This is a genomic window from Oscillibacter valericigenes (genome assembly GCF_016902445.1).
Taxonomy (GTDB): domain Bacteria; phylum Bacillota; class Clostridia; order Oscillospirales; family Oscillospiraceae; genus Oscillibacter; species Oscillibacter avistercoris.
In genome coordinates, this window is record NZ_JACSNX010000015.1 from 1 (window position 1) to 56309 (window position 56309).

The following is a 56309-nucleotide window of genomic DNA, read 5'->3' on the forward strand; positions in this document are numbered from 1 at the left end:
ACGGATGCGGCGTGCCCCTTGCGGGCAAGCGGAACGCGCGGAAGGAGGAACCATTGGAACACTGGTGACGGAAATACTGGGAGCGCCGCAGCGCGAGACAGTAAAAGAGGAGCAAATCAAATGCGTCCTTGCACCCCGACGAGGTCGGAACCCCCGCCACGGGACGGCAGTATCGACCTCGCAGAAGACCCAAGCGTGCCCGAAGGCCAGGCAAAATCGGAGTAGGCACCGATACGCCGACCCCCGTGCGCGCGGAGGGCCACTGCACCGGAGCGCGCCTAACGCTTTTCTCTTTGGACCGTGCACGGCCCGTTTCTCTTTTGGCACGACAAAAGAGAAATGGGGGTGCATCCTGGCCGGACAAGCCCCCTGCGGGAGCAGAATCCCCCGCGGCCGCCGTCGCGGCGGCCCACATCCAGCCCTCCATCTCCCGAATGAAAGGAAGGTTTCCCCATGGAAACGGAAAAGCTCTATTACCAGGACCCCTATCAGACCACCTTCACCGCCAGGGTCCTCACCTGTGAGCCGTCCAAGGGCGGCTGCCTCGTCACTCTGGACCGCACCGCCTTCTACCCGGAGGGCGGCGGCCAGCCGGCGGACCACGGCGTCTTAGGCGGTGTCACCGTCACCGACGTCCACGAAAAGGACGGCGTGATCTTCCACACCTGCAGCGGCCCTGTGGAGATCGGCGCCGCGGTGGAGGGCTCCATCGACTGGACTCGCCGATTCGACCACATGCAGCAGCACTCCGGCGAGCACATCCTCTCCGGCCTGCTGTGTTCTCTGTACGACTGCAGCAACGTGGGCTTCCACCTGGGGGCGGACACCGTCACCATCGACTACGACCGGGATCTCACCTGGGAGCAGGTGCTGGAGGCGGAGCGTCAGGCCAACGAGGCCATCTGGAGGGACACCCCGGCGGAGATCACCTTCCCCGCCCCGGATGCACTGGCTCAGCTGGACTACCGCAGCAAAAAAGAGCTCACCGGCCAGGTGCGCATCGTGTCCTTCCCCGGGGCCGACTGCTGCGCCTGCTGCGGCACCCACGTCCGCCGGGCCGGCGAGGTGGGGCTCATCAAGGTCCTCTCCTGCCAGAAGTTCCGGGAGGGCGTTCGGCTGGAGATCCTCTGCGGCCAGCGGGCCTATCAGTATCTCTCCCGGATCTACGAGCAGGACCACGCCGTGGCCCGGCTGCTGTCGGTAAAGCCCCAGGATGCCTTCGCCGCCGTGGAGCGGCAGAATGCGGAGCTTACCGCCGCCAAACTGCGGATGACGGAGCTGGAGGACCGGCTCTTCGCCCTCCGGGCCCAGTCCCTGGCGGGCCGCGGAGACGTGCTGCTCCTGGACCCCCCCATGCGGCCCGACGGGGCCCGGAAACTGGCGGACGCCGCAGCCAGGGCCGCCGGGGGCCTTGCGGCGGTGTTTGCCGGAGAGCAGGATTCCTACGTCTACGCCCTGGTCCACGCCGGCGGAGCGGACATCTCTCCCCTGGTGAAGCGGCTGAACAGCGCCCTCTCCGGACGGGGCGGCGGCCGGAACGGCTTTGCCCAGGGCAGTGTACAGGCGGACCCGTCCGCCATTCTGGACTTTTTCCACAAGGAGGGGATCGAATGTTCTACGTGCTGATCGAACAGGATCTGGAAGAAGAGGATGAGCCCAGGCACATCTATGCAGAGCTGGACAGCAGCCGTCGGGAGGTCCGGCGGGTGGAGTTCTATCCAAACGGCCTGTGCTTTGCCTATGGCGGCGCCTACGGCCGGCAGGAGGCCCTGTCCCCCGCGCCCTATCCGGAGGATCTGCGGACACTGAACCGCCCCGGAGAGGTGGAGGCCCACGCCATCACCGCCGACGTATTCCACGCCATCTGGGGCCAGGCCCAGGAGCGGCCGGACGGCTTTATGGGGATGTTCGCCTGATGAAGCGGAGCATCTGTTTTGCCGGCGGCTGCTTCTGGGGCATGGAGGCTCTGTACCGCCGCCTCCCCGGCGTGGTGGACGTCACCGCCGGCTACGCCAATGGAGACGAGGCGTCCCACGCCAACTACGACGATGTCTGTACCGGCCTCACCGGCTTCCGGGAGGCGGTGCGGGTGGAATATGACGACACGGCCGTCTCCCTCCCCCATCTGCTCTTCGCCTTCTTCGCGGTCATCGACCCGGAGACCCCCAACCGCCAGGGGCCGGACTTCGGCAGCCAGTACCAGACCGGTGTGTACTGGATGGACCCGGCGGACGAGGCGGTCATCCGCCCCATCGCCGCGCTGGAGGCAGGAGCCGTCCCCTTCTTCGCCGTGGAGCTGAAGCCCCTCATCTGCTTTTATCCGGCGGAGACCTACCACCAGCGGTATCTGGAGAAGCACCCCCGGGGCTACTGCCACGTGGCCCCCTGGAAGCTGGCCGTCCTGCCGGCGTATCCGTTTTCCACAGAAAACTATGACCGCCCCGCAAAAGCGCTGCTGCGGGCCTGGGAAGAGAGCCGGGAGAGGGATCGCTGACCGGATAGGCGGCCCCGGTTTTCCACATTCCGCCCCATTTTTGTGCAAAAGAGCGCCGCAGGCTTTGCCTGCGGCGCCTCTTTGTATTCAGGAAACCGGCTCGTTCATGGCCGCCGTGATATACTGCTCCCCATACATGGCATCATACAGCACATCCTCCCGCAGCTGCAGCAGCTCCCGTGCCTCGTCGGAGAGGTCCGCATCCTCCGCGCTGGTGCTGGGAGTGCCTGTGCCGTCCACAAAATACAGCTCCGTGTTGGTGAGGCACACCTCCTGCACCTTTTCCAGCAGCGCCCAGTACCGGCTCACCGGCTGGCCCGTCAGCTCCAGAAGCTGGGGGCCGACAGCGGTGATGCTGCTCTCCCGCCGGGTGCCGGCCCGGCCCTGGAGCAGTGCCGCGTCGTTGGCCCAGATCAGATAGTCCGTGGAATACAGGTCGTTGATCTGCTCTGCCGTCCAGTCCACGGTGTCATTGCCCGGGCAGAGGCCCAGCTTCGTGTACACCGTGTCCCCATCTGTCATGAACAGGTTGGGCCGGTGGTCTCCGAAGAACACCACGATGGTGGGCTCATCGCTCTCCCGCAGGGCGTCTGTCAATTCACCCAGCGCCTGGTCTGCCCGGGTAATGCCCTCCAGCATCACCCGCACGATGGCCATGTCCTCGTCGCTGAGGGTATCGCTGGTGACGCCGATCTGGCACTCGTAGTTGAACTTCTCCGGGTCAAAGGGCTGGTGATTCTCCATGGTGATGGCGTAGAGGAAGGCCCGCTGGCCGCCGTCGTTGATGGCCTGCATCCGGTCCAGCACCCCCTGGAAGAGGTACCCGTCCCGCATGTAGTAGCCGCCGTAGACCGTGTCGTCGATCCCCAGCTTCTGGATATCCGCGGAGAACAGCAGCTCGGAAAAGCCCAGCATGGGATAGGTCACCGTCCGGTTGTACAGGCTGTCGTTGTACCCGTGGAGCATCTCCGCCCGGTAGCCGCCGCCCTTGGTGTACTGCTCCGGCAGGGCGTCAAACTTCTCGTAGGCGTCGTCCTCCAGGAAGCAGATGTTGGTCCCGGCGCCGAAGTCCAGCCCTGTAATGCCGTACAGCATGGACATCTCCAGATATCCGGTGCCGTAGCCCAGGTAGTGGCTGTGGAACGTGCCGCTGATGCCCTCCCGCTCCAGGGCGTGGAAGTTCTCCAGCGGGTCCCGCTCATACTGCAGGTCCGGCAGCCGGTTCAGGTCGTAGAAGGACTCCGACAGCACCATGATGATGTTGGGCTGGACGGCCGGGGCCCCGGACGGTGTGTCATCCTCCGCCAGGATCTCGTCGATCCGGGCCAGGACCTGCTGCATATATTCCTCTCCGTAGCCCTCCGGGCTCTCTTTTGCCTGCAGGAAGCAGTCCCGCCAGAGACTCAGCGTCAGGCCGTAGGTGTCGTGGCTGTTGGCCGCCGCCAGACGGGTGTTGGTGTCCACGCCGAATACGGCCCCCGCAGCCTGGGCCCCCTGAACGGTAAAGAGCCCCACAGTCAGTGCCAGGGCGACGGAAAAACTGAGAAAGCGGCACCGCCCGGTCAGCACTGTCAGCCGCCGCACCAGCACCAGGATCCCCACGCAGATGGCCAGCGCCGCCAGCGCCATCCAGAAGTCCACCGGCGGGCGGAGCTCCCCCGCCACACCGGCCACCTCCCCCAGCTGGGAGGCCAGTCCGAAATCCGCCAGCTCCAGGGGCGTGCCGTTGATGGCGGTCTTGAAATAGTCCACCAGGGACAGGATCAGCCCCGCCGCCCCCACCAGGACAGCAGAGAGCCACAGCCGCCCCAGCAGCGCCCCCAGGGTGAATACCACGGCGCCGTACAGCAGGCCCGTCAGCAGCAGATAGGCGGGCCACTTCACGAACCACTCCCACACGATGGAGAGGGATCCGGTGACCACCCACTGGACGGCCACCGCAGCGGCCAGTCCCATGCACAGGCTGCCGCCCAGGAACATCCCCCACCGCAGCCAAGCCGGCCCCACTGCCCGGGGCCGTTTCTGTCTTCTCAACGGTCGTACCTCATTTCCTTCGAGATGAAAAAGGGCCGCGGGGTTGTCCCGCGGCCCCGATGATGTTCGATCAATATGCCAGCTTCTCCATGAGATATCCTTTCAGCTGATCGATGGGCAGTCTGACCTGCTCCCCACAAAAGCTCCGCTTTTGCGAGGGCCCCGCCAGATTTCATTCCTCGGGCAAAGTGAATTTTCCCTCCGGCGAGATTTTGCCTCCGGCAAAACGCTCGGACGCCGCTCCGCGGCGGTCATGGAGCAGGATCGCCCTGTGCTCAGTACGCCATCTTCTCCGCCAGATAGCTCTTCAGCTGATCGATGGGCAGTCTGACCTGCTCCATGGTGTCCCGGTCCCGGACGGTGACGCAGTTGTCGCCGGCCTTATCCGCGTCGCCCACGGTGTCGAAGTCCACCGTGATGCAGTAGGGCGTGCCGATCTCGTCCTCCCGGCGGTACCGCTTGCCGATGGAGCCGGTGTCGTCGAAGTCCACCATCCACTCCTTGGAGAGCTCGGCCTGGATCTCCCGGGCCTTGTCAGACAGCTTCTTGGAGAGGGGCAGCACAGCGCACTTGAAGGGGGCGATGGCCGGGTGGAACCGCATGACCGTGCGGACGTCGTTCTTCTCCGGGTCCACGACCTCCTCGTCGTAGGCCTCCACCAGCAATGCCAGGGTCATCCGGTCCGCGCCCAGGGAGGGCTCGATGACATAGGGGATATAGTGCTCGTTCTTCTCCTGGTCGAAGTAGGTCAGGTCCTGGCCGGAGTGCTCCTGGTGCTGGGTCAGATCGTAGTTGGTCCGGTCCGCCACGCCCCACAGCTCGCCCCAGCCGAAGGGGAACAGATACTCAAAGTCCGTGGTGGCCTTGGAGTAGAAGGCCAGCTCCTCGGGCTCATGGTCCCGCAGGCGCAGGTTCTCGTCCCGGATGTTCAGGCCCTTCAGCCAGTCATGGCAGTAGGTCCGCCAGTACTGGAACCACTCCAGGTCCGTGTCGGGCTTGCAGAAGAACTCCAGCTCCATCTGCTCGAACTCCCGGATGCGGAAAATGAAGTTGCCGGGGGTGATCTCATTGCGGAAGGACTTGCCCACCTGGCACACGCCGAAGGGCAGCTTCCGCCGGGTGGTCCGCTGGATGGCGGGGAAGTTGACGAAGATGCCCTGGGCGGTCTCCGGCCGCAGATACACCTCGTTGGCGGTGTCCTCAGTGACGCCCTGGTGGGTCTTGAACATCAGGTTGAATTTCCGGATATCGGTGAAGTCGCTCTTGCCGCAGCCGGGGCAGGGCACCTGGTTGTCCCGGATGAACTGCATCAGCTCCTCCGGGGTCATGGCCTCCACATTCACGTCCAGACCGTGCTCCTGCACATAGCCCTCCACCAGCTTGTCCGCCCGGTGGCGCATCTTGCAGGCCTTGCAGTCGATGAGGGGATCGTTGAAGGTGGACACATGGCCGCTGGCCACCCACACCTGGGGATTCATCAAAATGGCGGCGTCCAGGCCCACGTTATAGGGGTTCTCCTGGACGAACTTCTTCCACCAGGCCCGCTTGACGTTGTTCTTCATCTCCACGCCCAGGGGGCCGTAGTCCCAGCTGTTGGCGAGGCCTCCATAGATCTCGCTGCCGGGGAAGACGAATCCCCGGTTCTTGCACAGGGCCACGATCTTCTCCATGGTCTTTTCGGTGTTTTTCATGCTCCATTCTCCTTTTCGGCGGCCCGGACAGAAAAACGCCCCGAGCCGGTTTTCGGCTCAGGGCGAACGAGACGTCCGTGGTTCCACCTGAATTCGCGCCTGGCTGACGCGCACTCTTCACCCGGTAACGGCGGGGACCGGCAGGGCATTTCCGCCCCACGGCTCCAGGGCGCCTTCCCTCCCTCTCCCGCAAGGGCTCGCACCATCCGCCCTCTCTCTTGTCCGGGAAACAGGAGCTACTTCTCCCTGTCACAGCCTTTTTTGGATATCGTGAGAACTGTATCACGTTTTGCCCGGAATGTCAAGGCCGGGCCCAAAAAGTCCCTTTTCAAGATAAGTAGTGATGGCTCAAACTCCGTCGGTTTCACCAAATAGCAGCCCCTAACCTGAGATCAGCAGGATCGGGTTATTTGATATGCCTTACAGCAAGCATTTTTGTATGTTATGATATGATAAAATGAAACCTGAGAGGAAATTTTGCGTCTATATCAGTAAGAACTCATAAAAGGAGGTCGAACAACATGAAAAAGCTGCTCATATTGATTGTTGTATTAGCCTGGGTATGGGGAATGACCGGTTGTCAGAAGGCCATCGATGCATCTGCTGTATACGGATTCCCAGAGCCAACCGTACAAATTACAGGATTATTCCATTCACAGGGAATAGAGAGTAACTTTACCATTGGCTCAGAGGAATATGATCCTGATGATTTATCTGTAATGCCTGTTATCGAATGGTTTTATGGCTTGGAATTGAGGGAATGTGAGGAACCTGAACCTGTGGAAGGAAATGAAAGCTACACTTTTATCGTGGATGGACAACCTGCATTTACTTATGACAGCAGAGGAAGCGAAGCCTTTGTTGTGGTGGATGGCAGCTGGTATGAAGTGGAAAACCCATCCAATCCCCCGATTGAAGATGCAATAAACTGACTGGACACGATTTCAAAAGGGTATGCCCCATCCAGAGGGCATACCCGTTTGTCTATATTCATTCACAATGACAAAAAGACCGCCCTGACGGGCGGTCTTTTCGTTCGATTACTTCTTCTCCCGGTCGTAGGCCACGATGACCCGGCGGTTGGGCTCCGTGCCGGTGGAGTAGGTGGTGACGCCCGGCACATCCTGCAGCGCCGTGTGGATCACATGCCGCTCGTAGGCGTTCATGGGCTCCAGCGTCACGCTGCGGCGGTACTTGGTGACCTTGGCAGCCACCTTCCGGGCCAGATGCTGCAGGCTCTGCTCCCGCTTCTCCCGGTAGTTCTCCGCGTCCAGCTGCACCCGCACCCGGCCGCTGCCGCTGCGGTTCACCGCATAGCTGGTCAGTTGCTGGATGGCGTCCAGGGTCTCGCCCCGGCGGCCGATCAGGGCGCCCAGGTTCTTCCCCTCCAGGATGACCTTGTACCGGCCCTTCTCCAGCAGGTAAACATGGATCTCTGCAGTATTCTCCATCTGCTCCAGCAGACCGGAGAGGAACTTGCGGATGGCCTGGGCCTTTTCGTCGTCCACCTCTTCGCCCAGGTCGACGACGGGCGCAGACGGCTCCGCCGGCGCCTTTTCAGCGGGAACTGCAGGCGTCTCTGCCGGTCTGCGCTCCTGGCGGGGCTTTTTCTCCGCTTTGGGAGGCTTGGGGCGTTCCTCCTGCCGCTCCTCCTGAGGCTCCGAAGCGGGGGAGGCGGGCGCCTCCTCTTCCTCCTCCGGGCCGTAGCTCACCCGCACCTTGGCCGGGCAGCTGCCCAGGCCCAGAAAGCCGGACTTCGCGCGCTCCAAAATTTCCACGGACACATCATCCCGGTCCAGGCCAAGCTGACGCAGGGCGTTTTGAATGGCCTCTTCCTCGGTCTTGCCCGTTACATCAATAAACTCTCTCATGGCGTAACAAGCTCCTTACTGATCGTCATAGCGGTCCGCCTTATAGGACCGGCCGCGCGCATAGGGACGGTCGCCTACACGGCCTGCTTCTGTGGTGCTGGAAGCCGCCTTTTTGGCCTTCAGAGCCTTGGCTGCCTGCGCCTCCTGGCGCTTTTCCTTCAGGCTCTTCTTCTGGGCAGCCTGCTGGCGCTGCTTCTCCTGCAGCTGCTTGGCCTCCTCCTGCCGCTTCTGGCGGTCCGCCTGGATCATCTCCTGCCGGGCATCCTCTTCGGCCTGCAGCTTCTTGGTGTAAAACTTGCCCAGCACCATCTCCTGCACGATGGAGAAGGCACTCTGCGCGATCCAGTACACGCCCAGAGCGGCGGGCACGATGAAGGCGATGTAGATGCTCATCAGGGGCATCATCCACATCATCATCTTGGTGGAGCCGTTCATGGCGGTGTTCTGGGCGGACTGGCTCATGCTCACCTTGCTCATCAGCAGGCTCAGCACGCCGGAGATGATGGGGATCAGGAACAGACCGATCAACGCCGGCGTGAAGATGCCGTCAGCGAACTGACCGATGGCGCTCCAGGGCGTCTGGATCAGGTCGATGCCCAGGAAATGATAGTCAATGGAGACCCAGCCGGGGTTCTCCGCAATGAAGTCCGGGAACTGGGTGTTGATGACGTTGGCGATGGCGATCTGCTCATAGCCCATGCTGGCATTCAGCTGGATGCCGGCGTTGGCGATCAGCTCCTGAGCTCTTTCCACAACGGCCAGACCGGCCTCTCTCCCGCCGAAGTCCATAAAGTACACGATGGGCTCCCGGATGATATAGTACAGGGCCATCAGGATGGGCAGGGGCAGGAAGCTCCACAGGCAGCCGCTCATGGGGTTGAAGCCCTCTTCCTGATAGAACTTCTGCATCTCCTCCTGCATCTTCAGCTGGTTGTTGGCGTATTTCTTCTGGATCTCCTGCATCTTTCCGGACATCCGGCTCATCCGCACCATGCTCTTCTTGGACTTCATCTGGAAGGGCAGCAGGATCAGCTTGATGACCAGCGTGAACAGGATCAGAGACACGCCGTAGGACCCCGTCAGGTTGTAAAACAACCGCACCAGGGCCGCAAAGGGGACACAAATCAAGTATCCGATGGTTGAAAACATAGGTGCTTCCTCCAAATTGAGATGGGGCCCAGGCATTCACTGCCCTCGGGACGGCAGACCGCCGCCCGCAGCCCGTCCGCATTCCGCGGTCTCCGGCGGGTGAAAGGCCCGCCGGTGGGGAATTGGTTGGAGAGGCCTGTCCCCTCCTTCACGGGACCGGATCATATCCTCCCTTGTGAAACGGATTGCAGCGCAGGATCCGCCGGAATGCCAGCCAGCCGCCCTTCAGGGCGCCGTACTTTTCAATGGCCTCCAGCGCATACTGGGAGCAGGTGGGGATATAGCGGCAGCAGGGCGGCCGGTACGGGGAAATGGCCACCCGGTAGAACTTCACCAGCGCCAGCAGGAGCTTCTTCATCATGGCCGCACCTCCAGCAGATCCAGCTTCCTGCACAGCCGCAGGAAGGTGTCGTTCAGTTCCTTCCAGGAGGCGGACAGCGTCCGTCCCCTGGCCACCAGGATGATGTCATATCCCTGCCGCAGGCGCCCGGAATTGAGGCGGAATACCTCCCGCAGGCGGCGGCGGGCCCGGTTGCGGACCACCGCATGGCCCAGCTTGACGGATACCGTCACGCCCAGCCGGTTGTGCCCCAGCCGGTTCTTCCGGCAGTACAGCACCATGCCGCCGCCCACGGCGGAGGCGCCCTTCTGGTACAGCCGGCGGAACTCATAATTCTCTTTCAGGGTCACTGCCCGCTTCATACTGCCACCTGCCTTGCTCCCTTTGACACAAACTCAACGAGGGACGGAGGAATCCTAAAATTCCCGCCGTCCCCGAAGACGTTGTTCAAGTGTCTCCCGCGCGGTCCGTTTCGCTTAGTAGGACAGACGGGCGCGGCCCTTGGCGCGGCGACGGGCCAGAACCTTGCGGCCGTTGGCAGTCGCCATTCTCTTGCGGAAGCCGTGGACCTTCTGGCCGTGCAGCTTCTTGGGCTGATAGGTACGTTTCGTTGCCATGTTGAGACACCTCCTGTCAGAATTCCGGCCGCCCGGAAAAGGCGGCACTTACTCGACACCGCCCTTTCGGACGGCGCAGTAAACAAATCGGCAAGCGCCAATACGGCGCAACGGATATTATACAGACTGTTTGAAAATATGTCAATGAAAACTTGAAAGTTTTGCGAAAATTCCGTATTTTTTCGATTTCCCGGTCACGTTTTTTGAAGATTTCAAAATCTGGTGTGCAATTCTGCCGTCAGCCGCAATATCTTGTTGCCGGGACCGCCCTTCCGGGTCTGTTCTTATTATTAGAATAAGTGTTGTAATCCGCCCCTTTTTTTGGTATAATGAACTGGACTGCTTTGTCTATTTTTTTACTAGAGAGAGGTGTTTCCTTTTGAATTCCGTCGCCGATGTATGGGACAATGTGCTTTCCCAGCTGAAGGGCGAGCTCTCGGAGACCACCATTGCCACCTGGTTCGACGAACTGGAGGCCGTGGACATCCAGGGCAATACGTTTCTCCTCCACTGTTCCAACGACTTCAAAAAGGGATATATTGAATCCCTGTTCATGAAAAACATCAAAGCCTCCCTCCATGATATCTTCTCCACAGATTTCGAGGTGAAGATCCTGGACGATTTGGACTATGCGGAGCTGAACAATGTCCGTCCCAACCGCCAGAGCGAGCGATTCACCTCCGCGGAGTTCACGTTTGAGACCTTCGTGGTAGGTCCCTCCAACAAGCTGGCCTATGCCGCCTCCGTCTCCGTGGCGGAGCACCCGGCCCAGAACTACAACCCCCTGCTGATCTACGGGGACTCCGGCCTTGGAAAGACCCATCTGATCTACGCCATCGCCAACGTCATCCGCCGGAACGACCCCCGGTCCAAGATCGCCTATGTGAAGGGCGACGATCTGACCAACGAGCTGGTGGACGCCATCCGGGAGGGCAAGACCGCCGAGATGCGGGAGAAATACCGCCAGGCGGACCTGCTGCTGGTGGACGACGTGCAGTTCATCGCCGGCAAAAAGCAGACCCAGGAGGAGTTCTTCCACACCTTCAACACCCTGTATGAGTCCGGCCGGCAGATCGTTCTGACCTCCGACCGTCCCCCCTCTGAGATGACCCAGCTGGAGGATCGTCTCCGCACCCGATTCGAGTGGGGCCTGCTGGTGGACGTGGCGCCGCCGGATTTCGAGACCCGCCTTGCCATCGTGAAGAACAAGGCCGCCCTGCTGGGCATGGAGCTGCCGGACAAGATCTCCGCCTACATCGCGGAGAACGTCACCGCCAACGTCCGCCAGCTGGAGGGCACCATCAACAAGATCCTGGCCTACAAGGACCTGCTGGGCAACGACACCGATGAGGAGACCGTCACCCGGGCCATCCAGGACATGCTGCGCCGCAGCAACGAATACGTCCCCACGCCGGAGGCCATCCTGGAATACATCTCCAAGTACTACAGTCTGGACGAATCCGTGATCCGGGGCCAGCAACGGGTGCGGGACGCTGTCTCCGCCCGTCAGATCGCCATGTATCTGATCCGCTCCATGACGAATCTCAGTCTGGATGAGATCGGTAAGGTCTTCGACAACCGGGATCACTCCACGGTCCTCTACTCCATTCAGCAAATCGAAAAGAAGATGAAAAAGGACGCCTCCTTCGCTGAAATGGTGAAAGAAATCAAGACCAATATCAACTCCAAACGGTGATCCCCATTCTCCACGATTCCTGTGGAAAAGAAAAACTTTGCTGTGGAAATCTCTCTTCCCTAAAAGTCCGTGGAAAAACCACCAGATTCCTCCACAACCCCTGTGGAACCGCAAAATCCGACGCCGCAAGCCATTCCCCGTCTTTTCCACACCTTTTTTCTCTATGACTGCTCTTTCTAAAAAATACGTTTTCTTTCTTTTATATGCGGTCCCTGCCGCATCCCCCAACTCCAACTAGAGAGGAAGTGCCTGCATGAAATTCTCCTGTGAAAAAGCGCTCCTGCAGAGCGCCATTGCCATCACCTGCCGCGCAGTGGCCTCCAAGAGCTCCATCCCCGCCCTGGAAGGGCTGCTGCTCCATGCCGACAGCCAGCTGACCATCTCCGGCTACAACCTGCAGACCGGCATCCGCACCAAAGTCTCCGCCGATGTGACCGAATCCGGCGAGATCGTCCTGAACGCCCGCCTGTTCGGCGACATCATCCGCCGGATGCCGGACGACGTCGTCACCTTTACCTCCGATGAAAAACAAGTGGTCCACCTCTCCTGCGGCGACGCGGATTTCGACATCCTGGGCCTCTCCGCCGCCGATTATCCGGAGCTGCCCCAGGTGGAGGACGATTTTTCCGTCTCCATCCAGCAGAAGCTGCTGCGGGCCATGATCGAAGAGACGGCCTTCGCCGTCTCCACCAACGAGAGCCGCCCCATCCACACCGGCGCCCTGTTCGAGATCACCGACCAAGGCCTGACCATGGTGGCTGTGGACGGATTCCGCCTGGCCATCCGGCGGGAACCCCTGGAAAAAATCGACGGCGGCGCCTTCTCCTTCGTGGCGCCGGGCAGCGCCCTCAACGAGGTCAAGAACATCTGCGCCGATGTGGAAGATCTGGCCGCCGTGACCCTGGGCAAGAGCCACATCCTCTTTGAGGTGGGCGACACCGAGCTGATCTGCCGCCGGCTGGAGGGTGAATTCCTGGACTACAAGAACGCCATCCCCCGGAAAAACCCCATTTCCGTCATTGCGGACACCAAGGCGCTGATCGAGAGCATCGACCGGGTCAGCGTGGTGATCTCCGAAAAGCAGAAGAGCCCGGTGCGCTGTCTGTTCGACCATGACAAGGTGCTGCTGTCCGCCAAGACCGGAAACGGCGAGGCCAAGGACATCTGCCGTCTGTCCGGCGACGGCGGCGGACTGGAGATCGGCTTCAACAACCGCTATCTGATGGAGGCGCTTCGATATGCTCCGGCAGACACGGTGAAGATCGAACTGAACACCAGCGTCTCCCCCGCCATCATCGTTCCCACAGAGGGTGAGGAAAACTTCCTCTACATGGTCCTGCCGGTACGGCTGAAGAGCACGGAGTGAACAGATGGAAAATGTTGTAATTCAAACAGAATTCATCAAGCTTCAGGACCTGCTGAAATTCGCCAATCTGGTGTCCACCGGCGGCGAGGCCAAGGAGCGCATCCAGGCAGGCGAGGTCACCGTCAACGGTGAGGTCTGCACCATGCGCGGAAAGAAGATCCGCCCCGGAGACGATGTGGCGTTCCAGGGCGCGCATTACACGGTGTCCTATGCAGATCCTTGAGCTGGAGCTGCAGAACTTTCGAAACTATGGTTCCCAGCGGGCGGCCTTTGACCCGAACTGCAACGTGATCTTCGGGGAAAACGCCCAGGGCAAGACGAACCTGCTGGAGGCCATTGTCTACCTCTCCTGTGGAAAATCTCCCAGGGCCAGGACGGACCGGGAGATGATCGGCTTTGACGCCGCCGAGGCGGTCCTGGAGAGCAGGGCTCTCTCCCGGGACCGGGAGTTCCGGACCCGGGTGGAGCTGTACCGGGGCCGGCGGCGGAAGATGTGGGTGAACCAGGTGCCGGCCAAAAACAGCGCCGCCCTGAGCCAGGTCTACCACACCGTGTTCTTCTGCCCGGACGATCTGTATCTCATCCGGGAGGGGGCCGCCGCCCGGCGGCGGTTCATGGATACGGCCCTCTGCCAGCTGCGGCCCCGGTATGCCGCCGCTCTTGCGGAGTACCACCGGCTCTACGACCACAAGACCCGCATCCTGCGGGACAGCGAGGAGCGGCCGGACCTGCTGGAGCTGCTGCCGGACTTCAATGAGCGGATGGTCCGCTTCGGCGCGGTGCTGATCCACTACCGCCAGCAGTTTGCCGAGGCCTTGGCCCGGTATGCCGCCCGTCATCACCGGGAGTGTTCCGGCGGAAAGGAACAGCTGGAGATCGCGTATCAGACGGTCTCCTCTGTCACGGACCCGGCGGCGGACATAGAAGTCCTCACAGAACAGCTCCGGGCCCATATGGAGTCCCACCAGGCGGCGGAACGGGCCAGCCGGATGTGTCTCTCCGGTCCCCATAAAGATGATCTGATCATCACCATCGACGGCCGGGAGGCCAAGTCCTTTTCCTCCCAGGGCCAGACCCGCACGGCCGCTCTGGCCATGAAGCTGGCGGAGCGGGAGATCTACCAGAACGCCACGGGAGAGTATCCGGTGCTGCTGCTGGACGATGTACTCAGCGAGCTGGATCCCCGGCGGCAGGAATTTGTCCTCAACCGCATCGCCGGGGGGCAGGTGTTCATCACCTGCTGTGAGGATGACCGGCTGCCGGTCCTGCTGGGCGGGAAGGTGTTCCACGTGAAGCAGGGCACCATCAGTGGATGAACCCCTCAGTCAGGCGGTAAAGCCTCTCCAATCAAACACGACAGATCCAATCACAGCCCCCCACATGACAAAATGGAGGTAACCGTGATGAATTGGTACGCAGTGCTTCCAATTCTGGTTTTCGGCGGACCGGCTGCCGGCTTTCTCTGGGAGCTGGCAGTGGGGTTGTTCTGCCGGACAAGGCGCTATCTGCTGTGGGTGCCTGTTCTGGCGGGGGCGCTGGGGCTGGCGCTGTGTGCGGCGTCTCCGGTCCACACCCTCCCGTTCTCCTTCCTGCTGCTGTGCTGGGGGCTGTATGGCGGCGGGCTCCTGTTTGGATGGAGCCTGTCCCATCTGCTCCGCGGCGGGGAGGACCGCTTTCAGCGGTATGCTGTCCGTGCCGTCGCCCTCTGCTCCGGTGCGGCGCTGGCCATCGGCTTCGGCGTTCTGATCTCCCACGAGATGCGCAGCGCCACCTATGCCATGGTGGGAGAAGACATCAGCGAGGAGCGTGTTCTGGCAGAGATCCCGGAGCTGGCCATTACGGAGACGGACCGGGAGATCCTCTCCGCCCTGAGGGCGAGTCCCTCCGTCCAGGCGGCTGTCGCCGGAGGAGAACCGTTCATCGATCTGCCGCCGGCGGAACACGAGGATATTCAATCCATCTTGTCAGAATTTCTGGACGAAGGGCGCTACCGGTTTTCCGACGCGGGCGTCCTCGCCCAGTCCGGGGAGGCCACCTCTCTGTATTACGATATTTTCGACCAGGAGAAGAATGCTCGGATCATGGTCACGGGCCTGGGCACCGGATACCTGCACAAGGCAATCGCTGTCTACGACGGAGATCCGGAAGAGGAATTGTCCATGGTGATCTATGAAAATGACAACGGTGCCTGCCGCAAAATGACAGAGCAGCGGATGTGGTTTTATGACTTCTATGAAACGGAGCTGGGATAGAAAAAGACTCTGCTCCCGCAGGGGATGCGCCCCCCATTCTCTTTTTGGTCTTGCCCAAAAAGAGAATGCGCCGCGCCCGGTGGAAGAGAAAAAGGCGCTGGGCGCGCTCCGGTGCAGTGGCCCTCCGCGCGCGACGGAGGTCGGCGTATCGGTGCCTGCTCCGATTTTGCCTGACCTTCGGGCACGCTTAGGTCTTCTGCGAGTTTGCAGCTGCCGTCCCGTGGCGGATGGTGCCGACGGCGTCGGGGTGGTTGTCGTATTGCCTCTGCTACTCTTTTCGCTGCCGCTGGCTGTTCTTCACGGAAGCGTGAGCGGCAGCGGGGAGAGTCGCTGAGGGTATCCCCAACTTCCCCAGATCAAAGGTTTCCCCAAGGGCAGCGCGTTTCCGTCTCTGACCGCCGCGAGGGACAGCCAACCTTCCCCCGCCGGCGGCAGGAGGTCTGCGCTTGCGCAGACCGACCCGCCGAAGCGTTCTTTTCTTTTGGACCGTGCACGGCCCGTTTTCTTTTCGGCAAGACCGAAAAGAAAATGGGGGGTGCATTGCCCAGCCATCAGCATGGCTGAATCCCCCGTCCAATGGGACGTACCCCTGAAAGGAGACCACTATGTATCTCCATATCGGCCAAAATGAGATCCTCCCGGACCGCCGGATCATCGGCATCTTTGATCTGGACAAGTGCAGCTACGGCAAGCGGACCCGGGAGTATCTGGCGGCAGCGGAACAAGAGGGCGTGGTGCTGGACATCTCCGGCGAGATCCCCAAGTCCTTCGTGGTCTGCGACCACCCCTACCACCGGCAGATCGTGTACCTCAGTCAGCTGAACTCTACCACCCTGCAGAAGCGGGCGGAGAGTGCGGAACTGGAGCTGTAGCAAAGCATTCGGTGGTGACCTTGAGAGAATCACCTCGATGCCGCGCCGGCAATCCGGCGGCATCTGTTTGATCAAATAGAAAACCCATTGTTCAGGGCAAGGAGAGCCGGGCCGGAAAGGGCTCCGGCCCAGCTCTTCTTGCCTTGGAGCGAACGAAAAATCCTGAAAGGAGACTCTGCATGGCAGACAATGAACTGTTGAACTCCACTGCGGTGGACGCAAGCAATGAGTATGACGCGTCGGAGATCCAGGTGCTGGAGGGCCTGGAGGCCGTCCGGAAGCGGCCGGGCATGTATATCGGATCCACCTCCTCCTCCGGCCTGCACCATCTGGTCTATGAGATCGTGGACAACGCCATCGATGAGGCCCTGGCCGGCTACTGCACGGACATCCTGGTGCAGATCAACGAGGGGGACACCATCACCGTGGTGGACAATGGCCGCGGCATCCCCGTGGACATCCAGGCCCAGACCGGTAAGCCCGCCCTGGAGGTGGTGTACACCGTCCTACACGCCGGCGGCAAATTCGGCGGCGGGGGCTACAAGGTCTCCGGCGGCCTCCACGGCGTGGGCGCCAGCGTGGTGAACGCCCTCTCCGAGTGGCTGACGGTCCAGGTCCACCGGGACGGCAAGATCTATGAGATGAAATTCTCCCGGGGCCATGTCACCCAGGAGATGACCGTGGTCGGCACCACAGACCGGACCGGCACCACCGTCACCTTCAAGCCGGACCCCGAGATGTTCGAGGAGACGGAGTACAGCTACGACACCCTGCACACCCGGATGCGGGAGGAGGCCTTCCTGAACGCTGGCCTCCGCATCCGCACCGTGGACAAGCGCCCCGGACGGGAGCAGGAGGACAACATGTGCTACGAGGGCGGCATCCGGGAGTTCGTCACCTGGCTGAACCGCAGCAAGGATGTGCTCCACAGCAATGTGATCTATATGTCCGGTGCCCGGGAGGACTCTGTGGCGGAAGTGGCCATGCAGTACAACGACGGCTACAATGAGACCATCCTCTCCTTCGCCAACAACGTCCACACGCCGGAGGGCGGCATGCACGAGGAGGGCTTCAAGCGGGCCCTGACCAATGTGCTGAATGCCTACGGCCGGAAGATCAAGCTGCTGAAGGACGACGAGAAGGTCTCCGGCGAGGACTGCCGGGAGGGCCTGACCTGCGTCATCTCCGTGAAGCTGACGGAGGCCCAGTTTGAGGGCCAGACCAAGGCCAAGCTGGGCAACAGCGAGATCCGCACCCTGGTGAACAACATCGTCTCCGAAAAGCTGGAGACCTTCCTGGAGGAGAACCCCCAGGTGGGCCGGATGATCCTGGACAAGGCCCTCACCGCCAACCGGGCGCGGGAGGCCGCCAAAAAGGCCCGGGAGTCCATCCGCCGCAAGACGGCGCTTGGCGGCGCCGCCATGCCGGATAAGCTGCGGGACTGCAATGAGAACAATCCGGAGCTGACAGAGCTGTATATCGTTGAGGGCGACTCCGCAGGAGGTTCCGCCACCCAGGGCCGGGACTCCCGGTTCCAGGCCATCCTCCCCCTGTGGGGCAAGATGCTGAACGTGGAGAAGGCCCGGGCGGACAAGGTCTACGGCAACGACAAGCTCCAGCCCGTCATTACCGCCCTGGGTGCAGGCATCGGAGACGAGTTCGACCTGAACAAGCTGCGCTATCACAAGGTCATCATCATGGCCGATGCCGATGTGGACGGCTCCCATATCCGCACCCTGCTGCTGACCTTCTTCTTCCGCTTCATGCGTCCGCTGATCGAGCACGGCTATGTGTACTCGGCTGTGCCGCCCCTGTACAAGCTGACCCGGGGCAAGGTGACAAGGGTCGCCTTCTCCGACGAGGAGCGGGACCGGGTCTCCGCCGAGCTGCGGGGGGACAACCCCAACGCCAAGGTGCTCATCAACCGTTACAAGGGCCTGGGCGAGATGGACTTCCACGAGCTGTGGGAGACCACCATGGACCCGGAGAAGCGCACCCTGCGCCGCATCACCCTGGATGACGCCGTGGCCGCGGACGAGACCTTCACCGTCCTCATGGGCGAGAAGGTGGAGCCCCGGAAGGAGTTCATCGAGAAAAACGCCAAGTACGCGGTCAACCTGGATTATTAACGGAGATAAGAGATAAAAGTAAAAAGATAAGAGATATTTGATCTGTACAAGAGCATTTTTATCTCATATCTCTTCACTTTTATCTGATGGATTCAGAAGGAGACAACACCCATGTCTAAAAAGCCCCAATACGATCCCGAGGAGATCCGGTATCCCGAACAAAAGATCGTGGAGTCGCCGCTGGTCCCCGAGATGGAGAAATCCTATATCGAGTACGCCATGAGCGTCATCGTGGGCCGTGCCCTTCCCGACGTGCGGGACGGCCTGAAGCCCGTCCACCGCCGGATCCTGTACTCCATGTACGAGAGCGGCCTGACCCATGACAAGCCCTTCAAGAAGTCCGCCACCTGCGTGGGCGACGTGCTGGGCAAATATCACCCCCACGGAGATGCCAGCGTGTACGATGCCCTGGTCCGTCTGGCCCAGGACTTCTCCATGCGCTATCCGCTGGTGGAGGGCCACGGCAACTTCGGCTCCGTGGATGGCGACCCCCCGGCGGCCTACCGGTACACGGAGGCCCGTCTGGCCCGCCTGTCCGACGAGATGCTGCGGGACATTGAAAAGGAGACTGTGGACTGGGACCCCAACTATGACGAGTCCACCCAGGAGCCCAAGGTGCTCCCCTCCAGGTTCCCCAACCTGCTGGTGAACGGCTCCAGCGGCATCGCCGTGGGCATGGCCACCAACATCCCGCCCCACAACATGCGGGAGGTCATCAACGCCTGCATCTGTGTGCTGGATAACCCGGAGGCCCAGCTCAGTGACCTGATGCAGTACATCAAGGGACCGGACTTCCCCACCCGGGGCATCATCATGGGCCGCAGCGGCATCCGGGCGGCCTACGCCACCGGCCGGGGCCGGGTGGTCATGCGGGCCCGCCACGAGTTCGAAGAATTCGGCAACGGCCGCACCCGCATCATCATCACCGAGATCCCCTATCAGGTGAACAAGCGCCAGCTGATCAAGAGCATGGCGGACCAGGTGGAGGACAAGCGGCTGGAGGGCATCTCCGACATCCGGGACGAGACCGACCGCAACGGCATGCGCATCGTCATCGAGCTGAAGCGGGACGCCAACCCCCAGGTGGTGCTGAACCGGCTTTTCGCCCAGACCCAGCTGCAGACCACCTTTGCCATCAATATGCTGGCCCTGACAGAGGTGAACGGAAAGCTCCAGCCCCGTATCCTCTCCCTGCGGCACATCATCGACGAGTACCTCAGCTTCCAGGAGGAGATCATCGTCCGGCGGACGCGGTATGACCTGCGGAAGGCCCAGGAGCGGGCCCATCTGCTGGAGGGTCTGCTGGTGGCCCAGGACAACATCGACGAGGTCATCAAGATCATCCGCAGCAGCTATGACAACGCCAAGGAGAACCTGATGGCCCGCTTCGGACTGGACGACATCCAGGCCCAGGCCATCTGCGATATGCGGCTCATCGCCCTCCAGGGTCTGAACCGGGAGAAGCTGGAGGAGGAGTACAAGGAGCTGGAGGAGAAGATCGCCTACTACAACCAGGTCCTCTCCGACGATGCGCTGGTCCGCAAGATCCTGAAGGAGGAGCTGCAGGCCGTCTCCGACAAGTTCGGCGACGACCGGGTCACCGAGATCCAGGACGTGGAGGACGAGATCGATATCGAGGACCTGATCGAGGAGGAGCAGTGCGTCTTCACCCTGACCCAGGCGGGCTACATCAAGCGGACGCCGGTCAGTGAGTACGCGGCCCAGTCCAAGGGAGGCATGGGCAAGAAGGGCATCACCACCCGGGAGGAGGACTCCGTGGCGGAGGTGTTCACCGCCTCCACCCACGACTATATCCTCTTCTTCACCGATACCGGCAAGGTCTACCGGAAAAAGGGCTACCAGATCCCCGAGTCCGGCAAGGCCGCCAAGGGGACGAATATCGTCAACATCCTGCAGGTGGAGCAGGGCGAGCGGATCCAGGCCATGATCCACACCCGGTCCATCGAGGACGACGGCCGCTTCCTCTTTATGGTCACCCGAAAAGGCACCGTGAAGCGGATTCCGGCCAACGCTCTGAAGAACCTGCGGAACAACGGTATCCGGGCCCTGCGGATGGAGGAGGACGATGCCCTGATCTCTGTCCGGGAGACCGATGGCACCAGAAAGATCCTCATTGCAACCCACGACGGTATGGCTGTGTGTTTTGATGAAAACGACGTGCGGCCCATGGGCCGGGACGCCTACGGCGTGCGCGGCATCAAGCTCCGGGAGGGCGACTATGTGGTAGGCGCCGCCCGGGCCCGGGCCGGAAAGACGGTTCTCTCCATCACGGAGAAGGGCTACGGCAAGCGGACGCCGGTGGAGGAGTACCGCATCACAAACCGGGGAGGCCTCGGCATCAAGAACTACATGGTAACGGACAAGACCGGCCCCGTGGTGGGCATCAAGGTGGTGGACGGTACCGAGGACCTGCTGCTGGTGACCCAGGCGGGCATCCTGATCCGCACGCCGGTGGAGAGCATCCGCACCGCCGGCCGGGCCACCCAGGGCGTCATCGTCATGCGGTTCAAGGAGGAGGGAGATCAGGTGATCTCCATGGCTCTGACGGAGCATGAGGAGGAAGAAACTTCCACCGAAGGGGTGGAATAAAGACCGCCCGTTTGGGCTGGGCGGGCCGCTGAACAGCGGCCACGGGGATCTGGCTCCCGCAGGGGGCATTGTCCATGCAGGATGCGCCCCCCATTGTCGTCGTCGCAAAGTCCGCTCAGCTCCGTTTCCGCCTGCGGCGAAAACTGCGCCTGCTCCCTTGCACCCCAAGGGCACTTCCGCGCCCACTTCGTGGGCTTGGGCGCTCCTCCTCTCCCCACCGCGCGGGGCGCGGCGGGGGCCCCGCATAGAGACATCAAAAAGAAAATGCGCCGCGCCCGGTGGAAGAGAAAAAGGCGCTTCGGCGGGTCGGTCTGCGCCAGCGCAGACCTCCTGCCGCCGGCGAGGGATGGTTGGCTGTCCCGCGTGGTAGTCAGAGACGGAAACGCCCAGCCCTTGGGGAAACCTCCGGCCCGGGGAAGTTGGGGATACCCTTTGCTCCTCTTTTCGCTGCCGCTGGCCGGTGGTCGATGAAGGCTTCAGCATAGGACAACGCAACAGCTCCTACGCCCGCCGGGGGAGCGCGTAGCGACTGCGCAGCCGTTGGCGGCTTTGCCGCTTACGGATGCGGCGTGCCCCTTGCGGGCAAGCGGAACGCGCGGAAAGAGGAGCTGGTCAAATACGTCCTTGCACCCCGACTTAAGATGCACCGCGCCGCGGGAACCAACGATCAAGCCTGTACCGTACCCCGCCGCGCCCGTCGGCCAGTCCTCGCAAACACGCAGGCACCCTCTCACGCCGACCCCCGTACAGCAACTTTGCACGCACGTGCAAAGTTGCGACCAAAAGCGGTCTTTTCTTTTGGACCGTGCACGGCCCGTTTTCTTTTCCACAAGATGGAAAAGAAAATGGGGGGTGCATCCCCGCTGGACAAGCTCCCCTGCGGGAGCAGACACTCCCCCGGCCGCCGCAACGGCGGCCCTACCCGCATCCGATCCAAATCTATCCTTGAGGATTTCAGAATGAAAACAGTCACCATCTACACCGACGGCGCCTGCTCCGGAAACCCCGGACCCGGCGGCTGGGGCGCCATTTTGATGTACGGCGCCCACAAGCGGGAGCTCTCCGGCGGCGAGGCCGCCACCACCAACAACCGGATGGAACTCACCGCTGTGATCGAGGCCCTGTCCCTTTTGAAGGAGCCCTGCATCGTGGACCTGTGGTCCGATTCCAAATACGTCATCGACGGGCTGGAAAAAGGCTGGGCCAAGGGCTGGAAGGCCCGGGGCTGGAAAAAGGCCGACAAGAAGCCCGCCCTGAATCCGGATCTCTGGGACCGCCTGCTGGCTTTGACAGAGGTCCACTCCCTCCGCTATCACTGGGTCAAGGGCCACGCGGAAAACGCCTACAACAACCGCTGCGACGAGCTGGCGGTGGCGGAGAGCCAGAAATACAAATGAAGGCGCACACATTGCCGTGAAGAACGGCGCAGCTGCCCAACAGCAGGCCGGATCTCCAAAAAAAGACCGATTTACCTGCAATTTTCCGTAATTTCCGAAAACGGGAGGAAACATTTACAATCTGTTCATAAGAAAAACATAATTTAGAAAAATCTTTCGGGTATCTTTATCATCAAGCAAAGGGTCCTCCCAAACCCGATGCGTTTTCTCCCTCCTAAAAAACACACACAGCACAAAGGACCGCCATCCGGCGGTCCTTTGTGTGTTTTCCGCAGGCTTTTTCGGGGACAGGGGCCCGGCCTGCCAAAAAAATGCGCCCTTTTCTTGTAAAACCGGATAGCGGGGTGTAAAATATCCTTCATACAGGTTTTTCCTTCAAGGAGGCGTTTCAAAAATGAAAGACGGTTTTATCTCCGTGGCCGCCGGCACCCCCAAGATCCGGGTGGCGGACTGCCGCTATAACGCGGAGCAGATCTTCACCCTCATGCGGGAGGCGGACAAGCAGGGCGTGAAGGTCCTGGCCCTGCCGGAGCTGTGCCTCACCGGCTACACCTGCGGCGACCTGTTTCTGCAGGATACGCTGCTCCAGGGTGCCGAGGAGGGGCTCCAGACGATCCTGGAGGCCACCCGGAATCTGGACATCGTGACGGCCCTGGGGCTGCCTGTTTGGGATAAATGGGACAACAAACTGTATAACTGCGCTGCTGTTATACAAAAGGGAGAGATTTTGGGGCTGGTCCCCAAGGCTTATCTGCCCAATTACGGGGAGTTTTATGAGCAGCGGTGGTTCGCCTCCGGCCATGGCGTGGAGCATGGGATCGAGCTGTGCGGACAGCATATGAGCCTTTGTACGAACCAGACCTTCGCCTGCGACACCATGCCAAACCTGGTGATCGGGGTGGAGATCTGCGAGGATCTGTGGGCCCCGGCGCCCCCCTCCGTGGAGCTGGCCCGGAAGGGCGCGACTGTGATTTTGAACCTCTCCGCCTCCAATGAGCTGGTGGGGAAGGCAGACTACCGCCGCTCCCTGGTGACGGGCCAGTCCGCCCGGCTGATGTGCGGCTATGTGTACGCCGACGCCGGCGAGGGGGAGTCCACCACCGACGTGGTGTTCGCCGGCCACAACCTGATCGCGGAAAACGGCACCCTGCTGGCGGAGCGGCGGTTCGCCACCGGTCTCACCGTCAGTGAGATAGACGTGGACCGGCTGGTCCACGACCGCCGCCGAACCAACACCTTCACCATCGGCAGGGAGCCGCCGGAGATCTGGCGGGTTTCTTTCTCCCTGCCGGCGGAAGAGACCCGCCTGACCCGGTACGTCTCCCCCTCCCCCTTTGTGCCGGAGGATGATGCCGGTCGGGCGGAGCGGTGTGAGGAGATCCTGCGGATCGCCTCTCTGGGCCTCAAAAAGCGCCTGGAGCACACCAATGCCAGAACGGCGGTGGTGGGCCTCTCCGGCGGCCTGGACTCCACCCTGGCCCTGCTGATCACCGCCCTGGCCATGGGGATGCTGAACCGGCCCGCCAGCGACATCATCGCCGTCACCATGCCCTGCTTCGGCACCACGGCCCGGACCCGCTCCAACGCGGAGCTGCTGGCGGAGCGGATGGGCGCCACGCTGAAGGTGGTGGACATCTCCCAGGCGGTGCGCCGCCACTTCGCCGACATCGGCCAGAGCATGGAGAACCACGACGTCACCTTTGAAAACGGCCAGGCCCGGGAGCGGACCCAGGTGCTGATGGACATTGCCAACCAGACCGGCGGCCTGGTGATCGGCACAGGGGACCTGAGTGAGCTGGCCCTGGGCTGGTGCACCTACAACGGCGACCACATGAGCAACTATGCCGTCAACGCCTCCATCCCCAAGACGCTGGTGCGGCACCTGGTGGCCTATCTGGCCCGGGACAACGCGGAGAAGGATCAGGCCCTCCACGACGTGCTGGAGGACATTCTGGACACCCCCGTGTCTCCGGAGCTGCTGCCTGCCGTCCAGGGGCAGATCAGCCAGCGGACGGAGGACCTGGTGGGACCCTATGAGCTCCACGACTTTTTCCTGTACTACATGCTCCGCTGGGGCTTCCCGCCCCGGAAGATCTACCGCCTGGCGGTGTACGCCCTGGGCAAGACCTACAGCCGGGACGTGATCTTGAAGTGGCTCAAGACCTTCTACCGGCGGTTCTTCTCCCAGCAGTTCAAGCGCAGCTGCCTGCCGGACGGCCCCAAGGTGGGCTCCGCGGCCCTGTCCCCCCGCGGCGACTGGCGGATGCCCAGCGACGCGTCCGCTGCCCTGTGGATGGCGGAGCTGGAGACGCTGGAATAAAAAAAGAGGCGCCGTCGGCGCCTCTTTTTCACGCTCTGCACGCTGCTCTCCCCTCTCTTGGCGCAGGGTTTTTCTTGACAAATCTCCGTCATCCGATAAAATAGAGACAACTTGTGAAAAACGGAAAGGGAACAGAACATGGAAGAATCTCAGGAGCTTCTGGAGAAGGCCACCCGGGAGCGTATTCGGAAAAACGGCTTCATGCTCCACAACCACATCGAGCTGGAGTCTGTGGAACGGGACAGGGCGGTGTTCAAGCTGGACATCCGGCCGGAGAGCTGCAACCCCTACGGCATGGTCCACGGGGGCGCCATCTATACGCTGGCGGACAACGCCACCGGCACGGCGGCCCACAGCGACGGGCGGTACTATGTGACCCAGACCAGCGCCCTCCACTTCCTCCGCAACCAGTCCCGGGGGACGGTCCGGGCCACCGCCTGGGTCCGGCACCGGGGCAAGTCCACGGTCCTCACGTCCGTGGACATCACCGGCGAGGACGGCAAGCTGCTGGCCACGGGGGAGTTCACCTTCTTCTGTGTGGACAAGTCCCTGATGGACCAGAAGGTGGCCGCCGAACAGAAATAAGAAAGATGCGGGAGAGGGCAGGACCCTCTCCCCGTTTCTTTCGACATTGTGGAAAAACAGGGCCGTCATATCTCCGCCCGCCGCCGCATAAGGTTGTCCCAGAGGTGAGGCGATATGAAGAGACCGGTTTTTCCCGGCCCGCTGAAAAGAGGGCTCCGGCGGCTGGGCGCGGCTGGGCTGGCGGCGGGGACGCTGTGGGCCGCAGCCGTCACCGCAGGCAGCGACAGTGCTGCGGCGGCCTGGTCCGCTCTGCGGGAGGCCTCTCCCCTGGCGGCGCTGAAATGGGAGCTGGGGGACCTGTGGGCGGACGACGGCCTCTCCCCCGCCGCCGTGATGACACTGGGGGAATCTCCCCTGCTGCTGTCCGCCCGGGCGGCGGTGGCGGAGCTGTGGTCCACGGAACGGACGGAGGAATCCGGCCAGGACGGGACGGAGGAGACCGTCACGGAGCCGGTGGAGGAGACACCTCTGGAGACCACGGGAGAGACGGACAACGGCGTTCCCGCCCGAACGCTGGTGCCAACGGATCCCAGCGGATATACGGTCTGCGACAGGGCCTACATCTCCAATTCCACGGATCACGCCCTCTCGGTCTCCGCCCTGTCGGAGCCCTTTGACGCCAGTCTCGCCGACGGAGAGCCCCAGATCCTGATCCTCCACACCCACGGCAGCGAGGCCTATACGCCCCCAGCCGGCACGGACATCGTCTGGTCCGGCAACTACCGCACCACGGACTCCCGCTACAATGTGGTGGGAGTGGGGGATGTGATGGCGGAGGTCTTTACCGAGGCCGGCATCTCCGTTCTCCACGACCGGACGCTGTACGACTACGCCTCCTACAACGACGCCTACAACAATGCCCTGGCGGCCATTGAGACGTATCTGGCGGAGTATCCCTCCATCCGTTTCATCCTGGATGTCCACCGGGACGCCATCGCGGACGCGGAGGGCAACCAGTACAAGGTGATCTCTCAGATCGACGGCGTGGGCACCTCCGCCCAGATGACCCTGGTGATGGGCAGCGACGGCAGCGGCCTGCCCCATGCTGACTGGATGGAGAACCTGAAGCTGGCGGTGGCGCTGCAGAACAATATCCTCCGGAGCTACCCCACGCTGATGCGGCCCATTCTGCTGCGGAACTCCCGGTACAACCAGCACGCCACCACAGGTTCCCTGCTGGTGGAGGTGGGCGCCGCCGGCAACTCCCCGGCGGAGGCCGCCCTGGCCGGCCGCCTGTTTGCCCAGAATATGGCGGAGTATCTGATCGACCTGGGGAAGTGAGTCTCTTGAGAAGAATTCCGCTCCAGCGTGAAAAGATCCCTGTCCGAGCGGACAGGGATCTTTTTTTATATGGATGTGGAAAACTGCGCGGGATCCGGAGACCTTCCCCCGAAACAGTCGCCGCGCAACCTGTGATTGCCCATTTGCCACACACAGGTGATTTACTTTTGTCAGACGACCGGATAGAATAGAGCACAGAAAAATACCCATGGGGAGAGGTCCGGAGACAGGAGGTGTGAGGTGAAAAAGAAATGGATGGCGTTTTTGGCGTGGCTGCTTTTGGCCTGCGGCTGTCTGGGCTGCGCACCGGGTTTTTACGGGGCCGAACCCCTGTTGGATGCGGAAACCGCTGGAAGGGTCCTCGGTATATACGAAGCGGAGGTCCGCATGGTCGAAGAGACATTTGGGGAGGATCTCTCAGATTACACAGCGGAGGATGATGAGATCCTGACGGAGGCGGCGATCGCGCAATACGGAACGGAGCAGTTTGACCGCCTTTCCCAGCTGGTGACGGAGCTGACCGCGGCAGCCTGGAATCAATCCGAAGAGAGCGGGGGAGGCGAACCGCCTGCATACACCGTTGAAAGACCCTTCGGCCCCATCAAGGGGGCCTGCTTCTGGGAGGTGCCGGTGGCGGTCTCCTTGGCTGGAGACCTCACCGGCCTGGTGGAAATATCCCGGGGCGACAGGGTGCAGGAGATGAAGATCTCCAATTCTGTGTCCGTAGAGATCCCGCTGGAGCAGGCTGACGGCCCGTCGGATGGAACGCACCTCGCCAATGGAAAAGCCGCGACCCACAGGGTCTTTACCGGCGTTTTATGGGGTGTGATCCTGGAGGGGCCCGGAGAGGCGGAATACCGGGTCGCCAGACCCCGGGGCGCGGGATACGCACACCTTGCGCAGATCAGCAGCCCCCTGTATGTGGAGCGCGCGGGGGACCGTGCTGTCGTGACCTGCGAGCACTTTTTGGAGTTTCAACAGACACTGGAGAGAGACCCCGGCCGTTTTCTGTCATGATTGAGACAAAGCCCCCGTCAAAAGACGGGGGCTTGTGTCGCGGTCATGCTTCTTCAGACAGGGGGAAGGACACCACGGCGGTGAACAGGTCCGCCAAAGTCTCCACCCGGAACGCGCCGCCGCAGGCCTCGGTAAAGGAGCTGGCGATGGAGAGCCCCAGGCCGCTGCCGCCGTCGGTGCGGCTGGCGTCGCCCCGGACGAACCGGGCGGTCAGGTCCACGCCGTCGGGAAGCTCCTCCCGGGAGGTGTTGCGGAGGCTGGCCTCCGCCCGGCCGTCTGCCACCTTCAGCGTCAGATAGACCCGGCTGCCCTCCAGGGCGTATTTCAGGGCGTTGTCGATGAGGTTCTGGAACACCCGGTACAGCCGCCGGCCGTCTGCCGTGATCATCACCGGGGCCTCCGGCAGATCCACCCGAAAGGTCAGGCCGCTTTTGGAGATGGGCCCCTCCAGGTCCGCCAGGGTCTGCCGCAGCAGCTTGGCGAAGTCCAGCCGCTCCGGCTGCACCGGCAGCTGGCCGGAGGCAGCCTTGCTGACCTCAAACACGTCCTGGACCATCACCGCCAGCCGGTGGGCCTTCTCGTCGATGATCCGGGCGTAGTCCGCCGCGGCCCCCTCCAGGGGCTCCTGCCGCAGCAGCTCCGCGTAGGAGAGCACGGAGGTCAGCGGCGTCTTCAGGTCGTGGGACACGTTGGAGATCAGCTCCACCTTCATCCGCTCGCTGCGGGTCTGCTCCGCCAGAGCCCGGTGGAGGCCTGCCTGGATGTCGTTCAGCTGCTCCGCCGTCTGGCGGAGGTCCGCGTCTGCCGGCAGGTCCAGAGGCGTCTCCAGATCCCCGTCCCGGATGGCCGTCACCTGGTCCGCCAGCAGGCCGATGTCCCGGGCCAGGGCAGCGTTTTTCCGCAGGATCCAGCAAAGCACGACAGCTGACAGCAGAAGCGGAAGGAATGTGAACCAGAAGAGCGCGTCATAGGCGGAGATGCCCAGAATACGGGTCAGCACCAGCAGCCAGAAAGCAGCGGGCAGGCAGATCAGGACCAGTGCCAAACGATTCCAGCGGCTGAGCCTGCGCTGGAAGGGGTATTTCCTGGCGCGAACGGACAGGGCCCTCAGCAGGCTCCACCGCTGGTCCGGCTCCGTGTTTTTCCGGGTGATGTGCCGGAGCCACAGGACCCACACCAGCACCAGCAGCGCCGCGGTGTTGGCGGGCAGCAGCGCCAGAAGGCGCAGAACATCCGTCAGAGAGGAATCCATCCAGCCATAGTACCAGAGCTCAAAGGGCGAGCAACCGGTATAAGGGTCCATGGAAAACACCATGGTGAGAAGCGCCAGAATTGCCGCCAGCCACCACACCTCTCCGGGCACGCGCCGGGTGAGGGCGGCCAGCCGCGCCTCCGCCCGCCGCCGGTCCGTCCGCAGAAGGCGGGCGACTGCCAGACACGCGATGCCGAGCACGCACAGCACCGCCCGCAGCACATAAAACCCCTGCATCTCCCGAATATACTGATAGGTGTCGTAGAGTCCATTGTAAAAGCGGGCGCCCCCATCGGTGCTCAGCTGGACATAGGGCACCGGCTCCTGCCGGACGGCCATGTAGACGGTCACGCCCGCCACATCCTCCCCGGCGGTGAAGTTCTCATACCCGGGGACATCCCACAGGGCGTCCTCTGTGTAGAACCCGTCGCCGTACACGTCCACCGGTTCCCCGTCCTTCCGAATCTGGACCTCACCGTGGCGGAAGACCAGATGAAAGTTGTATCCCTCCGGCAGCTCCCTGCCGCTGGTGATCTCCGCGCCCGCCGGGACATTGCTGTAGAGCAGCTCATTTTCCGGGCCGATGACCTGATAGAGCAGATTCTGATCCGCCGCATAGTCTGCGTCCGGCGCGGCGCCGTCCTCGGCGGTGATATCCTCCGTGGCGGTGTCCATGGATCCCCAGGTGTACCAAGTGTCGCCGTCCCCGGACAGGATGTAGGTGTCCCCGGAAGCGGTGCCCCACCAGTCCAGGTCGCTGCCGGTGGCCATGGACAGGAACGCCTGCAGCCGCTGGGCCATCTCCCGCCGAAAGGATGGAGTTTCCTGCCAGTCGGTACTCCACCAGCCAGGGCCGAAGGAGCTGCTGTCCGCGCCGCCGGCCAGGCGGCCCGCCGTCTGTCCCAGGCTCCCCAGCACCAGGCTGACGCCCAGCACCAGCGCCAGCAGCCCGGCCGCCGCCCGCAGCTTCCCGGCGGTCTTTCCCGGGACCCGGAGCTTCACCACGCCGGGGGCGTCCTCCGCCCCCTTCAGAGCCTCCCGGACCTCACCGGCCACAAACTGTTCCAGACCCTCGTCAGGTCCCGTGCTGTTCCATTTTGTATCCAATTCCCCACACCACCTTGATGTAATCTGGCTCTCTGGGATTGAGTTCGATCTTTTCCCGAATGCGGCGGATGTGGACCATCACCGTGTTTTCGCAGGCGTAGGCCGCCTCCCCGTCCCACACCCGGCGGTAGATCTCCTCCGCCGGGAAGATGCGGCCGGGATTGCGCATCAGCAGATCCACGATCTTGGTCTCCGTGGCGGTGAGCTTCACCGTCTCCCCGTCCGCCCGCAGCTCCCGGCGGCCCGGGTCATAGGTGAGACGGCCGTTGACGAGGAGGCCCTGCCGCGCCTCCGCGTGGACGTCCCCCAGCAGGGTGTACCGCCGCAGCTGACTCCGGACCCGGGCCGCCAGCTCCTGGGGGTTGAAGGGCTTGGTGACGTAGTCGTCCGCCCCCATGGACAGGCCCAGGATCTTGTCCGTGTCCTCGCTTTTGGCGGAGAGGACGATCACCGGCAGATTCCGCTTCTCCCGGATCCGCAGCAGGGCGGACAGGCCGTCCAGCTTGGGCATCATCACGTCGATGAGGATCAGCCGCACCGCCGGGTCCAGGGCCAGGTCCAGCGCCTCCATGCCGTTGTAGGCCCGCAGGACCCGGTACCCCTCCCGTTCCAGGGTGATGGCGATGGCTCCCACGATCTCCGGGTCGTCATCCACCACCAGAATGCATTCGTTCATCTCGATCCCTCCTTGAGCTGTTTCCAGCATACCGGGGATTTCTTACAAACACCCGGAGAAATTTCTTACAGATTTCTTACGACTTCCGCAGGCATGGACAGGGGGCATCTTTCCGCATCCGTCCGCGTGTCTGCACAGCAAAAAAGGGCTTTCCGGGAAGGAAAGCCCCTTTTCACAGGTCTTTACTTCTTCAGCGGCATGGAGAAAAGAAACCGGGTGGAGACGGCGTCGCTCTCCGCCTTCAGGGTGCCCTTGTGCTCCGCCGCGATGGCGGCGGCGATGGGCAGCCCCAGGCCGAAGCCGGACTGCTCCCCCCGGGAGGCGTCCGCCCGGTAGAACCGCTCAAACAGACGGTCCAGCTGCTCCGGCGGGATGGGCTCCCCGGGGTTGGACACCAAAAGCCGGGCCTGCCGGTCCGTCCGCCGCAGCGTCAGGGTGATGGCGCCCCCCGCCTGTCCGTATTTGATGGCGTTGTCCAGCAGGACGCCGATCAGCTGGCGCAGTTTGTCCGCATCGCCGGTGACGAGAATGTCCGGCGCGATATCGCTCTCCAGAGGCTTTCCAGCCTCAAAGGCCACCGGTTCGAAGGCCAGGGCGCAGTCCGTGGCCAGATCGGAGAGGGAGACCTCCCCCATCACCGCCGTGGGCATGGCGTTGTCCGCCCGGGCCAGGGTCAGCATCTCCTCCACCAGAGACCGCATCCGCTTGGCCTCGGAGTGGATGTTGTCCGCCCACCGGGCAGGGCGGTCGTCCAGAGGCGATGCCTCCAGCAGCTCCGCGTTGGAGAGGATGACGGTCAGGGGCGTTTTCAGCTCATGGGAGGCGTCCGACAGGAACTGCCGCTGCTGCCGCCACGCCTTTGCCACCGGCGCCGTTGCCCACCGGGCCAGCAGGATGGAGACCCCCAGCAGCAGCACCAGCGCCGCCGCGCCGATCTGCAGATAAGAGCGCATGCTCTCCGCCAGGGTGGCCTGCTCCATGGACATGTCCACAAAGGCGATCCGCTGATACAGCAGATACTCCCCCTGAAACGGCCACTCTGCGTAAAAGAAGTGGTCCTGCCGGAGATATCGCAGGCCGTATTCCGGAAGCACGCCCTCGTCCTGCTCCTGATTCAGACAGGCGGTCACGATGGATTCCAGCAGCTGCGTGTCCTGGAGATTGGAGTAGGTGCCGCCGGTGACCGTGGCGGAGGCCAGCCGGGACCCATTTTCCTCCGTATACCGGACATTCACCGTGAAATAGGGCAGCAGCACATCCTCCCGCCCCGGATCACGGCCGAAATTCGGCAGCTCTCCCTGCGTGTCCTCCTCCTGGATGACCCGCTGCAGCACCTGATGGCTGATGACCTCGATGTTCTGCTTGGCGGAGAAGTATACCGCCAGAAACACCACGGCCAGGACTGCGGTCACCAGCAGCATGCACATGGCCACGAATTTGATCTGTAATTTTCGGATCATGGGCCAGCTGCCCCCTTTTGTCGAAAACTCTGTGGAAAAGTGGAAAAATGTGTACTTTGTGGAAAACTACTCCCCGTCTGGCGCCTCCAGGCAGTACCCCACCATGCGGATGGTGCGGATCTTCACCTGGGAGCGGAGATGCTCCAGCTTTTTCCGCAGGAAGGAGATATAGACCTCCACGTTGTTGTCCTCCGCGTCGGACTCATAGCCCCAGACTTTCAGCAGCAGCTTTTCCTTGGTGATGACCATCTTCCGGTTCAGCATCAGCATCTCCATCATGTCGAATTCCTTGCGGCTCAGGCGCACGGACCGATCGCCGCAGGAGAGGGTGAAGGAGGTCTTCTCCAGCCGCAGGTCCCCGTATTCCAGGGAGTCCGTCTGCCGCAGCTCCGGCTGGCGCCGGGTCAGAGCCCGGATGCAGGCCAGCAGCTCCTTGGGCTCAAAGGGCTTTGTCAGATAGTAATCGGCGCCGCAGTCCAGTCCCTGCACCCGGTCAGAGAGATCGGAGCGGGCGGTGAGCATCAGCACCGGCGTGGTGCTGTGCTCTGCCCGCAGGCGGCGCAGCACGGTGAAGCCGTCCAGCTTGGGCAGCATCACGTCCAGCAGGATCACATCATAGATCGCGGTCAGGGCGTTGTCCAGCCCCGACTCGCCGTCGTGGCAGATGTCCACGGTATAGCCGTTCAGCTCCAGCAGATCCTGGAGCGTGGCGGCCAGGCGGACCTCATCCTCCACTACCAGTACGCGCATGGGGATCACCTCCGGGGTATCCATGCCTGGGCGGCACGGGAATCAGAAGTGGGGAGCCCGCGGGCTCCCCCTCATTGTAACACGCGGGTGAAAAAAGGTACAGCTTATTCCGAAGCGGAAGCATCTGTCAGGCCGCTGGCCGCTACAGAGAGAACGGCATCCGCGTCGCCGCTGTCCACCTGATAGATGGTGGGATCGTCGTTGACGCGCACATAGCAGCCGGTCCCATCCAGATTGTCGCTGCCGAAGGTCAGCGTCAGAGAGCTTTCCGTTCCGGTCTCCGTCAGGTAGAGGACCGTGACCACGGCACGGGGCGCGCTGAATCCGCACAGCTCCGCCGCCTCATTCGTGGGCTTGTAGTCCACACACTTGGTCAGGGAGATCCCCTCCAGATCAGAGAGCAGGTCTCCGGTGCTCTCCAGCTCCGTCACATCCTCGCCGCCGGCGGCCCAGGTGACGGTCTCCGTGCCCGTGTCCTCGTCCGTCTCTGTTCCAAGGGGACGCAGCAGCGTGCTGACGGTGCCCTCCACCGTGATGGACTGGATGGTGTCCTCCGTCAGGACCGGCAGCTCCGGCAGGTCGCACATGTCGTAAATGGTCTCGGACATATAGCGGTACAGGGCATCGGAAATGATGTATACCGGGCTCTCCTGCCCGTCCATCAGCATGTAGTAGCTGGTGCCGTCGGTAGTGGCGTTGCCCAGGGCGATGGTCAGCGTGCCGCCGTCCGCCTGCGTGGCGGTGAGGGTGGCAAAGGGCTGATCCAGACCGTAGGCATCCAGCGTGTCCCCGTCCGTGATGGTCTGCTGGGGCCTGAGATCCGTCAGCAGGTCCAGAATGGACTGTACGGTGGTGTCATCCAGCGGGAACTCCGGATCATCGGACCAGACCCACTTCCCCTCCTCGTCCAGATGGAAGGACAGTGTGGTGGTGCCGTTGTCATACGTAAGGGCGGTATAGGAGGCCTCCGTCTGGGTAATGACGCTCTCCGCCTCCTGCCGGGCCGCTTCCTCCGCAGCCTGCTGGGCATTGGACCGCTTGACAGCCAGGACCACGGCCAGAATGATCACCAGGGCCGCCACGATCCCCCCCAGAAGGAAGAGATGCTTTTTTTGTGTTCGATTCATGGATCGTTTGCTCCTTCGTCACAGTTTCCGGCGGTGCATCCAGCGGGCAAAGCCGTAGATCAGCAGCGCCGCAGGGATCACCAGGATGAACAGCAGGCCCCAGATGCCGCCGGTGGTGATGGTGTTGGTTGGCACAGACAGGCTCACAGGCTCGATGGAGATGGAGGACACATCCTCGAATCCTGTCGTGGCGGAAGCCAGGAACAGGTCCAGATTGGAGAAGCTTTCGGTGAGGCTGGCGTCAATGAGAGAGCTGGAGCCGTACACCGTCAGCCGGGCGGTGTCGCCCCCGTCGGTCTCCTCCGTGGCCACGGCGCCCACCACATAGGTGCCCTGTGTCTGCGTCTCCTCATCCACCACAGCAAAGCCGTTTTCCGATGTGGTCAGGAACGACTGGACCGTGATGGTGTCCCGGGCCGGGTCCGTCAGGGTGAATCCACGGGAGGAGAGCACCAGCACCATGGCGTCATCCGGCAGGCCGGACGCCGCATCCACAGACGTATCGATCAGAGGGAAGAACAGATAGGGGATGTTCTGGTAATACCGGCTGGTGTCGGCGATCAGGCCGTCCGCCACGTTCATGCCGTAGGCGGCGCAGAGAGCGTTGCAGTTGGGCAGATCCAGAAGCGCCCCGGCCATGTTGTAGATCACCTGTCCGCCCTGCTCCAGGTACGTCAGGATCATCTCCAGCTCGTCATCCGCCAGATCCTCGGTGGGGGCGTTGAGGATCAGCAGGGAGCAGTCCTCGGGAATACCGCCGTCTGTAAGCAGATTTACGGAATCCACAGACATGTGGACCCGGTCGAACCGCTCCTCCACGCCGGCGGGCAGGGCGGTCTCGCCGTGCCCGGTGGTCACATAGACCGTCCGCGTCACGCCGGACACCACGCTGTCGATGGCGGAGGTCAAAAGTCCCTCTCCGTCAAAATCCGTTTCCTGCTGTGTGCCGTACATATAATACATCATTATATCATAGCCGATGATGTCGCTGATGTCAAAGGATTCCTGCCGGCCGGTGGCCGCACAGGTGACCACCACGGTGTCTGCGTCCACGCCATACTGGGTCAGGACGGAGGGATAGACGATGGGGTCTACGTATTCCAGAGACAGGCGGTCGCTGAGCTCTGCGTATGTGTCCAGAAAGCGGGCGATCCGGCTGTCCAAATGATCCGGATCGGCCAGGACATGGATCTCCACATCCTGCTCCATGGCCGCCAGATAGTCCCGGGAGGTGTCGGTGATGTCATAGATCCCGCTGCCGCTCAGGTCGAACTGGGACCAGCTCTCCGGCAGCTGGGCGGCGATCAGGTTGAACACCAGCACCGCCGCCACGGCCAGGGCCGTCAGCCCGGCGGAAAACGCGCCCCTGCGGGAGGCGTGGCGGCCTGCGGCCTCCCGCAGGCTGTGCTTCCAGTTGTGATGCTTCATCTCTGCACACCCCCCTCAATTCCAGCGCCGCCGCTGGATCACCTGCACGGTGAGAAAGACCAGCAGCGCGCTCATGGACAGGTACAGCAGGATGCCCGGCACGTCAAAGACATGGTCCAGCGCAAAGGCGTTGAAGACAGAGAGCAGAGAGAACCTGCCCAGCAGGTCCGGCAGCAGGCCGGCAAAGGCGCCGGAGTCCCGCAGATAGAACGCGGTGAGCACAGCGGCTCCCAGCACCAGGACGGCGGCTGTGACCTTCCAGTTGTTGGACAGGGCATTCACCAGAAAGCACACCAGAGCCAGCAGGATGGCCAGCCCCAGCAGCGACCCGCCGGCGGTAGAGGGCAGGAAGTCCACCAGCCCGTCCCACAGGTACAGCAGGAGCAGCAGGCCGAAGGAGCCCACGGCGGCAATGATCTGGCTCTCTGTCAGGGAGGAGACCAGCATGCCCACGGCGATCTCCACTGCACCCAGCAGGAAAAAGGCCAGGATGGAGCAGTAGTCTGCCAGCAGGAAGGCCGACCCATTCAGGGCGATGATCAGGGGGCACAGGCAGGCGATGGCCACCGGAACGGCGAATACGGTCAGCATGGCGAAATATTTGCCCAGCACCACTGTGGTGATGGTGACCGGTGCCGTCAGCAGCAGCTGGTCCGTCTTGGAGTGGCGCTCGTCTGCCAGGGAGCGCATGGTGAGGACGGGGATCACCACCATAAACACCACCAGCACCGAGTTCAGGGAGACGGAAAAGTAGGGATATCCGGAAAACAGGTTGTTGACGAAAAAGTAGATGCCGATGAAAAAGGTCAGCACCGCCACAAAGACCCAGCCGGTCATGGAATTGAAATAGGAGCTGACCTCCCGCTTGTAAATGGCCTTCATTTCCGGACACCTGCCTTCTCTTCCGTGCGCTGGAACAGTGCCGCCGCCTGGGCGGCGACCTCGTCGTCGTCATCCGTCAGGTCCAGAAAGACCTCCTCCAGAGAGGCCATCCGGGGCCGCAGCTCCACCAGGGGGCACCGGGCTTCCGCAAAGGCAAAGAACAGGGCCTCCCGCACATCTCCCTCCGTGCGGACGGAGAAGCGGGCGGAGTCTGCGGTCTGCCCCAGCAGCGTGCAGGACACGACGCCCTGAACGCTGCGGAGCAGCGGCTCCGCCTGTTCCGGCGCGGCCTTGGCCGTAAGCTCCAGAGAACCGCCGGCAGAGAGCCGCTCCTCCAGCTCATCCGGTGTGTCGCACACCACGAACCGCCCCTTGCGGATGATGAGCACCCGGTCGCACACTGCCCGGATCTCCGAGAGGATGTGGGAGCTGATGATCACCGTGTGGCCTCTGGACAGATGGCGGATCAGTTCACGGATCTCCACCACCTGCTTGGGGTCCAGCCCCACGGTGGGTTCATCCAGGATGATGATCTTCGGAAAGCCCAGAATGGCCTGGGCCAGGCCCACCCGCTGGCGGTAGCCCTTGGACAGGTTCCGGATCAGCCGGGCGCTCATCTCCTCCAGGTGGGTCAGAGCCAGCACCTGGTCCAGCTGCTCCTCCTGCTCCTGTCTGGGGATCCTCTTCAGCTCTGCGCAGAAGGCCAGATACTCCTCCACGGTCATGTCCGGATACAGCGGCGGCAGTTCCGGCAGATAGCCGATACAGGCCTTGGCAGCCTCCGGCTCCTCCAGAATGTCGTGGCCCTCCACCAGGACCTGACCGCCGGTGGCGGCCAGATAACCCGTCATGATATTCATCGTAGTGGTCTTTCCGGCGCCGTTTGGGCCCAGAAAGCCGAAGATCTGGCCATCTTCCACGGTGAAGCTCAGATGGTCCACCGCATTGCGGTCTCCATAGCGCTTCACCAGATCTCTTACTTCGATCACGCAAACGACCTCCTTTTCGGGAAGAGGCAGGCGCCTCCTCCCCGGCGGCATCAGTATAGAGGGAGAATCTGAAACCTATCTGAAAAGGATGAACGGGACTTCATAAACTGTTCAAACTTTTTAAAGATTATTTTTAGATTTGCGAGTTATGATACAGACATCCTCCAAGAAGGATCGCTGATACCCCTCTCTTTTTTCATTTTTCATTTCCTTTCTCTCTGTGTGCGGCGGAGAGTGCCCCTGACCAGGGCGCTCTCCGCCGCATGCTGTCCGATTCGTGGAAAAAGGCGGAACACCGGGAAGGAAGATAGCTACGAAAGAAACCCAGGAGGGGTGTCTTTCGTTTTCAATCAAACCGCTTTTCAGGCCTTTCGGAAGGTCTGAAAAGCGCCGGCAGCTTGGCAAAATGAAATTTTGACAAGCTGGTGCGGCGGAGAGTGTCCCTGACCAGGGCGCTCTCCGCCGCATGCTGTCCGCATCTGCGTGAAAATGGCGTAAAAAAACACATTTTCCAGGAGGTCCCAGCGGGTTTTCCTTGCAAATCAGCACAAGTTCCGATATAATATTTCAGCAAATCTAAGTAACCGGGGCCAGAATGCGACTGCCCGGTGAACTAGGGAGGAAAAAAGAATGAGAGGCGTACACAGTGCTGTGGACGAGATCCGCCGCAATGTCTTTACCGAGGTGGCCCGTCTGGCCTATGAGGGCGGAGACCTGAACCGGGTGGACATGATCCCCTATACCATCGTGCCCGGCGAGGTGGCGCGGCACCGCCACGACGTATTTCTGGAGCGGGCCATCGTCCAGGAGCGGGTGCGGCTGGCTCTGGGCATGAGCCTGCAGCCCGCCGGCGAGCAGACTCCGGTCAGCGCCAACATCCAGGAGGCGGCCTCTGCCGATGACAAGTATTTTGAAGAGCCCCTGGTCAACATCATCTCCTTTGCCTGCAATGCCTGCCCGCCCAAGCAGATCCGCATCACCGACAGCTGCCAGGGCTGCCTGTCCCACCCCTGCATGAACGTGTGCCCCAAGGACGCCATCTATCTGGATAAGGACAAGCACTGCCACATCGACCAGGAGAAGTGCATCAAGTGCGGCCGCTGCTTCAACCAGTGCCCCTACCACGCCATCTCCAAGATCGAGCGCCCCTGCGCCGCCGCCTGCGGCATGGACGCCATCGAGTCCGACGACCTGGGCCGGGCCAAGATCAACTATGACAAATGCGTCTCCTGCGGCATGTGCCTGGTGAACTGCCCCTTCGCCGCCATCGCCGACAAGAGCCAGATCTTCCAGGTCATCAACGCCATGAACCGGGGCTCCGAGGTCATCGCCTGCGTGGCGCCTGCCTTTGTGGGCCAGTTCGGCAAGGCCGCCACCCCCGCCAAGCTGAAGGCCGCCATGCGCATCCTGGGCTTCCAGGATGTGGTGGAGGTGGCCATCGGCGCGGACCTGTGCACGGTGGAGGAGGCCAAGGACTTCCTGGAGGAGGTCCCGGAGAAGCTGCCCTTCATGGGCACCAGCTGCTGCCCCGCCTGGTCCGTCATGGCCAAGAAGCTGTTCCCGGAGTTCAAGGACTGCATCTCCATGGCCCTGACCCCCATGGTCATCACTGCCCGCATGGTGAAAAAGGACCATCCGAACGCCCGGATCTGCTTTATCGGACCCTGCGCCGCCAAGAAGCTGGAGGCCAACCGCAAGTCCGTCCGGTCCGACGTGGACTATGTGCTGACCTTTGAGGAGCTCCAGGGCATGTTCGACGCCAAGGACATCGACTTCAACACCCTGGAGGCGGACCCTGAAGACGGCCTGAACGAGGGCACCGCCATGGGCCGGGGCTTTGCCGTTGGCGGCGGCGTGGCCGCCGCTGTGGTGGAGGCCATCAAGCACATCGATCCCAGCCGGGAGGTGCAGATCGAGTACGGCGACGGCCTGCGGGAGTGCAAAAAGATGCTGATGATGGCCAAGGCCGGCAAGCGCAACGGCTATCTGCTGGAGGGCATGGCCTGCCCCGGCGGCTGCGTGGCCGGCGCCGGCACCATCACCCCCGTGCGGGAGAGCACCATGAACGTGGAAAAGTTCAAGAAGGAGGCCGCAGAGGTCAGCTGCACTGCCAGCCCCTTTGTGGACCGTCTGAAAGACGTGGAGGAATAACAGGCCGCTCTATGGTAAAAAAGAGGGACGCCCCAGGGCGTCCCTCTTCTTTCGTCCGAAAAAGCCGGCGGCGGATTCACAGCTGATACAGAAACACCATCAGCGGCATGGTCCCGATGCACAGCAGCGTGGTGATGGCATTGATGGCGCTGGCGTAGTCCCCCTCATGCCCATAGACCTGTGCGATCTGGGTGACATTGGAGGCAGCAGGGGCGCTGGCGGCCAGCAGGCTGATCAGCAGGATGGACTCCCCGTCCGGGGCCAGCGCGGCCAGACCGGAGAACTTCAGGATGCACAGCACGATCAGCGGCGCGGCGATGAGCCGCAGGAAGGCCACCTTCCAGATGCTGCGGATCCGCAGGACTGCCAGGATGTCCTGATCTCCCATGAGCATGCCGGCGACGATCATGCTCATGGGCCCCACCATGGCGGCCATGGAGTCCATGGTCCCCTCGATGACCGCAGGCAGGGAGATGTTCAGGGCGAACAGCAGCACCCCGGCGAACACGGAGAGGATGTTGACGTTCAGAAAGATCTTTTTCAGGGAGATGGTGCGGTCCCCGCTGAGCAGGATCCGGCAGTGGCTCCAGAGGGGGAACTGCTGCACCAGCTGATACATGCTGGAAAAGACCACCCACTGGGGCCCCAGGATGGCCGTCACCAGGGGGATGATCAGGTTTCCGCAGTTGGAGTAGATGACGGAGGCCTGTTCCACCGGCGTCAGATGCAGAGGCCGGCGCAGCAGGGCCGTGAAGACAAAGAACAGCACATGGATCCCGATGGCCGTTCCCAGAGAGAGTGCCAGGCCCTGGAGCAGCTCCGGGGTGCTGTCGATCTGAAAGGCGCCCACGATGATGCAGGGGATGACCAGATACAGGCACACCACAGAGAGCACCCGGCTGTCCGTGGGCTTGAGCAGCCCCACACGAATCAGGACCCATCCCAGGACGAGACAGAGAAAGAGCTGGACGATATGTTCAAGCAGCAGCAAAACCATGAAAAACTTCCCTCCCTAAAAAGCACGGTTTTTATCCTACCATGCCCGGGTGGGAAATACAACCGGCATCTTTCGATTTCGTTAAAAAAGACGAGAATTCGTAAAAAAACACTCCCGTCCATTGGACGGGAGTGTTCACAGGTTCGAAAAGACTGCCTCAGTCGGTGACGTAGGGCAGCAGAGCGATCTGCCGGGCACGCTTGATGGCCTCGGTCAGCTGACGCTGATGCATGGCGCAGGTGCCGGTGGTCCGGCGGGGCAGGATCTTGGAACGCTCAGACACAAAGCGGCGCAGCTTGGCGGCGTCTTTGTAATCGATATACTCGCACTTGTCCGCGCAGAACTGGCAGACCTTGCGGCGCTTGCCGCGGTTGGGGCGAGCGGGTCTCGCTTCACGATCAAAAGCCATGAAATGGTTCCTCCTTTATCAAAAGTCAGAACGGCAGTTCGCCGTCCTCTTCGCCGATCTCGGCGAAATCGGATTGTCCGCCCATCGGTGCGGCGCTGCGGCCGCCCATGGGGGCGCTGTAGGAAGCGGGTGCGCCGAAATCCCCGGCGCTGTCCCGTTTGGAATCCCCGAAGTAGACGTTGTCGGCCACGACCTCGGCGCTTCTGCGCTTGCCGCCGTCCTTGTCCGTCCAGTCGCGGATCTGCAGCCGGCCCTCCACCACGGCCATGCGGCCCTTGGTGAAGTACTTGCTGACGAACTCCGCAGTGCTGCGCCAGGCCACCACGTCGATGAAATCAGTCTCCTTCTCGCCGTTCTGGGACTTGAAGTCCCGGTCCACGGCCAGGGAGAAGGACGTGACGGCGGTGCCGCTTCCGGTGCGGCGCAGCTCGGGGTCCCGGGTCAGACGACCCATGATGATGATCTTGTTGAGCATGTCAATGCCCCCTTACTCGCCCTTGCAGACGATCAGGGAACGCATGATGCCGTCCGTGATCCGCAGAACACGGTCCAGCTCCTTCGGGAAAGAAGGCTCGCTGGTGAAGGTCATCAGGACGTAATAACCCTCGGTCTTGTAGTTGATGGGATAAGCCAGCTTGCGGCTGCCCCACTCTTCCACTTCCACAGCGGAACCATTCTGCTCAGCCAGGGTCTTGAACTTGTTCACCAGCGCGGCGATGTTCTCCTCACCCTGTGCAGGGTCGATGATATACACGACCTCATAATTGGCAGAAACCTTTGCCATATTTGCACCTCCTTCTGGACAAATGGCCCCCATTCAAGATGGGAGCAAGGATATGCCTGCAGACTGCAAGCCCTATTATTATATCGGAATTTCTGGAAATGTCAAGGAAAATCTGCGTTTTTTCTGTTCCCTGACAAAAAGACGTTCCCTTTTCCCTGGAAATATGCTATAAACTAGAGTGGAAAACTGGGAGGGAGCGATGATATGACGATCTCCATGGCGCTGTTCATTTTCTCGGCGCAGCTGCTGGCCTACACGGTCAAGGGGCTGATCGGCTTCGGCAATCCCCTGATCTCGGCGCCGATCTTGTCCATGGGCCTGGACAATGTGGTCATCACCCCGGGCACACTGCTGCTGGACTGCCCGGTGAACGCCTGGATCACCTGGAAGAACCGGCGCAGCTTCCAGTGGCGGCGGATCCTGCCGCTGCTGGCGGCCAACTTCTGCGGCGTGATCCCCGGCACGCTGCTGCTGCGGTTCTCTATGCCATGGATCATCAAGACGGTGCTGGGCGTCATTGTGGTGTTCCTGGGGCTGGAGATGGCCACCCGCTCCCTGCGGCCGGTGAAGCCGGACCGGAAGGACCGTCCCTGGCTGCGGCTGGTGGTATCGGCCTTCTCCGGTGTGTGCGCCGGTCTCTTCGGCATCAACATGTTCATCGTGGCCTACCTCCAGCGGACGGCGAAAGACTACAGCGAGTTCAAAGGCAGCATGTGCTTCCTCTTCTTTGGGGAAAACGCGGTGCGGGTGGTGACCTATCTCGTCACAGGGCTGTTCACCGGCCCGGTGCTGCTGTTTGCCCTGGTCTCTGTACCGGCGGCGGTGCTGGCCATGGCGCTGGCGGCGCGGCTGGGTCCCCGGCTGGAGGAGGGAAAGCTCCAGAAGGCGGCCATTGTCCTCTTCCTGCTGGGCGGTGTCAGCATCATTGTGAAGTCTGTGTTGTTCCATACATAAAACGACTCAAAAAGAGACGCCGTCAGGCGTCTCTTTTTTGTCACTCGGCGATATACTCCCGCACCCGGTAGGTGGCGCCGATCTCCTCCTCGCAGATCCTCCGGCAGTTCTCGATCTCCTCTTTCGGGATGGTGTCCACCACGGTCATCATCACGGTGGGCACGTATTTGCGGACCTCCTTGGTGAAGTCCTTCATGGCCTGGTAGGCGTCCGCCTGCTGGGGGTGGCACAGGGCGTTGTACTTCTCCGCCGTGTCGGTGTTCAGGGAGACGGACACCATGTCGAACCGGCCGGCAAACTCCGGGGCGATGTCCCGGCCGTTGATAAGGCTGCCGGTGCCGTTGGTGTCCATCCGGGTGAAGATCTTGGTGCCGTGTGCCTTCATCTGGTCGATGACCCAGCAGATGTCGTCGAACCGGTAGGTGGGCTCGCCGAAGCCCACGAACACCAGCTGCCTGTACTGGGAGAGATCGTGGCCCTCGATGGAGGACAGAATCTCCTCCTTTGTGGGCTCCCGCTTCAGCCACAGGTTGTGGGTGTAGATGCTGCCGCCGGAGCCCTGGTTGTGCCGCAGGCAGAATTCGCAGTTGAAGTTGCACCGGTTGGTGGGGTTCACATACAGGTTGTCCCCATATTCATAGGTGATGGTAAAGCCTTTTTCCATCTCAATTCACTCCTTGATCATTTCCTGTTTGCCGGCTGGCCGGGACCCTCCCCTCCAGCCCGAACAGCCGCAGGCCGTTGTTCCAGGCGGCCTCCGCCATCTCCTCCGGAGAGATGCCCTTCCACTCCGCCAGCTTTTCCACGATGTAGGGCAGGTTCCGGCTGTCGTTCCGCCTGCCCCGGTTGGGCACCGGACTCATATAGGGGGCGTCCGTCTCCACCACGATCCGGTCCAGAGGCGTGACGGCCACCACCTCCGGCGCCCGGCGGGCGTTCTTGTAAGTGACGGGGCCGTCAAAGCCCAGGTACCAGCCCCGCTTCAACAGCTCCTCCGCCATCTCCGGACTGCCGGAGAAGCAGTGGAACACCCCCCGGACCCCGGGAAACTCCTTTACGATCTCCAGGCAGTCCCCGTGGGCCTCCCGGTCGTGGACGATCACCGGCAGGTCCAGCTCCAGCGCCATCTGGAGCTGACGGCGGAACACCATCTGCTGGAATTCCTTCGGCGGGTTCTCCGCCCAGTAGTAGTCCAGGCCGATCTCCCCGATGGCCACCACCTTTTCATGTCCGCACAGGTCCCGGATGGCGTCGAAGTCCTTGTCCGTGCAGCCGGCGCAGTCCTCCGGGTGGAGCCCCGCGGCGGCGAACAGCCAGGGGCGGCTCTCCGCCAGGGCCAGGGCGGAGCGGGCGCTCTCCACGTCCACCCCGGGGATCACCACAGCCCCCACCCCGGCATCGGGCAGGGCGTCCAGCAGCGCCTCCCGGTCCCGGTCAAAGGCGTTGTCGTTGTAGTGGGCATGGGTGTCAAACAGCTTCATGGCCGTCACCTCTTCGGCAGAATTTCGATCCTACGGACGATTATAACACGCGCTGCGGAAAAGAAAAGGGCCAGAATCGGGAAAAGCATCCCGGCCAGAAAAACAAAAAGGACATCCCTGCGGATGTCCTTTCAGCCCGATATGATCAGCCGATCTTGTTGAGCTTCAGGGTCATGGCGCTCTTGCGGTGAGCGGCCGTGTTCTTGTGCAGAACGCCCTTGGCAACAGCCTGATCGACTTTCTTCACTGCAACCTTGTAAGCGCCATCGGCCTCGGTGCGATTGCCTTCTGCGGCAGCAGCCTCGAACTTCTTGATGGCGGTCTTCAGCTCGGACTTCGTAGCCTTGTTGCGGGCGTTGCGCACCTCAGCGATCAGAACGCGCTTCTTGGCAGACTTGATATTCGGCAAACCAAACACCTCCCTTAGGCAGAAATTTTGACTGTGGGAATCCGCTCCCACCATGCAGAATGATATTTTAACAGGGCACGGCCCAAAAAGCAAGACTTTTTTTATATTTTTTGTGTGAAAATTGTATATCGTGCCCCCTGCCGCAAAACCTAGGGACCGGACCACAAGATTTTGTGTTTGGGAGGCGGCGCACATTGTTCATCAAACGTACAGACCTGGCCCTGGAGGCCCGGGAGCTCTGGCAGGAGTCCGCGGAGCGGACCACCCGTCTCATGGGAGTGAAAGCCACCAAGCGGAAGCTGGAGGGCTATCCCGTCACTCGGGTGGACATCCTGGACCACCGGGGCGAGGAGGCTCTGGGCAAGCCCCGGGGCAGCTATTTCACCATCGACCTCACCACCTTCTGGCAGCGGAAGGCGGACTTTTTCGAGCGGGCCGTCCGGGCCGTGGGCACAGAGCTGAAGGCCCTGCTGCCGCCGGAGGGCTCCGCCCTGGTGGTGGGCCTGGGCAACGCCGCCATGACGCCGGACGCCGTTGGTCCCCTGGCGCTGGACAGCGTGCTGATCACCCGGCACCTGCTCTCCGCCATGCCCAGGCAATTCGCCGGATTCCGGCAGGTCTCGGCTTTCCGCACCGGCGTGCTGGGCACCACCGGCGTGGAGTCCGCCGAGGCGGTGCGGGGCCTGGTGGCGGAGGTCCAGCCCGCCATGGTCCTGGCCATCGACGCCCTGGCCTCCCGCCGGTGCGGCCGGGTGTGCGCCACGGTGCAGCTCAGCGACACGGGCATCATTCCAGGCTCCGGCGTGGGGAACCACCGGGCGGCATTGAATCAGGAGACGCTGGGGGTGCCGGTGTTTGCCATCGGCGTGCCCACGGTGGTGGACTCCGCCACCCTGGCGGCGGACATTCTGGAGGAGTCCGGCGCAGAGAAGGTGGACGAGGACCGGCTGCGGGGGGAGCATGAGGCCTTCATGGTCACCACCCGGGACATCGACCAGCAGGTGCGGGACCTTTCCAAGGTGGTGGGCTACGGCATCAACTGGGCCCTGCAGGATCTGGAGATCGAGGAGATGAATGCCCTGCTGAGCTGAGGCGCCGCCGCGCTGCCGAAAAGGCGCAGACCGGGAAGCGGTCTCGGCTTCCCGGTCTGCAAGCAGGGCGTCATGACTGGAATTTGGGGAGGGTGTTGGCACCGTGGGGCAGCAGCGTGGCCCGCAGGTCCCGGCCGCCGTTGAGCCGGCGGGACAGCTCCAGTGCCTCGTCCAGGGTCTTGACCACGTGGATCCTGGCGGTGCCGAAGTCCTCCTGGGCCATGTCGGTGACGGCGATCATGTGGTACTTTTCGGCGCTCTCGGCAAAGAGGTAGCCGATGAAGGCGCCGATGGAGAAGTTCTCCCGCAGGTCCTTCTCCCGCTCCTCCATGGTGGCAAAGCCTGCGATCTGCCGCTGGGTATCCTCGCTGCCGAAGCCCTCTTCCGACTTGGTCACCAGGATCAGGGTGCCGCCGTCGGCCACCACCTCCAGGGCATTGGAGAGGGTCTTGATGGTCTGGTAGAAATTCAGGTCCTTGGGATAGCCGCCGGCGCTGGCGATGACCAGAGGAGTCTTCTCCTTCACCGGCACGCCGTACATCCGGTCCACCAGATCACAGGCCGCCCGGTGGGCGGTGACCCAGTTGCCGGCAAAGGCGGCGATGATCTCCTGCTCGTCATTCACCACCACGTTCAGCAAAAACGTGGGGCGGACCATGGAGCAGGCCTCCATCATGTCGGCGTGGACCGGGTTGGCGGCGTTCATGTTGGCGCTGCGGACAGCGGGGTTGGAGCCGCTGCCGATGCCGGGATTCAGGGCCAGGTTGTGGTTTTTCATAATGGTCTCACGGCCGGCGATGCCCGGCAGGATGCTCTTGCGGCCGCCGCCGAAGCCCGCCATGAAGTGGTACACCACGCCGCCGGTGAGGATGATCTTGTCACAGGCCAGGGCCCGCTTGTCCAGCCAGACGGGGGTGCCCCGGCTTGTGGTGCCCACATAGGCCAGGTTGTCCTGGTCCGTGCAGACGTGGTCCTCCACCCGGATCCGGTCATACACCGGCTTGGTCACCAGGCCGATGTGCTCTTCCTCCGTCTGGCGGCGGTGGGTGCCGGTGGCGGAGAGGATGAGGATGTCCTCGTCCCGGACGCCGGCGGCCTCCAGCTCCCCGATGAGGATGGGGAGATAGGTGTCCGGCGCCTGCCAGCGGCGGGTCACGTCGGAGATGACGACGCAGACCTTGTCGCCGGCCTTCACCAGTTCCTTCAAAGGGGCGGAGTCGATGGGATGGTCCAGGGCCCAGCGGATGTGCTCCGCCGTGGTCCGCTGAGGCAGATCCACCTGGTTGGGCTCCAGCTCTGCGGCGATCAGCTCCGGGGGTAGATGAACTTCAAATTCCGTCTGTCCGTATTTCATGGGTTCTGTCATGAGGGTCACTCCTTGTTTTGGCACAGGGCCCTATCAGGGCCGCTGCTGATGTTATCCTCTTTATACGCCGATCCGGCGGAAATGTCGACGGCAAATGTCACAAAATTTGCCCGTCAGATGTCCAGCTCCAGCACCACCGGGCAGTGGTCGCTGCCCAGCACCTCGCTCCAGATGTCGGCGTTTTTGATTTTGTCCTTCAGCCGGTCAGAGACGATAAAGTAGTCGATCCGCCACCCGGCGTTGTTCTTCCTGGCATTGAAGCGGTAGCTCCACCAGGAGTAGGCCCCGGTCTTGTCCGGGTACAGGTAGCGGAAGGTGTCGGTAAATCCGCTGTCCAGGAGCGTTGTCATCTTCTCCCGCTCCTCGTCGGTGAAGCCGGGGTTGCGGCGGTTGGGGCCGGGGTTCTTGATGTCGATTTCCTCATGGGCCACGTTCAGGTCCCCGCAGTACACCACGGGCTTTTGGGCGTCCAGCTCCAGCAGATAGTCCCGGATATCGTCCTCCCAGGCCATGCGGTAGTCCAGCCGGGCCAGCTGGTCCTTGGAGTTGGGGGTGTAGCAGCACACCAGATAGAAGTCCGGGTACTCCGCCGTGATGACCCGGCCCTCATGCCGGTGCTCGTCGATGCCGAAGTCATAGGTGACGTTCAGCGGTTCCTGCCGGGTAAACACCGCGGTGCCGGAGTAGCCCGCCTTGTCGGCGCTGTTCCAGTAGCGGTGATAGCCCGGCAGATCGAATTCCGCCTGCTCGGGGCGCATTTTCGTCTCCTGCAGGCAGATGACGTCGGCATCGGCCACGGCGCAGAAGTCCAGAAAGCCCTTGCCCAGGCAGGAGCGCAGGCCGTTGACGTTCCAGGATACCAGTCTCATAGCAGTTCTCCTTTGGTAACGATCTCAGTCCTTTATTGTAGCCGATTTTCCACGGAAAAACAATGCTCTGTGGAAAAATCGCCCGTCTCCGGCCGGTCCGGGAAAAATGCGACAAAACATTGTAATTTTGGAAGACGGCGTATATAATATAAGAATCGTGCGTTCAATACCAGCCCTCTTCCATTCGGAGCGGCTGTGAAAAAGGAGAAGACCCTATGGAAAAGAAAAAGTTCTATATCACCACGCCCATCTACTATCCGTCGGACAAGCTCCACATCGGCCACACCTACTGCACCGTGGCCACGGACACCCTGGCCCGCTACCACCGGCTGAAGGGCGAGGACGTCATGTTCCTCACCGGCACGGACGAGCACGGCCAGAAGATCGAGACCAAGGCCAAGGAGGCCGGCGTCACCCCCAAGGAATTCGTGGACCACATCGTGGAGGGCGACCGGGGCGTCAAGGACCTGTGGAAGCTGATGAACATCTCCAACGACCGGTTCATCCGCACCACGGATGACTACCATGTGGAGAGCGTCCAGAAGATCTTCAAGAAGATGTACGACAAGGGCGACATCTACAAGGGCACCTACAAGGGCAAGTACTGCACCCCCTGCGAGTCCTTCTGGACCGAGAGCCAGCTGGTGGACGGCAAGTGCCCCGACTGCGGCCGCCCGGTCCAGGACGCCGAGGAGGAGGCCTACTTCTTCCGCCTGAGCAAGTACGCCGACCGGATCCGGGACCTGCTGGAGAACACCGACTTCCTGCAGCCCCGCAGCCGGGTCCATGAGATGGTGAAGAACTTCCTGGACCCCGGCCTGGAGGACCTGTGCGTCTCCCGCACCAGCTTCTCCTGGGGCATCCCGGTGGACTTTGACCCCAAGCACGTGGTCTACGTGTGGGTGGACGCCCTCAGCAACTATATCACCGCCCTGGGCTACGACAACGACCGCTACCACGACTACGACAAGGGCTGGTGGCCCGGCGTCAACATCGTGGGCAAGGAGATCGTCCGGTTCCACTCCATCATCTGGCCCGCCATGCTGATGAGCCTGGGTGAGCCGGTGCCCAAGCATGTGTTCGGCCACGGCTGGCTGCTGCTGGACGGCGGCAAGATGTCCAAGTCCAAGGGCAACGTGGTGGACCCCTATATCCTGGCGGAGAAGTTCGGCGTGGACGCCCTGCGGTTCTTCCTGATGCGGACGTTCCCCTTCGGCTCCGACGGCAACTTCTCCAATGAGCTGCTGATTCAGACCATCAACACCGACCTGGCCAACGACCTGGGCAACCTGGTCTCCCGCACCACCGCCATGGTGGGCAAGTACTTCGGCGGACAGCTGCCCGCCGGGTGCGGCGCCACGGAGATGGAAAAAAAGGCCGCCCAGTCCTCCGCGACCCGGGAATCCACGATGTGCTTCGGATCTGACGATCCCAACGATCCGGTCCTCTTTGACCTGGACCTGGTGAGCAAGGCCGCAGGGCTCCGGTTCGACTATGAGGAGGACATGGAGACCTTCGCCCCCCACAAGGCCCTGGACGAGGTGTTCAAGGTCATCCAGCGGGCCAACAAGTATATCGACGAGAACGCCCCCTGGGCGTTGGCCAAGGATATGGAGGCCAACGGCGCCCGGCTGGCCCACGTGCTGTACAACCTGCTGGAGGCCACCCGCATCTGCGGCATCCTGCTGACGCCCTTCATGCCGGAGAGCTGTGAGAAGCTCTTCGCCCAGATCGGCGCCCCGGCGGAGGCGCAGACCTGGGATGCGGCCGCGGTGTGGGGCGCCCTGCCGGAGACCGCCGCTGTCACCAAGGGCGAGAACCTGTTCCCCCGGCTGGATCTGGACAAGGCCCTGGCCGAGCTGGAGGCCGCGGAGGCCGAGGCCAAGAAGGCCGCTCTGCCCGCTATCGAGGTGGAGCCCCAGCTGACGGAGAAGGTGGACTTCGACACCTTCTGCAAGTCCGACTTCCGGGCGGTGAAGGTGAAGGCCTGCGAGGCGGTGAAGAAGAGCGAGAAGCTGCTGAAATTCACCCTGGACGACGGCACCGGCGTGGACCGGCAGATCCTCTCCGGCATCCACAAGTGGTACGAGCCGGAGGACCTGGTGGGCAAGACCCTGATCGCCATTGTGAACCTGCCGCCCCGGAAGATGATGGGCCTGGAGAGCAACGGCATGCTGATCTCCGCCGTCCACACGGAAAAGGGCGAGGAGTGCCTGCACCTGATCATGGTGGATGACGCTATTCCGGCGGGCGCGAAGCTCTGCTGAGGGCTTCGAGGGGGAGCAGGCTCCCCCTCGACCTCCCCCACCCCCAGTGACGTCGGTCACTGGGGACGCCGCCCTGGGCGGCTGGGTCAACGTATTTTCGGCAGGCGCATGTCCTGCCGAAAATGATTGAAATTTCTTCGTTCGCCAACGGCGAACGAACTGGGGAAAGCGGTGAAGCGCCGCCTACGGCGGATGAAGCGAACCGCTTTCGAGGCAGCGGCACGATTGGCGGCCCGAACAGGGCCGGGAATCGTAATGCCGCAACGGTGTAAACCAACGGTTTTCCCCTAGAGCCCCTTTCCTTTGCGAAAACAGCCGGCACCAAGTGGTGCCGGCTGTTTTTTTAACGCAGGGATTTGTTGGAGAGTTCTGTGTAGATCCGCTTGCCGTCTGTCAGATCGGAGCGCAGGAGGGAGATCCGCCGGACCACCATGCTGGCGTGGGGGACGGTCACCTGCGGGGCCTCGCCCCGCCAGCGGCGGACCAGGGTGATATGGGGACGGAAGGGGCGGTCCTCCAGGCGAAAGCCCCGGGCCCGGAGGTCCGCCTGCAGGGACAGGGCCAGGTCCTCCAGGGCCGGGTCCCCCCGGACGCCGGCCCACCACAGGTCGCCGAAGTGTCCCGGCGGGCCGCCCACCGCCAGAGTGAAGGGGCGGCAGGCCGCCGCGTTCAGCGCGGCGCGGGCGCCGGGCAGGTCTGCCGTCTCCCCCAGGAAGGCCAGGGTCAGGTGCAGGTTCTCCGGCGGGGGAAAGGAGCCTCTCCCCTGGCGGCGCAGGTCCGCCTGGGCGGTGAGCAGGGCCTCCCGCACCGCCGGGGAGAGCTGGATGGCCAGGAAGAGCCGCATGAATTTTTCCTCCTTTTCAAAGGGTTTTGATTGCGTCCTCCCCGGTTCTGGTGGTACAATAGGGACCATCGGCAACAGACGAAAGGAGTTCCCATGAGACTGCAAAGCGCGATTTTTGATATGGACGGCACCCTGCTGGACTCCATGCCCATCTGGCGGGACCTGGGCACCAGCGTCCTGCGGGGCCTTGGCATCGAGCCCGAGCCGGAGACCAGCGAGATGCTGAAGACCCTCTCCCTCCGGCACGGGATCGCCTACTGCAAGGAGCACTACCACCTCCCCCAGACGGAGGAGGAGCTGATCGGCCGGGTGGTGGGCCGGGTCGCGGACTTCTATCAGAATGAGGTCCAGGCAAAGCCCGGCGTGGAGAAGTTCCTCTCCCTTCTGAAGATGGAAGGCGTGTGGATGTACGTGGCCACCGCCACGGACCGCCCTCTGGCGGAAGCGGCCCTCCGCCACGCGGGGATCGACCACTACTTCCGGGGCCTCATCACCGTGGCGGAGGTGGGCGTCGGCAAGCGGGACAGCGCCGAGATCTACGAGCGGGCCATGCGCCGCCTTCAGTCCAACAAGAAGGATACGGTAGTGTTTGAGGATGCCTTCCACGCCATCCGGACCGCCAAGGCCGCCGGGTTCCGGGTGGCGGCGGTGTATGACGCCTCGGAGGAGGCCAACCAGCCGGCCATTCGGGAGATGGCAGACTACTACATCCGCTCCTTTGAGGAGATGTTCGAGACCAGGAGCCTCGAGTGAGCATATCGGAAACAAGGCAGCCCGCCCGGCAGGAAGCCGGGCGGGCTGTTGTCTGTTTACAGAGCGGCGATTTCCGCCTCCCGGGCGGCGTCCAAGGCCGTCAGTGTGTTGGCGGCGTCCAGCAGGGCGGTGCGGAAGCTGCCGCTGCCCCGTCCGCCGGAGAGACGTTCCGCCCGGCGGGCGCAGACCTTCCAGAAGGCGGAGGCCAGGGCGGCCGCAATGGCGGCGTCCGGCTCCACGGCGGCGAACACCCCGCACAGCACCGACAGCATGCAGCCGGTGCCGGTGACCAGGGACATCCGGTCGCTGCCGCCGGTGACGCACCAGACCCGCTCCCCGTCGGTGACCAGATCCTCCGGGCCGGAGAGGAGCACCGCCGTGTGCCGGCGCCGGGCCAGCTCCATGGCGGTATCCCGCCGGACGTCTTGGCTGGCGGGCAGCGGGCTGTCCACCCCCTGCTCCCGGCCGTCGGTGCCCAGCAGGGCCTGGGCCTCCCCCAGATTCACCCGCAGGATGGCGGGGGTGAAGCCGTCCAGCAGCTGCCGGACCTGTCCCAGCCGCCAGGGGCTGGCGCCCACGCCCACCGGGTCCAGCACCACCGGGTGATGGGCAGAGGCGGCGCAGATCCGGCAGGCCCGGAATTTTTCGGCGTCCGGGGTGCCGGTGTTCAGCACTGTGGCGCCGCTGACGGCAGAAATGGCCGTCATCTCCTCCGGGGCCTGGGCCATCATGGGGCTGGCGCCCACCGCCAGGGCCAGATTGGCGCAGTCGTTGGCGGTGACGATGTTGCTGACGCAGTGGATCAGGGGCCGCCGGCGGCGGACCTCCTCCAGCTGGGTGAAATCAAACATGGGAAGGACCCTTTCACAGTCGAACTCAGTGCTCCAGCGCAGTCTGCATGGTCTTGAGGGCACCGCTGCGCTTCAGGGCAAAGACCAGGGCGCCCGCCAGGACGGAGCCGCCCACCGTGGAGATCAGGAAGGGCACCACATAGGCGGTGTAGCCGATGCTGCCGGCCACCTTGCCCATGAAGGCGATGGCGATGGGATAGGACAGCAGGCCGCCGATGATCCCGGTGCCGAACACCTCGCCCACCAGCGTGGCGGGCAGGTTCTTCGTCTTCCAGTACACCAGGCCGCACAGCAGCGCGCCGCACATGCTGCCCGGGAAGGCCAGCAGGCTGCCCAGGCTCAGGGCGTTCCGCAGCAGGCTGGCGGCAAATGCAACCACCACGCCGTACCACGGGCCCAGGAACACGGCGCAGATCACGTTTACCATGTGCTGCACCGGCGCGCACTGGCTGCCGAATACCGGGAACTGGAACATGCTGCCCACCACGGCCACGGCGCACAGCACGCCGGCCAGAGCCAACTTTTTCGTTTTCATAGAGATCGCTCCTTTGATCCATCAGAATTTGCAGGGAGAAAACGGCGCAAAAACAGCGTTTCCCCCTTGCCATGCAAGGTCCAGCAGACGGATCCCGCCTGCTGTGGAAAATCGGTCGAGGCTCCCTGGCCTCCTCTCACGCCGGAACACGGCTTCCCATCGCTGTTTTTCCGGCCCGGACCCAGGGCGCTCCCCCTCGGCCCGCTCCCGGTGGTCCCGGGGCGCCGGTGTTCGTGTCCTCCGATGCACATCCTTTCCGTCTCAAAGTAAAAACAGCGGGCACCCATGGGTGCCCGCCGTACGGTATGTCTGGACATCACTTCCTACGGTGGCATTACCCACATCAGGTGAAGGGTCGAAGCGCACGCTTCCTCTCAGCCGGTACCGGCTCCCCTGTTTTGTCGGCTCTATTATGACACCGCCTGCGGGAATTTGTCAAGCGGCATGTTGAACGAAGACGGCCTGTCTCTGAAAAAAGCCAGCGCCGCTCTTCCGGCGCCGCCCGTCAGGCGCTCCGGCTTCTGAAAAAGCGGATGAAGAGGACAGCAGATCTCACCCACCAGATGACCGTAGTGACCACAGAGAGCCCCAGCACGATTTGATCCGTGCGGTCGGTGAGGTCCAGAGTCCTTCCGTAACAGACTGCGCAGATGGTCCAGAGAATCGCCGTGACAACGCTTAGGATCACATACCACCGTGGGACTGGGGATTTCTTCATAGCGAATCCCTCCCTGCTGTCTTTTTTACACGGGACATCTTCCCTTTTGATCATCATACCATCTTTCCCGGTCAAAAGCAAGGGATCTTTCACGGGACAAAGCCGCGTTCCGGCGGAGGAAACGGCCCGGTTCTGCTTGCAATCCGGCGGGAAAAGGGGTATGATGGGAGGCAGAAAACGGGGAGCCCGCTGGCGCGGGCTGAGAGGAAGCCAGCCAGGCTTTGACCCTTCACCTGATTTGGATCATGCCAACGTAGGGAAATCATGAGGCGCGCTGCCGCGGACGACCGGATTTGGTGTGTCCGTGGTTTTTTGCATCAAAGGAAGGATGAGACGTATGAAGATCGACGCCAAGCGGCTGCGGCTGTACGCTGTGACGGACCGGGCCTGGGCCGGCGGCACGGAGGGCCTGCTCCGCCAGGTGGCGGAGGCCATCGACGGCGGGGCCGGCATCGTCCAGCTGCGGGAAAAGCACCTGGGCCAGGCGGACTTCCTGGCGGAGGCGGAGCGGTTCGTGGCCCTGTGCCGGGAAAAGGGCGCCGTCAGCATCATCAACGACAATGTGGACATCGCCGCCCAGGTGGGGGCCGACGGTGTCCACATAGGCCAGGAGGATCTGGAGGCCGGCCGGGCTAGGGAGCTGCTGGGGCCGGACAAGGTCATCGGCGTCTCCGCCCACTCGGTGGCCGAGGCACTGGCCGCCCAGGCGGCGGGAGCGGACTACCTGGGGGTGGGCGCAGCCTTCGTCACCGGTACCAAGACGGACGCCAAGCCCATCTCCCGGGAGACCATCCGGGCCATCACGGCGGCGGTGGACATCCCGGTGGTGGCCATCGGCGGCATCAGCCGGGACAACATCCTGGAGCTGCGGGACTGCGGCCTGGACGGCGTGGCGGTGGTCTCCGCCCTCTTCGCCCAAACCGACGTGAAGGCGGCGGCGGCGGAGCTGCTGCGCCTGTCGGAGGAGATCGCCCGATGAACATTAAGGGCGCCATCTTTGACCTGGACGGGACCCTGACAGACTCCATGTACATCTGGCAGCAGGCTCCGGTAGACCTGGTGCGCCGGTATGGCGGGGACCCGCCGGAGGACCTGGCCCGGGACCTGAAGGAGATGGGCCGCCGGGAGGCGGCGGAATACCTGCGGGAGCGCTTCGCTCTCTCCGCCACGCCGGAGGAGCTGATGGACACCCTCAACGACCTGGTGACGGAGGAATACCGGTCCCGGGTGCCCATGAAGCCCGGGGCGGACAAATTGCTCTCCCGGCTGGCGGAACGGAACATCCCCTGCTGCATCGCCACCGCCAGCGAGGTGTTCCAGGCCCGCTCGGCCATGGAGCGGCTGGGACTGTGGAAATACTTCCGCTTTGCCGTCAGCTGTGTCCGGTACGGCGGCAAGACCCGGCCGGACATCTATCTGGAGGCCGCCCGGCGGCTGGGGACCCCACCGGCGGAGACGGTGGTGTTCGAGGACGCCCTCCACGCCGCCCGCACCGCCCATGAGGCGGGGTTCCGGGTCTGCGGTGTCTGGGACACCTCCGCCCAGGAGGACCAGGCGGCGCTGGAGACTCTTGCGGACTGGTACGTCCGGGACCTGGGAGACTGGGCCCCGTAAGAGACGAGGAACCGCGGCCTGCAGGCCGCTTCCGGCGGCGGATCGGGGGCACCACCTTCCGCCGCTTGATAAAACTTCAATGCAAGGAAAGGAAGCATGGATATGAAGACAGCATTGACGATCGCTGGGACCGATCCCAGCGGAGGCGCCGGCATCCAGGCAGACATCAAGACCATGACCGCCAACGGCGTGTTCGCCACCTGCGCGGTGACGGCCCTGGTGGCCCAGAACACCACCGGCGTCAAGGACATCGTGGAGTGCACCCCGGAGTTCCTGGCGGAGGAGCTGGACTGCGTGTTCACCGACATCTTCCCCGACGCGGTGAAGACCGGCATGGTCTCCAGCATCCCCCTGATCGAGACCATCGCCGCCAAGCTGAAGGAGTACGGGGCGAAAAATCTGGTGGTGGATCCGGTGATGGTGGCCACCTCCGGAGACCGTCTGATCTCTGAGGACGCGGTCTCCGCCCTGAAGGAGCTGCTGCTGCCCCTGGCCACGGTGCTGACCCCCAACATCCCGGAGGCGGAGATCCTCTCCGGCATGACCATCACCGATACCGCCGGCATGGAGGCCGCCGCAAAGGCCATCAGCGAGCGGTACGGCTGCGCCGTGCTGTGCAAGGGCGGTCACCAGGTGAACGACGCCGACGACCTGCTGTGGCGGAACGGCAGCGGCAAGTGGTTCCGCGGCAAGCGCATCCACAACCCCAACACCCACGGCACCGGCTGCACCCTGTCCAGCGCCATCGCCTCCAACCTGGCCAAGGGCTTTGACCTGGACACGTCGGTGGAGCGGGCCAAGGCCTATATCTCCGGCGCCCTGGG

The 56309-nt window shown here is 62.6% G+C and carries 53 protein-coding genes, 1 riboswitch and 1 other annotated feature (1 of these 55 running past the window's edge); of the genes, 25 read left to right on the forward strand and 28 right to left on the reverse strand.

The annotated features are described in order from the left end of the window. Window positions 1–453: 453 nt before the first annotated feature. The 3 genes from H9X91_RS09605 to msrA are packed head-to-tail and all read left to right on the forward strand — an operon-like array spanning window position 454 to window position 2494. Window positions 454–1626 carry an alanyl-tRNA editing protein gene (locus tag H9X91_RS09605; protein WP_204804645.1) on the forward strand — a complete coding sequence of 391 codons (1173 nt, stop codon included), beginning with the start codon at window positions 454–456 and terminating at the stop codon, window positions 1624–1626. After that, window positions 1611–1916, forward strand: a complete 306-nt coding sequence (locus H9X91_RS09610; RefSeq protein ID WP_204804647.1) for a DUF6881 domain-containing protein — start codon at window positions 1611–1613, stop codon at window positions 1914–1916. Before H9X91_RS09605 ends, H9X91_RS09610 begins: the two co-directional genes overlap by 16 nt. Further along, window positions 1916–2494 (forward strand): peptide-methionine (S)-S-oxide reductase MsrA, encoded by a 579-nt coding sequence (gene msrA, locus H9X91_RS09615; protein ID WP_204804649.1) that lies wholly within the window; start codon window positions 1916–1918, stop codon window positions 2492–2494. The genes H9X91_RS09610 and msrA overlap by 1 nt, the downstream gene beginning before the upstream one ends. An 87-nt stretch (window positions 2495–2581) precedes the next feature. Here the strand turns inward: msrA and H9X91_RS09620 are convergent, their stop codons facing one another. Then, the gene (locus tag H9X91_RS09620; protein ID WP_204804651.1) at window positions 2582–4528 is read right to left on the reverse strand and encodes an LTA synthase family protein; all 1947 of its coding nucleotides are present in this window, start codon (window positions 4526–4528) and stop codon (window positions 2582–2584) included. A gap of 275 nt (window positions 4529–4803) precedes the next feature. Continuing rightward, the gene (locus H9X91_RS09625) at window positions 4804–6219 is read right to left on the reverse strand and encodes a glycine--tRNA ligase (protein WP_204804653.1); all 1416 of its coding nucleotides are present in this window, start codon (window positions 6217–6219) and stop codon (window positions 4804–4806) included. 55 nt (window positions 6220–6274) lie between these two features. Beyond that, window positions 6275–6481, reverse strand: a binding site (T-box leader). A gap of 259 nt (window positions 6482–6740) precedes the next feature. On the opposite strand from H9X91_RS09625, the gene H9X91_RS09630 reads away from it, so the two are divergent. Next, a complete protein-coding gene (locus tag H9X91_RS09630; protein WP_204804655.1) occupies window positions 6741–7151 on the forward strand; it encodes a hypothetical protein in 411 nt (136 codons plus the stop codon). Window positions 7152–7259: 108 nt separating this feature from the next. Here H9X91_RS09630 and jag read toward each other — a convergent pair whose 3' ends face one another. From jag to rpmH, 5 genes are all read right to left on the reverse strand, one after another. Then, the gene (jag, locus tag H9X91_RS09635) at window positions 7260–8090 is read right to left on the reverse strand and encodes an RNA-binding cell elongation regulator Jag/EloR (protein WP_204804657.1); all 831 of its coding nucleotides are present in this window, start codon (window positions 8088–8090) and stop codon (window positions 7260–7262) included. A 15-nt stretch (window positions 8091–8105) separates the two neighbouring features. Then, window positions 8106–9239, reverse strand: coding sequence for a YidC/Oxa1 family membrane protein insertase (locus H9X91_RS09640; protein ID WP_204804659.1), 1134 nt, complete (start codon window positions 9237–9239; stop codon window positions 8106–8108). Window positions 9240–9387: 148 nt separating this feature from the next. Beyond that, the gene (gene yidD, locus H9X91_RS09645; protein ID WP_204804733.1) at window positions 9388–9597 is read right to left on the reverse strand and encodes a membrane protein insertion efficiency factor YidD; all 210 of its coding nucleotides are present in this window, start codon (window positions 9595–9597) and stop codon (window positions 9388–9390) included. Continuing rightward, complete coding sequence (gene rnpA, locus H9X91_RS09650; protein ID WP_204804661.1) at window positions 9597–9941, reverse strand: ribonuclease P protein component; 345 nt, start codon at window positions 9939–9941, stop codon at window positions 9597–9599. Before rnpA ends, yidD begins: the two co-directional genes overlap by 1 nt. Before the next feature lie 114 nt (window positions 9942–10055). Then, window positions 10056–10196: a 50S ribosomal protein L34 gene (rpmH, locus tag H9X91_RS09655; RefSeq protein WP_021751147.1), complete on the reverse strand. Its 141-nt coding sequence runs from the start codon at window positions 10194–10196 to the stop codon at window positions 10056–10058. A gap of 379 nt (window positions 10197–10575) precedes the next feature. Between rpmH and dnaA the strand changes: the two genes are divergently transcribed. The 13 genes from dnaA (at window position 10576) to H9X91_RS09720 (ending at window position 27721) form a co-directional block, all read left to right on the forward strand. Then, window positions 10576–11892, forward strand: coding sequence for a chromosomal replication initiator protein DnaA (dnaA, locus tag H9X91_RS09660; protein WP_204804663.1), 1317 nt, complete (start codon window positions 10576–10578; stop codon window positions 11890–11892). A 253-nt stretch (window positions 11893–12145) separates the two neighbouring features. Then, window positions 12146–13258: a DNA polymerase III subunit beta gene (gene dnaN / locus H9X91_RS09665; RefSeq protein WP_204804665.1), complete on the forward strand. Its 1113-nt coding sequence runs from the start codon at window positions 12146–12148 to the stop codon at window positions 13256–13258. Window positions 13259–13262: 4 nt separating this feature from the next. Continuing rightward, window positions 13263–13481: an RNA-binding S4 domain-containing protein gene (locus tag H9X91_RS09670; protein WP_204804667.1), complete on the forward strand. Its 219-nt coding sequence runs from the start codon at window positions 13263–13265 to the stop codon at window positions 13479–13481. Then, on the forward strand, window positions 13468–14574 hold the full coding sequence (recF, locus tag H9X91_RS09675; protein WP_204804669.1) for a DNA replication/repair protein RecF: 1107 nt from the start codon (window positions 13468–13470) through the stop codon (window positions 14572–14574). The genes H9X91_RS09670 and recF overlap by 14 nt, the downstream gene beginning before the upstream one ends. Window positions 14575–14661: 87 nt before the next feature. Continuing rightward, window positions 14662–15510: a hypothetical protein gene (locus H9X91_RS09680; protein WP_204804671.1), complete on the forward strand. Its 849-nt coding sequence runs from the start codon at window positions 14662–14664 to the stop codon at window positions 15508–15510. A gap of 605 nt (window positions 15511–16115) precedes the next feature. Beyond that, complete coding sequence (gene remB / locus H9X91_RS09685; RefSeq protein ID WP_204804673.1) at window positions 16116–16382, forward strand: extracellular matrix regulator RemB; 267 nt, start codon at window positions 16116–16118, stop codon at window positions 16380–16382. A 179-nt stretch (window positions 16383–16561) separates the two neighbouring features. Further along, the gene (gene gyrB / locus H9X91_RS09690) at window positions 16562–18511 is read left to right on the forward strand and encodes a DNA topoisomerase (ATP-hydrolyzing) subunit B (protein ID WP_204804675.1); all 1950 of its coding nucleotides are present in this window, start codon (window positions 16562–16564) and stop codon (window positions 18509–18511) included. 111 nt (window positions 18512–18622) lie between these two features. Then, window positions 18623–21121, forward strand: coding sequence for a DNA gyrase subunit A (gene gyrA, locus H9X91_RS09695; protein WP_204804677.1), 2499 nt, complete (start codon window positions 18623–18625; stop codon window positions 21119–21121). Window positions 21122–22080: 959 nt separating this feature from the next. After that, window positions 22081–22518, forward strand: a complete 438-nt coding sequence (gene rnhA / locus H9X91_RS09700) for a ribonuclease HI (RefSeq protein ID WP_204804679.1) — start codon at window positions 22081–22083, stop codon at window positions 22516–22518. A 394-nt stretch (window positions 22519–22912) separates the two neighbouring features. Beyond that, window positions 22913–24838 (forward strand): NAD(+) synthase, encoded by a 1926-nt coding sequence (locus H9X91_RS09705; RefSeq protein WP_204804681.1) that lies wholly within the window; start codon window positions 22913–22915, stop codon window positions 24836–24838. Window positions 24839–24976: 138 nt separating this feature from the next. Next, window positions 24977–25423, forward strand: a complete 447-nt coding sequence (locus H9X91_RS09710) for a PaaI family thioesterase (protein WP_204804682.1) — start codon at window positions 24977–24979, stop codon at window positions 25421–25423. Between the two features lie 114 nt (window positions 25424–25537). Continuing rightward, on the forward strand, window positions 25538–26704 hold the full coding sequence (gene spoIIP / locus H9X91_RS09715; protein ID WP_204804683.1) for a stage II sporulation protein P: 1167 nt from the start codon (window positions 25538–25540) through the stop codon (window positions 26702–26704). A gap of 387 nt (window positions 26705–27091) precedes the next feature. Further along, window positions 27092–27721: a hypothetical protein gene (locus H9X91_RS09720; protein ID WP_204804684.1), complete on the forward strand. Its 630-nt coding sequence runs from the start codon at window positions 27092–27094 to the stop codon at window positions 27719–27721. Between the two features lie 43 nt (window positions 27722–27764). Here the strand turns inward: H9X91_RS09720 and H9X91_RS09725 are convergent, their stop codons facing one another. From H9X91_RS09725 to H9X91_RS09760, 8 genes are all read right to left on the reverse strand, one after another. Then, window positions 27765–30080 carry a sensor histidine kinase gene (locus tag H9X91_RS09725; protein ID WP_204804685.1) on the reverse strand — a complete coding sequence of 772 codons (2316 nt, stop codon included), beginning with the start codon at window positions 30078–30080 and terminating at the stop codon, window positions 27765–27767. Continuing rightward, entirely contained in the window at window positions 30049–30756 is a 708-nt protein-coding gene (locus H9X91_RS09730) for a response regulator transcription factor (RefSeq protein ID WP_204804686.1), read from the reverse strand. Before H9X91_RS09730 ends, H9X91_RS09725 begins: the two co-directional genes overlap by 32 nt. Window positions 30757–30938: 182 nt before the next feature. Next, window positions 30939–32216 (reverse strand): sensor histidine kinase, encoded by a 1278-nt coding sequence (locus tag H9X91_RS09735; RefSeq protein ID WP_204804687.1) that lies wholly within the window; start codon window positions 32214–32216, stop codon window positions 30939–30941. Between the two features lie 66 nt (window positions 32217–32282). Further along, window positions 32283–32966, reverse strand: a complete 684-nt coding sequence (locus tag H9X91_RS09740; RefSeq protein WP_204804689.1) for a response regulator transcription factor — start codon at window positions 32964–32966, stop codon at window positions 32283–32285. Between the two features lie 104 nt (window positions 32967–33070). Then, window positions 33071–34093, reverse strand: coding sequence for a DUF4340 domain-containing protein (locus H9X91_RS09745; RefSeq protein WP_204804691.1), 1023 nt, complete (start codon window positions 34091–34093; stop codon window positions 33071–33073). Between the two features lie 18 nt (window positions 34094–34111). Continuing rightward, window positions 34112–35521, reverse strand: coding sequence for a DUF7088 domain-containing protein (locus tag H9X91_RS09750; RefSeq protein ID WP_204804693.1), 1410 nt, complete (start codon window positions 35519–35521; stop codon window positions 34112–34114). Between the two features lie 15 nt (window positions 35522–35536). Continuing rightward, the gene (locus tag H9X91_RS09755) at window positions 35537–36403 is read right to left on the reverse strand and encodes an ABC transporter permease subunit (protein ID WP_204804695.1); all 867 of its coding nucleotides are present in this window, start codon (window positions 36401–36403) and stop codon (window positions 35537–35539) included. Beyond that, the gene (locus H9X91_RS09760) at window positions 36400–37392 is read right to left on the reverse strand and encodes an ATP-binding cassette domain-containing protein (protein ID WP_204804696.1); all 993 of its coding nucleotides are present in this window, start codon (window positions 37390–37392) and stop codon (window positions 36400–36402) included. Before H9X91_RS09760 ends, H9X91_RS09755 begins: the two co-directional genes overlap by 4 nt. A gap of 630 nt (window positions 37393–38022) precedes the next feature. Between H9X91_RS09760 and H9X91_RS09765 the strand changes: the two genes are divergently transcribed. Beyond that, window positions 38023–39543, forward strand: coding sequence for a 4Fe-4S dicluster domain-containing protein (locus tag H9X91_RS09765; RefSeq protein ID WP_204804697.1), 1521 nt, complete (start codon window positions 38023–38025; stop codon window positions 39541–39543). Window positions 39544–39619: 76 nt separating this feature from the next. On the opposite strand, the gene H9X91_RS09770 is transcribed toward H9X91_RS09765, so the two are convergent. From H9X91_RS09770 to rpsF, 4 genes are all read right to left on the reverse strand, one after another. Next, on the reverse strand, window positions 39620–40540 hold the full coding sequence (locus H9X91_RS09770) for an AEC family transporter (RefSeq protein WP_204804698.1): 921 nt from the start codon (window positions 40538–40540) through the stop codon (window positions 39620–39622). Window positions 40541–40697: 157 nt separating this feature from the next. Continuing rightward, entirely contained in the window at window positions 40698–40949 is a 252-nt protein-coding gene (rpsR, locus tag H9X91_RS09775) for a 30S ribosomal protein S18 (protein ID WP_021751115.1), read from the reverse strand. Window positions 40950–40974: 25 nt separating this feature from the next. Then, entirely contained in the window at window positions 40975–41424 is a 450-nt protein-coding gene (locus H9X91_RS09780) for a single-stranded DNA-binding protein (RefSeq protein ID WP_204804699.1), read from the reverse strand. A gap of 12 nt (window positions 41425–41436) precedes the next feature. Next, window positions 41437–41733, reverse strand: coding sequence for a 30S ribosomal protein S6 (gene rpsF, locus H9X91_RS09785; protein WP_204804701.1), 297 nt, complete (start codon window positions 41731–41733; stop codon window positions 41437–41439). Window positions 41734–41937: 204 nt separating this feature from the next. Here rpsF and H9X91_RS09790 point away from each other — a divergent pair, with 204 nt between their 5' ends. Continuing rightward, window positions 41938–42687, forward strand: a complete 750-nt coding sequence (locus H9X91_RS09790) for a sulfite exporter TauE/SafE family protein (RefSeq protein ID WP_204804702.1) — start codon at window positions 41938–41940, stop codon at window positions 42685–42687. Between the two features lie 40 nt (window positions 42688–42727). On the opposite strand, the gene H9X91_RS09795 is transcribed toward H9X91_RS09790, so the two are convergent. From H9X91_RS09795 to rpsT, 3 genes are all read right to left on the reverse strand, one after another. Then, complete coding sequence (locus H9X91_RS09795; RefSeq protein ID WP_204804704.1) at window positions 42728–43351, reverse strand: TatD family nuclease-associated radical SAM protein; 624 nt, start codon at window positions 43349–43351, stop codon at window positions 42728–42730. 1 nt (window position 43352) lies between these two features. Then, the gene (locus H9X91_RS09800; protein WP_204804706.1) at window positions 43353–44168 is read right to left on the reverse strand and encodes a TatD family hydrolase; all 816 of its coding nucleotides are present in this window, start codon (window positions 44166–44168) and stop codon (window positions 43353–43355) included. A 145-nt stretch (window positions 44169–44313) separates the two neighbouring features. Then, on the reverse strand, window positions 44314–44577 hold the full coding sequence (rpsT, locus tag H9X91_RS09805) for a 30S ribosomal protein S20 (RefSeq protein WP_022288759.1): 264 nt from the start codon (window positions 44575–44577) through the stop codon (window positions 44314–44316). A gap of 194 nt (window positions 44578–44771) precedes the next feature. Here rpsT and gpr point away from each other — a divergent pair, with 194 nt between their 5' ends. After that, a complete protein-coding gene (gene gpr / locus H9X91_RS09810) occupies window positions 44772–45668 on the forward strand; it encodes a GPR endopeptidase (protein ID WP_204804708.1) in 897 nt (298 codons plus the stop codon). Window positions 45669–45738: 70 nt separating this feature from the next. Here gpr and H9X91_RS09815 read toward each other — a convergent pair whose 3' ends face one another. Continuing rightward, window positions 45739–47034, reverse strand: coding sequence for a lactate racemase domain-containing protein (locus H9X91_RS09815; RefSeq protein ID WP_204804710.1), 1296 nt, complete (start codon window positions 47032–47034; stop codon window positions 45739–45741). Window positions 47035–47147: 113 nt separating this feature from the next. Then, the gene (locus tag H9X91_RS09820; protein WP_204804712.1) at window positions 47148–47903 is read right to left on the reverse strand and encodes an exodeoxyribonuclease III; all 756 of its coding nucleotides are present in this window, start codon (window positions 47901–47903) and stop codon (window positions 47148–47150) included. 215 nt (window positions 47904–48118) lie between these two features. Between H9X91_RS09820 and metG the strand changes: the two genes are divergently transcribed. Next, window positions 48119–50170 (forward strand): methionine--tRNA ligase, encoded by a 2052-nt coding sequence (metG, locus tag H9X91_RS09825; protein WP_204804713.1) that lies wholly within the window; start codon window positions 48119–48121, stop codon window positions 50168–50170. Between the two features lie 343 nt (window positions 50171–50513). Here metG and thpR read toward each other — a convergent pair whose 3' ends face one another. Beyond that, complete coding sequence (thpR, locus tag H9X91_RS09830; RefSeq protein WP_204804714.1) at window positions 50514–51014, reverse strand: RNA 2',3'-cyclic phosphodiesterase; 501 nt, start codon at window positions 51012–51014, stop codon at window positions 50514–50516. A gap of 93 nt (window positions 51015–51107) precedes the next feature. On the opposite strand from thpR, the gene H9X91_RS09835 reads away from it, so the two are divergent. Then, complete coding sequence (locus tag H9X91_RS09835; protein ID WP_204804715.1) at window positions 51108–51767, forward strand: HAD family hydrolase; 660 nt, start codon at window positions 51108–51110, stop codon at window positions 51765–51767. Window positions 51768–51823: 56 nt separating this feature from the next. Here the strand turns inward: H9X91_RS09835 and thiM are convergent, their stop codons facing one another. The 3 genes from thiM to H9X91_RS09850 all read right to left on the reverse strand — a co-directional run bounded on the left by thiM (window position 51824) and on the right by H9X91_RS09850 (window position 53871). Beyond that, complete coding sequence (thiM, locus tag H9X91_RS09840; RefSeq protein WP_204804716.1) at window positions 51824–52618, reverse strand: hydroxyethylthiazole kinase; 795 nt, start codon at window positions 52616–52618, stop codon at window positions 51824–51826. Between the two features lie 25 nt (window positions 52619–52643). Further along, complete coding sequence (gene thiW / locus H9X91_RS09845; protein ID WP_204804717.1) at window positions 52644–53153, reverse strand: energy coupling factor transporter S component ThiW; 510 nt, start codon at window positions 53151–53153, stop codon at window positions 52644–52646. A gap of 303 nt (window positions 53154–53456) precedes the next feature. Beyond that, window positions 53457–53558: riboswitch (TPP riboswitch) on the reverse strand. A gap of 100 nt (window positions 53559–53658) precedes the next feature. Beyond that, window positions 53659–53871 carry a hypothetical protein gene (locus H9X91_RS09850; protein WP_204804718.1) on the reverse strand — a complete coding sequence of 71 codons (213 nt, stop codon included), beginning with the start codon at window positions 53869–53871 and terminating at the stop codon, window positions 53659–53661. A 337-nt stretch (window positions 53872–54208) separates the two neighbouring features. Here H9X91_RS09850 and thiE point away from each other — a divergent pair, with 337 nt between their 5' ends. From thiE to thiD, 3 genes are all read left to right on the forward strand, one after another. Then, window positions 54209–54850, forward strand: coding sequence for a thiamine phosphate synthase (thiE, locus tag H9X91_RS09855; RefSeq protein WP_204804720.1), 642 nt, complete (start codon window positions 54209–54211; stop codon window positions 54848–54850). Further along, the gene (locus H9X91_RS09860; RefSeq protein ID WP_204804721.1) at window positions 54847–55485 is read left to right on the forward strand and encodes an HAD family hydrolase; all 639 of its coding nucleotides are present in this window, start codon (window positions 54847–54849) and stop codon (window positions 55483–55485) included. Before thiE ends, H9X91_RS09860 begins: the two co-directional genes overlap by 4 nt. A 102-nt stretch (window positions 55486–55587) precedes the next feature. After that, window positions 55588–56309 carry the 5' portion of a bifunctional hydroxymethylpyrimidine kinase/phosphomethylpyrimidine kinase gene (thiD, locus tag H9X91_RS09865; protein WP_204804722.1) on the forward strand. 88 nt of this gene lie beyond the right edge of the window, so the window shows 722 of its 810 coding nt (coding positions 1–722); the start codon lies at window positions 55588–55590; its stop codon lies beyond the right edge, outside the window.

Excerpts from the sequence above, each read along its gene's own strand:
- H9X91_RS09605 (WP_204804645.1), top strand. The coding sequence starts at position 454 with ATGGAAACGGAAAAGCTCTATTACCAGGACCCCTATCAGACCACCTTC.
- H9X91_RS09610 (WP_204804647.1), top strand. The coding sequence starts at position 1,611 with ATGTTCTACGTGCTGATCGAACAGGATCTGGAAGAAGAGGATGAGCCC.
- msrA (WP_204804649.1), top strand. The coding sequence starts at position 1,916 with ATGAAGCGGAGCATCTGTTTTGCCGGCGGCTGCTTCTGGGGCATGGAG.
- H9X91_RS09625 (WP_204804653.1), bottom strand. The coding sequence starts at position 6,219 with ATGAAAAACACCGAAAAGACCATGGAGAAGATCGTGGCCCTGTGCAAG.
- H9X91_RS09630 (WP_204804655.1), top strand. The coding sequence starts at position 6,741 with ATGAAAAAGCTGCTCATATTGATTGTTGTATTAGCCTGGGTATGGGGA.
- jag (WP_204804657.1), bottom strand. The coding sequence starts at position 8,090 with ATGAGAGAGTTTATTGATGTAACGGGCAAGACCGAGGAAGAGGCCATT.
- H9X91_RS09640 (WP_204804659.1), bottom strand. The coding sequence starts at position 9,239 with ATGTTTTCAACCATCGGATACTTGATTTGTGTCCCCTTTGCGGCCCTG.
- yidD (WP_204804733.1), bottom strand. The coding sequence starts at position 9,597 with ATGAAGAAGCTCCTGCTGGCGCTGGTGAAGTTCTACCGGGTGGCCATT.
- rnpA (WP_204804661.1), bottom strand. The coding sequence starts at position 9,941 with ATGAAGCGGGCAGTGACCCTGAAAGAGAATTATGAGTTCCGCCGGCTG.
- rpmH (WP_021751147.1), bottom strand. The coding sequence starts at position 10,196 with ATGGCAACGAAACGTACCTATCAGCCCAAGAAGCTGCACGGCCAGAAG.
- dnaN (WP_204804665.1), top strand. The coding sequence starts at position 12,146 with ATGAAATTCTCCTGTGAAAAAGCGCTCCTGCAGAGCGCCATTGCCATC.
- H9X91_RS09670 (WP_204804667.1), top strand. The coding sequence starts at position 13,263 with ATGGAAAATGTTGTAATTCAAACAGAATTCATCAAGCTTCAGGACCTG.
- recF (WP_204804669.1), top strand. The coding sequence starts at position 13,468 with ATGCAGATCCTTGAGCTGGAGCTGCAGAACTTTCGAAACTATGGTTCC.
- H9X91_RS09680 (WP_204804671.1), top strand. The coding sequence starts at position 14,662 with ATGAATTGGTACGCAGTGCTTCCAATTCTGGTTTTCGGCGGACCGGCT.
- remB (WP_204804673.1), top strand. The coding sequence starts at position 16,116 with ATGTATCTCCATATCGGCCAAAATGAGATCCTCCCGGACCGCCGGATC.
- gyrB (WP_204804675.1), top strand. The coding sequence starts at position 16,562 with ATGGCAGACAATGAACTGTTGAACTCCACTGCGGTGGACGCAAGCAAT.
- gyrA (WP_204804677.1), top strand. The coding sequence starts at position 18,623 with ATGTCTAAAAAGCCCCAATACGATCCCGAGGAGATCCGGTATCCCGAA.
- rnhA (WP_204804679.1), top strand. The coding sequence starts at position 22,081 with ATGAAAACAGTCACCATCTACACCGACGGCGCCTGCTCCGGAAACCCC.
- H9X91_RS09705 (WP_204804681.1), top strand. The coding sequence starts at position 22,913 with ATGAAAGACGGTTTTATCTCCGTGGCCGCCGGCACCCCCAAGATCCGG.
- H9X91_RS09710 (WP_204804682.1), top strand. The coding sequence starts at position 24,977 with ATGGAAGAATCTCAGGAGCTTCTGGAGAAGGCCACCCGGGAGCGTATT.
- spoIIP (WP_204804683.1), top strand. The coding sequence starts at position 25,538 with ATGAAGAGACCGGTTTTTCCCGGCCCGCTGAAAAGAGGGCTCCGGCGG.
- H9X91_RS09720 (WP_204804684.1), top strand. The coding sequence starts at position 27,092 with ATGGTCGAAGAGACATTTGGGGAGGATCTCTCAGATTACACAGCGGAG.
- H9X91_RS09730 (WP_204804686.1), bottom strand. The coding sequence starts at position 30,756 with ATGAACGAATGCATTCTGGTGGTGGATGACGACCCGGAGATCGTGGGA.
- H9X91_RS09735 (WP_204804687.1), bottom strand. The coding sequence starts at position 32,216 with ATGATCCGAAAATTACAGATCAAATTCGTGGCCATGTGCATGCTGCTG.
- H9X91_RS09740 (WP_204804689.1), bottom strand. The coding sequence starts at position 32,966 with ATGCGCGTACTGGTAGTGGAGGATGAGGTCCGCCTGGCCGCCACGCTC.
- H9X91_RS09745 (WP_204804691.1), bottom strand. The coding sequence starts at position 34,093 with ATGAATCGAACACAAAAAAAGCATCTCTTCCTTCTGGGGGGGATCGTG.
- H9X91_RS09750 (WP_204804693.1), bottom strand. The coding sequence starts at position 35,521 with ATGAAGCATCACAACTGGAAGCACAGCCTGCGGGAGGCCGCAGGCCGC.
- H9X91_RS09755 (WP_204804695.1), bottom strand. The coding sequence starts at position 36,403 with ATGAAGGCCATTTACAAGCGGGAGGTCAGCTCCTATTTCAATTCCATG.
- H9X91_RS09765 (WP_204804697.1), top strand. The coding sequence starts at position 38,023 with ATGAGAGGCGTACACAGTGCTGTGGACGAGATCCGCCGCAATGTCTTT.
- H9X91_RS09770 (WP_204804698.1), bottom strand. The coding sequence starts at position 40,540 with ATGGTTTTGCTGCTGCTTGAACATATCGTCCAGCTCTTTCTCTGTCTC.
- rpsR (WP_021751115.1), bottom strand. The coding sequence starts at position 40,949 with ATGGCTTTTGATCGTGAAGCGAGACCCGCTCGCCCCAACCGCGGCAAG.
- H9X91_RS09780 (WP_204804699.1), bottom strand. The coding sequence starts at position 41,424 with ATGCTCAACAAGATCATCATCATGGGTCGTCTGACCCGGGACCCCGAG.
- rpsF (WP_204804701.1), bottom strand. The coding sequence starts at position 41,733 with ATGGCAAAGGTTTCTGCCAATTATGAGGTCGTGTATATCATCGACCCT.
- H9X91_RS09790 (WP_204804702.1), top strand. The coding sequence starts at position 41,938 with ATGACGATCTCCATGGCGCTGTTCATTTTCTCGGCGCAGCTGCTGGCC.
- H9X91_RS09795 (WP_204804704.1), bottom strand. The coding sequence starts at position 43,351 with ATGGAAAAAGGCTTTACCATCACCTATGAATATGGGGACAACCTGTAT.
- H9X91_RS09800 (WP_204804706.1), bottom strand. The coding sequence starts at position 44,168 with ATGAAGCTGTTTGACACCCATGCCCACTACAACGACAACGCCTTTGAC.
- H9X91_RS09815 (WP_204804710.1), bottom strand. The coding sequence starts at position 47,034 with ATGACAGAACCCATGAAATACGGACAGACGGAATTTGAAGTTCATCTA.
- H9X91_RS09820 (WP_204804712.1), bottom strand. The coding sequence starts at position 47,903 with ATGAGACTGGTATCCTGGAACGTCAACGGCCTGCGCTCCTGCCTGGGC.
- metG (WP_204804713.1), top strand. The coding sequence starts at position 48,119 with ATGGAAAAGAAAAAGTTCTATATCACCACGCCCATCTACTATCCGTCG.
- thpR (WP_204804714.1), bottom strand. The coding sequence starts at position 51,014 with ATGCGGCTCTTCCTGGCCATCCAGCTCTCCCCGGCGGTGCGGGAGGCC.
- H9X91_RS09835 (WP_204804715.1), top strand. The coding sequence starts at position 51,108 with ATGAGACTGCAAAGCGCGATTTTTGATATGGACGGCACCCTGCTGGAC.
- thiM (WP_204804716.1), bottom strand. The coding sequence starts at position 52,618 with ATGTTTGATTTCACCCAGCTGGAGGAGGTCCGCCGCCGGCGGCCCCTG.
- thiW (WP_204804717.1), bottom strand. The coding sequence starts at position 53,153 with ATGAAAACGAAAAAGTTGGCTCTGGCCGGCGTGCTGTGCGCCGTGGCC.
- H9X91_RS09850 (WP_204804718.1), bottom strand. The coding sequence starts at position 53,871 with ATGAAGAAATCCCCAGTCCCACGGTGGTATGTGATCCTAAGCGTTGTC.
- thiE (WP_204804720.1), top strand. The coding sequence starts at position 54,209 with ATGAAGATCGACGCCAAGCGGCTGCGGCTGTACGCTGTGACGGACCGG.
- H9X91_RS09860 (WP_204804721.1), top strand. The coding sequence starts at position 54,847 with ATGAACATTAAGGGCGCCATCTTTGACCTGGACGGGACCCTGACAGAC.